The organism is Pedobacter sp. R-06, assembly GCF_049913135.1.
Taxonomy (GTDB): domain Bacteria; phylum Bacteroidota; class Bacteroidia; order Sphingobacteriales; family Sphingobacteriaceae; genus Pedobacter.
This window is the reverse complement of the sequence record NZ_CP183977.1, coordinates 807399-865069: the sequence shown is the minus strand read 5'-3', so window position 1 is coordinate 865069 and position 57671 is coordinate 807399. Positions and strand designations below refer to the sequence as shown.

The 57671-nt window shown below is 37.5% G+C and carries 57 protein-coding genes (2 of these 57 cut by a window edge); 29 read left to right on the top strand and 28 right to left on the bottom strand.

Annotation, left to right across the window (positions count from 1 at the left end; all coding sequences use genetic code 11):
* The 6 genes from ACN9MR_RS03690 to ACN9MR_RS03665 all read left to right on the top strand — a co-directional run.
* Positions 1 to 739, top strand: the final stretch of a protein-coding gene (locus ACN9MR_RS03690) for a DUF2339 domain-containing protein (protein ID WP_426328289.1). The gene continues 1640 nt to the left of window position 1, outside the view; 739 of the gene's 2379 nt are visible here — the last part of the coding sequence; the start codon falls outside the window, past its left edge; the stop codon is at positions 737 to 739.
* Complete coding sequence (locus ACN9MR_RS03685; protein ID WP_426328288.1) at positions 717 to 1949, top strand: DUF3999 family protein; 1233 nt, start codon at positions 717 to 719, stop codon at positions 1947 to 1949. Before ACN9MR_RS03690 ends, ACN9MR_RS03685 begins: the two co-directional genes overlap by 23 nt.
* Positions 1950 to 1964: 15 nt before the next feature.
* Positions 1965 to 3086: a suppressor of fused domain protein gene (locus ACN9MR_RS03680; RefSeq protein WP_426328287.1), complete on the top strand. Its 1122-nt coding sequence runs from the start codon at positions 1965 to 1967 to the stop codon at positions 3084 to 3086.
* A gap of 2 nt (positions 3087 to 3088) precedes the next feature.
* A complete protein-coding gene (locus tag ACN9MR_RS03675) occupies positions 3089 to 3541 on the top strand; it encodes a DUF1569 domain-containing protein (RefSeq protein WP_426328286.1) in 453 nt (150 codons plus the stop codon).
* 115 nt (positions 3542 to 3656) lie between these two features.
* Positions 3657 to 4082: a VOC family protein gene (locus ACN9MR_RS03670; protein ID WP_426328285.1), complete on the top strand. Its 426-nt coding sequence runs from the start codon at positions 3657 to 3659 to the stop codon at positions 4080 to 4082.
* 54 nt (positions 4083 to 4136) lie between these two features.
* Entirely contained in the window at positions 4137 to 5093 is a 957-nt protein-coding gene (locus ACN9MR_RS03665; RefSeq protein WP_426328284.1) for a zinc dependent phospholipase C family protein, read from the top strand.
* On the opposite strand, the gene ACN9MR_RS03660 is transcribed toward ACN9MR_RS03665, so the two are convergent.
* The 15 genes from ACN9MR_RS03660 to ACN9MR_RS03590 form a co-directional block, all read right to left on the bottom strand.
* Positions 5094 to 5780, bottom strand: coding sequence for a DedA family protein (locus ACN9MR_RS03660; RefSeq protein WP_426328283.1), 687 nt, complete (start codon positions 5778 to 5780; stop codon positions 5094 to 5096).
* Positions 5781 to 5844: 64 nt separating this feature from the next.
* On the bottom strand, positions 5845 to 6546 hold the full coding sequence (locus ACN9MR_RS03655; protein ID WP_426328282.1) for a DUF4397 domain-containing protein: 702 nt from the start codon (positions 6544 to 6546) through the stop codon (positions 5845 to 5847).
* A gap of 59 nt (positions 6547 to 6605) precedes the next feature.
* The gene (locus ACN9MR_RS03650; protein WP_426328281.1) at positions 6606 to 7283 is read right to left on the bottom strand and encodes a DUF4397 domain-containing protein; all 678 of its coding nucleotides are present in this window, start codon (positions 7281 to 7283) and stop codon (positions 6606 to 6608) included.
* Positions 7284 to 7368: 85 nt separating this feature from the next.
* Positions 7369 to 8493 (bottom strand): DNA polymerase III subunit beta, encoded by a 1125-nt coding sequence (gene dnaN / locus ACN9MR_RS03645; protein ID WP_086545224.1) that lies wholly within the window; start codon positions 8491 to 8493, stop codon positions 7369 to 7371.
* A 33-nt stretch (positions 8494 to 8526) separates the two neighbouring features.
* Positions 8527 to 10212: a gliding motility-associated ABC transporter substrate-binding protein GldG gene (gldG, locus tag ACN9MR_RS03640; RefSeq protein ID WP_426328280.1), complete on the bottom strand. Its 1686-nt coding sequence runs from the start codon at positions 10210 to 10212 to the stop codon at positions 8527 to 8529.
* Complete coding sequence (gldF, locus tag ACN9MR_RS03635) at positions 10212 to 10937, bottom strand: gliding motility-associated ABC transporter permease subunit GldF (protein ID WP_426328279.1); 726 nt, start codon at positions 10935 to 10937, stop codon at positions 10212 to 10214. Before gldF ends, gldG begins: the two co-directional genes overlap by 1 nt.
* A gap of 188 nt (positions 10938 to 11125) precedes the next feature.
* Positions 11126 to 11782, bottom strand: coding sequence for a porin family protein (locus tag ACN9MR_RS03630; RefSeq protein WP_426328278.1), 657 nt, complete (start codon positions 11780 to 11782; stop codon positions 11126 to 11128).
* A gap of 177 nt (positions 11783 to 11959) precedes the next feature.
* The gene (locus ACN9MR_RS03625; RefSeq protein ID WP_230143591.1) at positions 11960 to 12481 is read right to left on the bottom strand and encodes a hypothetical protein; all 522 of its coding nucleotides are present in this window, start codon (positions 12479 to 12481) and stop codon (positions 11960 to 11962) included.
* Between the two features lie 226 nt (positions 12482 to 12707).
* Positions 12708 to 13250 carry a hypothetical protein gene (locus tag ACN9MR_RS03620; RefSeq protein ID WP_426328277.1) on the bottom strand — a complete coding sequence of 181 codons (543 nt, stop codon included), beginning with the start codon at positions 13248 to 13250 and terminating at the stop codon, positions 12708 to 12710.
* Between the two features lie 4 nt (positions 13251 to 13254).
* The gene (locus ACN9MR_RS03615) at positions 13255 to 13962 is read right to left on the bottom strand and encodes an ATP-binding cassette domain-containing protein (protein ID WP_426328276.1); all 708 of its coding nucleotides are present in this window, start codon (positions 13960 to 13962) and stop codon (positions 13255 to 13257) included.
* A 147-nt stretch (positions 13963 to 14109) separates the two neighbouring features.
* On the bottom strand, positions 14110 to 15030 hold the full coding sequence (locus ACN9MR_RS03610) for a glycerophosphodiester phosphodiesterase family protein (protein ID WP_426328275.1): 921 nt from the start codon (positions 15028 to 15030) through the stop codon (positions 14110 to 14112).
* Between the two features lie 92 nt (positions 15031 to 15122).
* Positions 15123 to 15755, bottom strand: a complete 633-nt coding sequence (locus ACN9MR_RS03605) for a response regulator transcription factor (protein WP_426328274.1) — start codon at positions 15753 to 15755, stop codon at positions 15123 to 15125.
* On the bottom strand, positions 15752 to 16537 hold the full coding sequence (locus tag ACN9MR_RS03600) for a sensor histidine kinase (RefSeq protein ID WP_426328273.1): 786 nt from the start codon (positions 16535 to 16537) through the stop codon (positions 15752 to 15754). Before ACN9MR_RS03600 ends, ACN9MR_RS03605 begins: the two co-directional genes overlap by 4 nt.
* Positions 16516 to 17163 (bottom strand): hypothetical protein, encoded by a 648-nt coding sequence (locus ACN9MR_RS03595; protein WP_426328272.1) that lies wholly within the window; start codon positions 17161 to 17163, stop codon positions 16516 to 16518. The genes ACN9MR_RS03600 and ACN9MR_RS03595 overlap by 22 nt, the downstream gene beginning before the upstream one ends.
* A 13-nt stretch (positions 17164 to 17176) precedes the next feature.
* Entirely contained in the window at positions 17177 to 17731 is a 555-nt protein-coding gene (locus tag ACN9MR_RS03590) for a hypothetical protein (RefSeq protein ID WP_426328271.1), read from the bottom strand.
* 350 nt (positions 17732 to 18081) lie between these two features.
* Here ACN9MR_RS03590 and ACN9MR_RS03585 point away from each other — a divergent pair, with 350 nt between their 5' ends.
* The 7 genes from ACN9MR_RS03585 to ACN9MR_RS03555 all read left to right on the top strand — a co-directional run bounded on the left by ACN9MR_RS03585 (position 18082) and on the right by ACN9MR_RS03555 (position 25256).
* A complete protein-coding gene (locus ACN9MR_RS03585) occupies positions 18082 to 19488 on the top strand; it encodes a S8 family peptidase (protein WP_426328270.1) in 1407 nt (468 codons plus the stop codon).
* Positions 19485 to 19688 carry a hypothetical protein gene (locus ACN9MR_RS03580; protein ID WP_426328269.1) on the top strand — a complete coding sequence of 68 codons (204 nt, stop codon included), beginning with the start codon at positions 19485 to 19487 and terminating at the stop codon, positions 19686 to 19688. Before ACN9MR_RS03585 ends, ACN9MR_RS03580 begins: the two co-directional genes overlap by 4 nt.
* A gap of 728 nt (positions 19689 to 20416) precedes the next feature.
* On the top strand, positions 20417 to 22060 hold the full coding sequence (locus ACN9MR_RS03575; RefSeq protein ID WP_426328268.1) for a glycine--tRNA ligase: 1644 nt from the start codon (positions 20417 to 20419) through the stop codon (positions 22058 to 22060).
* Between the two features lie 207 nt (positions 22061 to 22267).
* Positions 22268 to 22948, top strand: a complete 681-nt coding sequence (locus ACN9MR_RS03570; protein ID WP_426328267.1) for a 2'-5' RNA ligase family protein — start codon at positions 22268 to 22270, stop codon at positions 22946 to 22948.
* Between the two features lie 29 nt (positions 22949 to 22977).
* Positions 22978 to 23856: a DUF6252 family protein gene (locus ACN9MR_RS03565; protein ID WP_426328266.1), complete on the top strand. Its 879-nt coding sequence runs from the start codon at positions 22978 to 22980 to the stop codon at positions 23854 to 23856.
* 141 nt (positions 23857 to 23997) lie between these two features.
* Positions 23998 to 24405, top strand: a complete 408-nt coding sequence (locus ACN9MR_RS03560) for a helix-turn-helix domain-containing protein (protein WP_184469330.1) — start codon at positions 23998 to 24000, stop codon at positions 24403 to 24405.
* 86 nt (positions 24406 to 24491) lie between these two features.
* Positions 24492 to 25256, top strand: a complete 765-nt coding sequence (locus ACN9MR_RS03555) for an SDR family NAD(P)-dependent oxidoreductase (protein ID WP_426328265.1) — start codon at positions 24492 to 24494, stop codon at positions 25254 to 25256.
* A 219-nt stretch (positions 25257 to 25475) separates the two neighbouring features.
* Here the strand turns inward: ACN9MR_RS03555 and ACN9MR_RS03550 are convergent, their stop codons facing one another.
* Complete coding sequence (locus ACN9MR_RS03550) at positions 25476 to 26684, bottom strand: NlpC/P60 family protein (protein ID WP_426328264.1); 1209 nt, start codon at positions 26682 to 26684, stop codon at positions 25476 to 25478.
* 136 nt (positions 26685 to 26820) lie between these two features.
* Between ACN9MR_RS03550 and ACN9MR_RS03545 the strand changes: the two genes are divergently transcribed.
* The 6 genes from ACN9MR_RS03545 (at position 26821) to ACN9MR_RS03520 (ending at position 32866) form a co-directional block, all read left to right on the top strand.
* Complete coding sequence (locus ACN9MR_RS03545) at positions 26821 to 27510, top strand: CAP domain-containing protein (RefSeq protein ID WP_426328263.1); 690 nt, start codon at positions 26821 to 26823, stop codon at positions 27508 to 27510.
* A gap of 226 nt (positions 27511 to 27736) precedes the next feature.
* Complete coding sequence (locus ACN9MR_RS03540) at positions 27737 to 28249, top strand: GtrA family protein (RefSeq protein ID WP_426328262.1); 513 nt, start codon at positions 27737 to 27739, stop codon at positions 28247 to 28249.
* An 891-nt stretch (positions 28250 to 29140) separates the two neighbouring features.
* Complete coding sequence (locus ACN9MR_RS03535) at positions 29141 to 30922, top strand: aromatic amino acid hydroxylase (protein WP_426328261.1); 1782 nt, start codon at positions 29141 to 29143, stop codon at positions 30920 to 30922.
* 154 nt (positions 30923 to 31076) lie between these two features.
* Complete coding sequence (locus tag ACN9MR_RS03530) at positions 31077 to 31778, top strand: SDR family oxidoreductase (RefSeq protein WP_426328260.1); 702 nt, start codon at positions 31077 to 31079, stop codon at positions 31776 to 31778.
* Positions 31779 to 31829: 51 nt separating this feature from the next.
* Positions 31830 to 32204, top strand: a complete 375-nt coding sequence (locus tag ACN9MR_RS03525) for a DUF4870 domain-containing protein (RefSeq protein WP_215125812.1) — start codon at positions 31830 to 31832, stop codon at positions 32202 to 32204.
* A gap of 116 nt (positions 32205 to 32320) precedes the next feature.
* Positions 32321 to 32866 (top strand): C40 family peptidase, encoded by a 546-nt coding sequence (locus ACN9MR_RS03520; protein ID WP_426328259.1) that lies wholly within the window; start codon positions 32321 to 32323, stop codon positions 32864 to 32866.
* Position 32867: 1 nt separating this feature from the next.
* Here ACN9MR_RS03520 and ACN9MR_RS03515 read toward each other — a convergent pair whose 3' ends face one another.
* From ACN9MR_RS03515 to ACN9MR_RS03495, 5 genes are all read right to left on the bottom strand, one after another.
* Entirely contained in the window at positions 32868 to 33473 is a 606-nt protein-coding gene (locus tag ACN9MR_RS03515) for a YdeI/OmpD-associated family protein (protein ID WP_426328258.1), read from the bottom strand.
* Between the two features lie 25 nt (positions 33474 to 33498).
* Positions 33499 to 34386, bottom strand: a complete 888-nt coding sequence (locus tag ACN9MR_RS03510; RefSeq protein WP_426328257.1) for a flavin reductase family protein — start codon at positions 34384 to 34386, stop codon at positions 33499 to 33501.
* Positions 34387 to 34539: 153 nt separating this feature from the next.
* Positions 34540 to 34938, bottom strand: a complete 399-nt coding sequence (locus ACN9MR_RS03505) for a four helix bundle protein (protein ID WP_426328256.1) — start codon at positions 34936 to 34938, stop codon at positions 34540 to 34542.
* Positions 34939 to 35086: 148 nt separating this feature from the next.
* On the bottom strand, positions 35087 to 36085 hold the full coding sequence (locus ACN9MR_RS03500; RefSeq protein ID WP_426328255.1) for a fumarylacetoacetate hydrolase family protein: 999 nt from the start codon (positions 36083 to 36085) through the stop codon (positions 35087 to 35089).
* A 67-nt stretch (positions 36086 to 36152) separates the two neighbouring features.
* Positions 36153 to 36608, bottom strand: a complete 456-nt coding sequence (locus tag ACN9MR_RS03495) for a hypothetical protein (protein WP_426328254.1) — start codon at positions 36606 to 36608, stop codon at positions 36153 to 36155.
* Positions 36609 to 36888: 280 nt separating this feature from the next.
* Here ACN9MR_RS03495 and ACN9MR_RS03490 point away from each other — a divergent pair, with 280 nt between their 5' ends.
* The 3 genes from ACN9MR_RS03490 (at position 36889) to ACN9MR_RS03480 (ending at position 39900) form a co-directional block, all read left to right on the top strand.
* Positions 36889 to 38055, top strand: coding sequence for a homogentisate 1,2-dioxygenase (locus tag ACN9MR_RS03490; RefSeq protein WP_426328253.1), 1167 nt, complete (start codon positions 36889 to 36891; stop codon positions 38053 to 38055).
* 111 nt (positions 38056 to 38166) lie between these two features.
* Complete coding sequence (gene hppD / locus ACN9MR_RS03485) at positions 38167 to 39297, top strand: 4-hydroxyphenylpyruvate dioxygenase (RefSeq protein WP_426328252.1); 1131 nt, start codon at positions 38167 to 38169, stop codon at positions 39295 to 39297.
* 132 nt (positions 39298 to 39429) lie between these two features.
* Complete coding sequence (locus tag ACN9MR_RS03480; RefSeq protein ID WP_426328251.1) at positions 39430 to 39900, top strand: hypothetical protein; 471 nt, start codon at positions 39430 to 39432, stop codon at positions 39898 to 39900.
* Positions 39901 to 39964: 64 nt separating this feature from the next.
* Here ACN9MR_RS03480 and ACN9MR_RS03475 read toward each other — a convergent pair whose 3' ends face one another.
* Entirely contained in the window at positions 39965 to 41701 is a 1737-nt protein-coding gene (locus ACN9MR_RS03475) for a thiamine pyrophosphate-dependent enzyme (RefSeq protein WP_426328250.1), read from the bottom strand.
* Between the two features lie 412 nt (positions 41702 to 42113).
* Here ACN9MR_RS03475 and ACN9MR_RS03470 point away from each other — a divergent pair, with 412 nt between their 5' ends.
* The gene (locus tag ACN9MR_RS03470; protein ID WP_426328249.1) at positions 42114 to 42566 is read left to right on the top strand and encodes a hypothetical protein; all 453 of its coding nucleotides are present in this window, start codon (positions 42114 to 42116) and stop codon (positions 42564 to 42566) included.
* 68 nt (positions 42567 to 42634) lie between these two features.
* Here the strand turns inward: ACN9MR_RS03470 and ACN9MR_RS03465 are convergent, their stop codons facing one another.
* The 4 genes from ACN9MR_RS03465 to ACN9MR_RS03450 form a co-directional block, all read right to left on the bottom strand.
* Positions 42635 to 43153, bottom strand: a complete 519-nt coding sequence (locus ACN9MR_RS03465) for a DsbA family protein (protein ID WP_426328248.1) — start codon at positions 43151 to 43153, stop codon at positions 42635 to 42637.
* A 3-nt stretch (positions 43154 to 43156) separates the two neighbouring features.
* Positions 43157 to 43618 (bottom strand): redoxin domain-containing protein, encoded by a 462-nt coding sequence (locus ACN9MR_RS03460; protein ID WP_426328247.1) that lies wholly within the window; start codon positions 43616 to 43618, stop codon positions 43157 to 43159.
* A 66-nt stretch (positions 43619 to 43684) separates the two neighbouring features.
* Positions 43685 to 44602, bottom strand: coding sequence for a DUF58 domain-containing protein (locus ACN9MR_RS03455; RefSeq protein WP_426328246.1), 918 nt, complete (start codon positions 44600 to 44602; stop codon positions 43685 to 43687).
* 581 nt (positions 44603 to 45183) lie between these two features.
* Entirely contained in the window at positions 45184 to 46401 is a 1218-nt protein-coding gene (locus tag ACN9MR_RS03450) for a PQQ-dependent sugar dehydrogenase (RefSeq protein WP_426328245.1), read from the bottom strand.
* A 279-nt stretch (positions 46402 to 46680) separates the two neighbouring features.
* Here ACN9MR_RS03450 and ACN9MR_RS03445 point away from each other — a divergent pair, with 279 nt between their 5' ends.
* Positions 46681 to 49044, top strand: a complete 2364-nt coding sequence (locus ACN9MR_RS03445) for a TonB-dependent receptor domain-containing protein (RefSeq protein WP_426328244.1) — start codon at positions 46681 to 46683, stop codon at positions 49042 to 49044.
* 121 nt (positions 49045 to 49165) lie between these two features.
* Here ACN9MR_RS03445 and trxA read toward each other — a convergent pair whose 3' ends face one another.
* Positions 49166 to 49486: a thioredoxin gene (trxA, locus tag ACN9MR_RS03440; protein ID WP_086545184.1), complete on the bottom strand. Its 321-nt coding sequence runs from the start codon at positions 49484 to 49486 to the stop codon at positions 49166 to 49168.
* A gap of 155 nt (positions 49487 to 49641) precedes the next feature.
* Positions 49642 to 54075: a DNA polymerase III subunit alpha gene (dnaE, locus tag ACN9MR_RS03435; RefSeq protein WP_426328243.1), complete on the bottom strand. Its 4434-nt coding sequence runs from the start codon at positions 54073 to 54075 to the stop codon at positions 49642 to 49644.
* 453 nt (positions 54076 to 54528) lie between these two features.
* On the opposite strand from dnaE, the gene ACN9MR_RS03430 reads away from it, so the two are divergent.
* From ACN9MR_RS03430 to ACN9MR_RS03410, 5 genes are all read left to right on the top strand, one after another.
* Positions 54529 to 55017 carry a hypothetical protein gene (locus tag ACN9MR_RS03430; protein WP_426328242.1) on the top strand — a complete coding sequence of 163 codons (489 nt, stop codon included), beginning with the start codon at positions 54529 to 54531 and terminating at the stop codon, positions 55015 to 55017.
* A gap of 504 nt (positions 55018 to 55521) precedes the next feature.
* Entirely contained in the window at positions 55522 to 56460 is a 939-nt protein-coding gene (locus tag ACN9MR_RS03425) for a malate dehydrogenase (RefSeq protein ID WP_426328241.1), read from the top strand.
* Between the two features lie 142 nt (positions 56461 to 56602).
* Positions 56603 to 57028 (top strand): aspartyl protease family protein, encoded by a 426-nt coding sequence (locus tag ACN9MR_RS03420; RefSeq protein WP_426328240.1) that lies wholly within the window; start codon positions 56603 to 56605, stop codon positions 57026 to 57028.
* Between the two features lie 64 nt (positions 57029 to 57092).
* Complete coding sequence (locus ACN9MR_RS03415; RefSeq protein WP_426328239.1) at positions 57093 to 57536, top strand: hypothetical protein; 444 nt, start codon at positions 57093 to 57095, stop codon at positions 57534 to 57536.
* A protein-coding gene (locus ACN9MR_RS03410; protein ID WP_426328238.1) for a group III truncated hemoglobin crosses the window boundary here: on the top strand, positions 57517 to 57671 show its 5' portion. It continues 241 nt past the right edge of the window; 155 of the gene's 396 nt are visible here — the first part of the coding sequence; it begins with the start codon at positions 57517 to 57519; its stop codon lies off the right edge, out of view. Before ACN9MR_RS03415 ends, ACN9MR_RS03410 begins: the two co-directional genes overlap by 20 nt.

Sequence of the window (57671 nt, the reverse complement as noted above, 5' to 3'; positions counted from 1 at the left end):
TACTCCAAAAACCAGATTTTACGATTCAATTAGTGAGTACAACTATAATTACAAGACTTTAAAAACAGCGTGGATTTATATTTACACCCTATTTTTTGCTTCGGCATTAAGTTATTTGAACATTAAAAAGCTAAAAAACAGCAAACTCGCTATCACTAACCTTCTTATTAACATCTGGGTTATTATAGTATTTCTAACTTTCGGACTCTATAAATTAAGTGAGCTTAGGGATGCCTATTTAATTCCTGAAAGTAAATATTTCATTATTGGCTCATTTAATATCGGCATCAGGTATGTAGCAATCGCTTTTTTCGCGTTGCTGATTGTACAATGCTACCAGTTGCAACGTTCAGGGTTATTGAAAAAAGATTTGAAGACCATGTTTGATTACCTGCTTTATCTTTCCCTCTTATGGATCATCAGTAGCGAATTGATCAATATTTTAGAACTATCACATTCAGAAGGAAGTTATAAATTGGGATTGAGCATCCTTTGGGGCATATTCTCATTATTCTTAATTAGCATGGGTCTGGCCAAAAACAAAAAACACTTGCGCATTGGAGCAATGGTTTTATTTGGGATAACGCTGATCAAACTTTTCTTTTACGATATCTATTCTTTAAGCACAATTTCTAAAACCATAGTTTTTGTGTCGTTGGGTGTGTTATTGCTCATCATTTCTTTCCTTTACAATAAATACAAACATTTAATTATAGATGATGCTAAAATTGAAAATTAAACTATTTACCTTGCTTTTGCTTTGCGCCACCATCGCAAATGCACAAACCAATACTTACAAATTTAAGCGGAGTATAACGGGTGTTAATTCCGTTTGGCATAAAATGGTACTGCCAGATGATTTGTATAAAAAAGCAAATGCAGGTTTCGAAGATTTAAGGATTTTTGGCATCAATGGAAGAGATACCATAGAAGTTCCTTACCTGTTAAAACAGCGTGCCGATAAGGTAACTACAAATGATATTGCATTTAAACAGATTAACCAAAGTGCCAATCCTAATGGTTATTATTATACTTTTCAATCGCCAGGAATAAATTTAATTAACCAGATTAATTTGGCTTTTAAACAAGAAAACTTCGATTGGAAAGTTGTCCTCGAAGGCAGTAATGATAATAAAGAGTGGTTTTCAATCTTAACCGACTATCGAATTCTTTCGATCAAGAACAACGATACAGATTACCATTTTACCAAATTGAATTTTCCTGATTCGAAATATCAATATTTTAGAATTGCGGTAAAAAGCCCCGTTCAACCTGAATTATTGGATGCAAAAATTTCGAAAACAGATACCATAAAGGGAACCTATCAGGAGGTTAAGTATCAATCTTTCGACCTTAAAAACGATGTATCCAAAAAAGAAACAATTATTGATGTAACTCTAGCCAATCCCCTTCCCCTATCCTATTTAAAGTTGAATGCACAAAGCGATTTCGATTTCTACCGTTCCATCAAAATTGAATATGCAACAGATAGTTTTAAAACCGACAAAGGCATTCAGTGCAATTATGCGAATCTCTATGAAGGCACGATAAGTTCTTTGGAAGAGCCAGCATTCAATTTCGCGAATACCATTACATCCAGATTAAAAATCACCATCCAAAATAACGACAATAAGCCATTACGTTTAAGCGGCTTACAGTTAAAAGGAAACATTTATGAAATTATAGCCCGGTTTGACGAACCAAAAGATGAATATGCCTTATATTATGGCAATGAAAAAGCTACAGGTCCGATTTATGAAATTGAAAAATTTGAAAGTAAAATCCCAAATAATTTAACCAGCGTAAACATTGGAACAGAACAGCCAAACCCTGCCTATTCCATTAAAATAGAAAAACCATTATTTGAAAACAAAGCATGGCTTTGGGTATTAATGGCGGTGATTATCGCACTATTGGGCTGGTTTTCATTTAAAATGTTGAAGAATTAAGATTTATTATTAAAAATGAGTTTATTAAAAAAGCTTTTTTCTTCGAGAAAAGAAAAAAGGCAAGAACCAGAAGTGCTTGCTGAATTTCGCAGCCCAAGCTGCCCGATTACAGCAATCGTAGAGCAAGATGAAAGAGTTGCTTACTTTTATCTTTGGGGTGATAAAGACACAAATTTTGGCATTAAAAGCTGTTGGATCAGAAACTTAGCGGCAGCACCTGCAAACCTTGAAACGAATCTTATCAAAAAAGGGATACCACCCATGCTTACCAGTTCATTTTGTAGATTTCCAACGGGGCAACCTCCATTGAAAAGTGAAGATTTGGAAATTGTGTGGCTCGAAGAGGGGGACTCGGCAGCTTTATTAGCGAAAGAAGAAATTATTGCAATCATACCTTCGTGGTCAGGCAGTGGCGACTTTTTCGGCTACGCTAGAGATTCTAAAGATCACGGCGAATTCTGTTGGGAACTTACTGAATCGAATATTTTAATAGATAGGGTTAAAAGTGCCCAAGAATATTGGGCTTTATGGGATAGCGAACCAAATCCATTTCAAATAAAACAACCAGAATTATTAAAAAGCTATGAAGAAGTTTTAGGAAAGAGCAATAAATATTATGCTATTGATGGAAATGAATGGCCACCAAAAGGACTATTTTTAAAAACTGGAGATTTTAATGATGTATTTGTTACCGTTGGACTTTCTTTGCTTCCAATGCCAGTAGTTGAAATGTATAGCGAAAATCCTAATCAAATAAACAGAATAGAATTAGGCCTGATATTAAAATCAGGCTTAATGCAATCGGAGTTAGACAAAATCGGAAATTGGATAAGCGGACAGGCAGACATCCCCTGGAAAAGAATTACATGGATGGGCAATGGCCATACTATAACATTTAAAGAATTTAAGAATACCAAAATCACTTCTGTAATTTTAGTTAGGGACTTAAATGTTCTACCTAAATTAGAACTCAATGATTATAGAGGTAGTTCAGTTAATGTTTTGTGGATGATACCCATAACTGAAAATGAAAGAAACCATGTCATTGAAAACGGCAGTGAACCACTTATCGAAAAATTGAATAATATAGGATCGGAAGTCTTTAATATCTATCGCCCAGAAATCATTTTTAATTAACCATGAAGAACATTTTCCAACCCGCAGTAACTAGCGAAATTATTGAAAGAATTAACAAGCTTACTCCAGCTACCACTCAACTTTGGGGTAAAATGAACGTTGCACAGATGCTGGCACATTGCAATGTAACTTACGAAATGGTTTACGATGACATTCATCCAAAACCAGGGCCGATAATGAAGTTTATCCTGAAAAAACTAGTTAAAAGCAAAGTAGTAAACGAAAAACCTTATCCTAAAAATAATCAGACAGCCCCTCAATTTATTATTAAGGGTGAAAAAGACTTTGAAAAAGAGAAGATGCGTTTAATCGATTATATTAATCAAACACAACAACTCGGCGAAAATCATTTCGATGGGAAAGAATCACATTCATTTGGGCCGTTAGCAAAAATGGAGTGGAACAATATGTTCTATAAACACCTGGATCACCATTTAGCACAATTCGGAGCTTAGCTAGGAGCATAAGAGCAGACTATTGTCCAGATCGCCCCCTTAAATCGTCACATTTAAACCTTACGCATACTAAAAATCTTGCCTAACTTGTGGTAACACAAAAAAATTATATAAAATGGCAAAACCACTTGTAACATGCCTTTGGTTTGACGGACAAGCCGAAGAAGCAGCAAAATACTATTGTACAGTTTTTAAGGATTCCAAAATTACCCAAGTAACTCCCATGGTTGTTACTTTTGAATTAAACGGCAATAAATTTTTGGGCCTTAATGGCGGGCCGCAGTTTAAATTCGATGAAGCGATTTCTCTTATGATAAACTGCGACAGTCAGGAAGAAATAGATTATTATTGGGATACTTTCCTAAATGACGGGGGCACAGAGAGCGTTTGCGGATGGCTAAAGGATAAATTCGGACTTTCATGGCAAATTGTTCCATCAAACATTGGTGAGCTAATGGCAACGCCCGAAAGAGCAAAAAGAGTAATGGACGCTGTTATGAAGATGAAAAAGCTTGATATGAAAAAAATGGAAGAGGCATAATTTTTAACTTCTACGCCCTTTGAGTTACAAAGATTTTTTTTTACCTTAGGTTATATGAAAAGATTAACGATTTTAACCGCGTTAATCATCCCTATATTTCTTTGTACCTCGTGGGGGTTCTTTGCACATCAAAGGATAAACAACCTTGCTGTTTTCACTTTGCCTTCTGATATGATCGGTTTCTATAAAAGGAATATCAAATACATTACCGAACATGCCGTTGACCCAGATAAACGTAGATATGCTGATACGCTCGAAGCACCACGGCATTACCTCGATGTGGAGAATTATGAGAAAAATATCGATAGTATTCCCGAAAAATGGGATGATGCCCTGGCTAAATACGGCCTAAAAAAACTGAACACTGATGGTATTATCCCCTGGCAAATACAGCGTAGCTATTATGGTTTAATTAAAGCCTTTAAAATGCGTGATTCTGTAAAGATTTTAAAATATTCTGCAGACCTGGGCCATTACATTGGCGATGCACATGTTCCTTTACACTCTACCGCAAACCATAATGGGCAACTCACCAATCAGGTTGGTATACATGCCTTCTGGGAAAGCCGTTTACCCGAATTGTTTTCAACTCATTATAATTTTGTTGTTGGCAAAGCAGAGTATATAGAAAATCCATTACAAGAAACTTGGGAAATACTTAAACACACGCACAGTTTGGTTGATACCGTATTAACTTTCGAAGCTGAGCTGAACGCATCATTTCCTTCCGACAAAAAGTATAGCTTTTCTGAAAGGAATAATACTGTGCTGAAACAATATTCTATGGCCTATTCAAAAGCTTATCATACTAAAATGAATAACATGGTAGAAAAGCAAATGCGTGCTGCCATATTAAAAACCGGATCATTCTGGTATTCTGCCTGGGTTGATGCAGGTCAGCCTGTGCTTAAAAACCTGATTAAAACAGCACTATTACCTGATGAGAAAATAGAAAGTGAAGCGGTAGAAAGGAAATATCAAAATGGTTCCCTAATTGGCAGGGAACTATAATTATGCCTTTGTATCCTCTCCTTCAATAATGGCCTCAATCTTTTTAGGTTGAAAACGGCTTCTGATAGCTGCCCAGATGGCGGGAACAAAAGTTACCACAGCAATAAAAATAATAACCAGTTCGAAATTGTTTTTAATTACCGGAATTTGCCCTAATAGATAACCGCCTAACAATAACGCAAATATCCAGGCTACTCCACCAATAATGTTATAATAAGTAAAACGACCGAAAGGCATTTTAGCTATTCCTGCTACAAATGGTGCAATGGTTCTGAAAATTGGCAAAAACCTACTCAACATAATGGCTTTACCACCATGTTTCTCAAAAAATTCGTGAGATTGATGATAATATTTAAGCTTTAAAATTTTATTTTTTTCTTTAAATACACCTGCACCTAAAACACTCCCGAGTTTATAGTTAACTGTATTTCCTAAAATTGCTGCTACAATTAGAATAATAAGCATGATCCAGATATTTAATCCAGTTTCATGTTCACCTGCAATTAAAGCACCCATTGCAAAAAGCAACGAATCGCCAGGAAGGAACGGTGTTACCACAAAACCGGTTTCGGCAAAAATGATCAGGAATAAAATGAGGTAAGTCCAGGTACGGTATTCGTTAACAATTTCAGCTAAATGTACGTCTATATGAAGAATAAAATCTATAAGCTGCTGTAGTAGTTCCATTTATCTAATTTTGGGCAAAAGTATGAATATCAAAGGGATTAAATGCTAGTATTTTGCAATAAAATTAGTTAGCAGAGATGATACGATTTTTAAGTTCTCCTTTTTTATCGCCATCAAATAATATCAGGTAAACTCTACCATTATTAATATTAAGAGAATCTAAGCGTGATACCGCAGGCGGAGGGTTTGTCGCAGTAGGACTAGTTAATTTAAAGGCAAATTTCATATTTTTATTAACTTTAACCTTGAAAGTTTTAATCGCACCATACGCAATTGTAGATTCTACAGGTTTAGCAGTATTTGTGCTATCGGTAATTACAACACTTGAGCCTAGTGTGTAACCAAGGTTTAAAAAAGTTAGTTTAGCTGAATCAAGATCTGGTTTTACATCATCGGTATAAACTTTCAAGTTTGCAGGGTCGCCAGCTTTTTCTTTATAATAAAACACAGAATAATTCTGTCCAATTTTAAATGTTTGATTTTTCAATGAAGCTACATCAATACCTGTATTTATATTTCGAGTGGTTATATTATAAGCCGAATCGCCTGCAACGACTACATAACTTGTGTTTGTACCATAAGCAACAGGGTTTCCTATTTGTATTCCATTTAAATAGAAACTTTGCGTGGTATCAGTTGAAGCAGCCTGAAAGAATCGAACTTTAGCATCACCCTCGATTAAATTATCATTTTTGATGCATGAGCTGATTAAAATGGCAAGTGTAAGAAGAAGAAATATTTTAGGAAACAATACTTTGTTTTTCATAATTAATCGCTGATGCTAATAAAACGTAAAGATAGCAGAAAGCATATTAAACTTTGAAATTAATTATCGGTAATGATGTGCGCTTCTAACGTTGCAGCCGTAGTGCCACTAAACCAAATGGTATATATCTTTCCTCCTTCTAATGCCGTACTTTGAATGGTTTTAACATTACCAGAACCTACTACTGTATATCTTAAATCGAATCCTGTATCCACTGCAAAATAGTTAGATGCTTCTTTAAAAGCCAGTCCATTAACAAACTGGGTACCACCTTGTACCATAACGTTTATGCCAGTGGCAAAGTTAGGTGTAAGATTAATCAGTTTAATTTTGGCTTTGGTTGACTCGGTATTACTTAAATTATCTTCATAACTTACTATTTCCATCTCTCCTTTTTTATTGGTAACCAAAAAAGTAGTGTAGGTAATAGATGGTATAAAGTTTAAAGAGGTATCAGTTGTTGTATTATTTGTGCCAGCATAAGAAACGCTTCTATTGCCTGAAGGTATTTTTACATAATCGCTGGTTTCGCCAAAGGCTAAAGCAACGGTGGTTAGTTTTTCATTATCTAAATAAACATCCTGATGTGCATCGGCCTGAGATGCATTGACCATTTTCACCTTGGCCTGGCCTTTTACTACTTCATCAGGGTTGTCCTTTTTACAGGATGACAGACCTATACTACATAAGACGGTAAGTAAAATCAGTGATTTAGAGAGATTGTTATAGATTTTCATTGGTTTGTGTTAGTTGGTTATAAACAAAAATGGCTCGGTCAAAAACCAAGCCATTTTGTTTACAAAACTAATAAATTAGTTTTTATTAATAACTATTATTCAGCATAACAGGCATCACCAACATTAAAACGTCTTCATTTTCATCATTGGTCTGCGGAATTAAAAGCCCTGCTCTGTTTGGTGTCGAAAGTTCTAAAGTAACTTCATCACCACTTAAATTACTCAACATTTCGATCAAAAAGCGTGCATTAAAGCCTATTTCCAGGTCTTCGCCGTCATATTGGCAACTTAAACGTTCGTGTGCTTCGTTAGCAAAATCTAAATCTTCCGAAGAGATATTTAATTCACTTCCGCTAATTTTCAATCTTACCTGATGTGTCGTTTTATTCGCAAAAATTACCACCCTACGAAGTGTATTTAAAAACAAACTTCTATCGATAATTAGTTTGTTTGGATTATTGGTCGGAATTACTGCCTCATAATCTGGATAGCGCTCGTCTATTAAACGACACACTAAATTGATATTTTCGAACTTAAAGAAAGCGCTTGTTGCATTATAATCTACTGATACGTTAATATCAGTTGAAGGTAAAGCAGCCTTCAAAAGTGTTAAAGCTTTTTTAGGGAGAATAAATGATGTTGCTTTATCTGCCTTGCTATCCATACGGCGGTATCTCACCAGCTTATGTGCATCGGTAGCTACAAAGGTGATATGCTGAGGAGATAACTGGCAGAATACACCAGTCATAGCCGGGCGCAACTCATCATTACTAACCGCAAAAATAGTTTTTGTAATGGCTTCAGTTAAAACAGACGCAGGTAAGTTTACAGAAGACGCGTTTTCCACTACTGGAATCTTCGGAAAATCATCACCATTTTCACCACTTAATTTATATTTACCATCTCCGGCACTGATCTCGATCGCAAAAGTACTATCATCGATATTAAATGCGATGGGCTGATCTGGCAATGTTTTAAGCGTATCTAATAAAATTTTAGATGGAACAGCTACTTTACCTTCTTCCTTTGATTCTACAGCCAAAGCAGTTGTCATGCTCGTTTGCAGATCGGTAGCAGAGATAGTTAAGTTTCCATCTTTAATTTCGAAGAGAAAATTTTCTAATATAGGCAAAACCGTACTGCTGCTTGATGCACCATTTACGGTTTGTAAGTGTTTTAATAGAGTTGATGTGGATACAATAAATCTCATGATATTATTTAGTCTTCTTCAAAAATATAAAAATTATTTAGCGTACTTGTATTTGCGGTGATAATGTTGAAAAATCGCAAAGAATATTAACAATAGCAAGGGTGCCACCACATTTATAAATTGCCATTTCGTTTTTTCGAGCTTAATTTTGGCTTTATCCAACAATCTAATTTTTAATTCTTTATTCCTCAGCGCAATTAAGTTGTCGTTATCCGTAAAATAATCAACAATATTGAGCAATAAAGCCTTATTACCAAAAGTACGCTGCGAATAGCGGTCGAAACCTAACGGAAAAGGCGTTCCATTTTGCTCCGATACCTGGTTTTTAAAAATATCGCCATCTCCAATTACAATCATTTTAGCCGGTTTGCTTATACTTTCTAGGGTGTAAGGTTGCGTAATGGTAGCCGGTAAGGGCCGCCCGGCAAAAACCGATGGAAAGTTACCGTCTAACATTAAACCGACAGGTTGTGGTTTACTTTGGAAAGACCGAGGATCTAACTGTTCGCTTACCATTTGCAAGCTAAACAATTTCGGCACATTATACACTTTATTATAGGGAGATGTAGTTAAAATATACGATTTTTTTACACCGCTAACACCAATAGTATCTACTGTACTTGGAAATTCAGACTTTACACCATCCAGCTTTTTCACAACACTTTCTACAGTATCGGGCAATAAAATCGGGTAATAAATCCAGGGCACCAATTGCATCTGGTTTTGCCCGCCCACAATACCTGTAGAAACCGGAATCTCGGCACTGTTTGCCGGATCGGCAATAATATTATAATTAATCCTTGCGCCATACATAAAAAGCATATCATCCAGGTTCAAATTACTATTAACAGCCATCTGCCCGCTTTTTCCCCGCAAACTATCCAACTCGGCATTTACCTGATCAATACTCCAAAGTACCCTTCCACCGTTCATTACAAAATAATTGATTTTGTATTTCTCTGTTTCAGTAAAAGGTTTTTTGGGCTTGGCGATAATCAACATTTTCAACTTATCAAGCCCTGCTTTATCAATACTATTCAAATCAATACGGCCAACCAGATAACTGCTAGATAAGGTGTGAATGGCATCAGCCAATTGCAAATCGGAAAGTTCGCCATTTGATTCCGAAAAACCAATCCGAGGGTTATCACCCGAAAGTACTTTCTTTAACCCCGAAGTAAAAATATACTCCAGATTTTCAATAGATCGGTTTATATTGTCTTCGTAATTTCCACGGGTATCTAAATTTTGAAAGAGTTTGATGGGGAATTCCTTTCCTTCACTTTCCATCATAGCCATCGGAAATACGAGTTTCTGCGTTAATCCACTTTCAGTTTTAACACTTAAATTGGTTGCTTCTATACCTCTTTCGTACAAATTATTGATTACTGTATCTTGATCAGCCTGATTAAGACCTACTAAAGGGTCGACAAAAACCACCTTAACTTCTGTCTTGGCATAAGCCTGATAATCAGACAAAATATCTGACACCGCAGCTTGTAACCTTTTAAAAGCAGGTGGTAATTCCCCCGCTAAGAATACAGTAATGATTACTGGCTTTTCATTTTTCTGCAGTAAGCTTTTTGTTTTTTCGCTCAGCGTAAAACGTTTATCAGCAGTAAAATCAAAACGATAAAAAGCGTACTGCCCCGCAACATTTAAAATAATTAATGCAGCTATAACGATGATAGAATTAATCCATTTATTCTTCAGCTTCATTATCGCTTCCCTCCTATTATTAATTTAGTGACAAACAGAAACAGCACTGAAAAAGTAATAAAGTAAATGAGGTCTCTGGTATCTAAAACACCATGGCTTATAGAAGTATAGTGTTGATTAATCCCTAAACTACTGATGATATTGCCGATACTTTGAAACGCAGCAATCTGACTGCTGTAATCGAAGCCTAAAAAAGCGAATGCACATAAAGCTGCACTGATCACAAAAGCAATCACCTGATTTTTAGTCAATGCTGACGAAAAAATACCAATGGATGTAAAGGCAGCACCCAATAAAAACAAACCGATATAGGAGCCTATAACCGATCCTGAATCGATATTTCCTTCAGGAAAACCCAGCTTTGAAATGCTGTAGTAATAAATTAGCGTTGGGATTAGGGCAAAAAGTACCAGAACTAAACTCGCTAAATACTTTGCCACAACAATTTGCCAAATTTGGATGGGCAGCGTGATTAAAAGTTCATAAGTTCCCTCTCTCCTTTCTTCGGCAAAAGAGCGCATGGTGATGGCTGGGATGAGAAACATGAAAAGGTAAGGAACCAGGCTGAAAAAACCATCAAGTTCGGCATAACCATAATCAAGTATTGAAGTATCAGGAAAAAACCAAAGTAACAGGCCAGAAACCAATAGAAAAATGCCAATGGTAATATAAGCAACCATCGAACTTAAGAAACTGAATAACTCGCGTTTAAAAACTGCGTACATGTGCTATTAAAACGCCGAAGTTAACCATTTATTCCTGCAAATCTAAAAGGAATTGATTAAATGAATGTATTATCAAATCAGTAATATTTACAATTAAATTTAAACAAGGATTCCCATCTCAGTAGAAATCGTTGTTTACAAAAAAAGCCCCGAATTAACTTCGGGGCTTCACTATTTCTTGGTTCGGTTTAGAAAGAAAAACCTACCCCCACTGAGAAAACTTTATTTTTAAAGGTAATCTCATCTGAGAGATCAGAATCTGCTATACTGCTTAATCCTAATCCATACCCTGCATGAATATTAAAGCCGTTATTCAATTGATAACCTGCTAAAAAGTTTAAGCCAAAATCAGTCCGTTTAAATTCGGATTCTGATTCACCAAATTTGATGTCTTCTTTTACCGATCCGTATTTACCATTTGCACTTAATGCATACGCAAAATAAGGTCCTGCACCTAGAAATACCTTACCAGAGCTTCCCAATTTAAAGTTTGCCAATAGGTTTACCGGTAACTCCAGATATTTAAAATTTAACGTTGCCTCTTCAGTAGTTGAAATGTCATTACCATCAAAGTCAAAATCGCCGCTGGCAAATTTGGTTCCTTTGTTTATAAAAGTTAAACCTGGTTGAATTGAAATTACATCAGACAGTACAAATTCGGCTGTACCGCCAATATAATAAGATGTTTTTGCATCGAAACTTACCGATGCGTTTCCTGATGATATGGTCATGTTTGGAAAGGCTACGCCTGCTTTCACGCCAAAAATTACAGGTTTGTTTGTTTGAGCTGAAGTTGCAAAGCCTAAACCTGCAACTGTTAATAAAGATAATACTAGTTTTTTCATCTGATTTTGAAAATTGTTTTTAGTTTCCCTGTCTTCGCTATTTAGCAAAAACAGTACAATGATAAACAAACTAACTTGATAGTTAAAATTATTTTGTAACCAATGAAACCTTAAATAGCTGAGAAACAACAAAGCCCCCAATTTCTTGGAGGCTTTGGAATAAATTAGGGTTTAATATTATAAACCGAATGCAAATGCAGCGCGGATACCAACAAATGATAAGGTAGTGCTATTTTTCGACCATCCTTCGTAGCGTACTCCTAAGTCAATACTTGATTTATCAGAAACTGAAAATGAAGCGCCTAAAGTTGGAGCGTAAGAAAATGCTGTACCACCATTATTTTCGGTAAAAATTGCAGCACCTAATTCACCAGCACCGTAAAAGTTACCACCAAAATAATATTTAGCACCTGCTTTTAAAGGAATAACTCCTGAATTAGTAGCACCAAGGTCTTTCCAAGCTTTTTCTGGAGCTACTGAAATATAACCTGCTGATGCAGTTAAGTTCAATGATTTGGCAACATTAAATTCACCCATTACTGAACCTCCATAACCTAAGCTTAGTCCATTCGTATTATCGCCCACAGGCAATAAGAAATCTGGTCCTACACTGATTTTGTTAACTGCGCCTTCTGTTTGAGCTGAAGCTGCAAAGCCCAGGCCTGCAACCATTAATAAAGATAGTAATACTTTTTTCATTGTTTTTTAAATTATTGTTCGTTAATTATTTCAGGTTTTAGACAATCATGATGCCAAAAACGTTACAAATAAAACCAGAAAAAGAAACCGCAAAACGTAACACACTGATTAACTTAACATTAAACAAAGAATAATTTATTCTAAAACGTTGTATTAAGTTATGAGATTTAAGAGTATTGTATTTTTTTTTGACTAATAAACCAAACAATTAAACACAACAGTTGTTTCACAGCCCAAACACATAGGCAAATCTGATCCCTACAAATCCTTTTGTATCAGATCTGTTCAAGCCGATCGTATTATTCTTTCCTGTCCATGCTTCATAGCGGATGCCTAAGTCGAGTTTATTTCCTCCTGAAAGTTTAAATTGATTGCCTATGCCGGGCGACCAGGCAAATAAGGTTTTCTGATTTTTATTTAAAGGCAATGCTGCACCTAACTGCCCTTCAGCGTAAAAACTTTCTCCCAGCTGATATTTCAAGCCAGCTTTAGCGGGTATGTAAGTTAAATCCTGAACATTGAAAAGTTGATTCCGCCGACCAAAAAAGTTCATAAAGCCCACATTTAAAGTTAATGCAAAATTTTCTGCAACAGGAAGATCAGCTTTTACAGATGCACCCAGGCCAATTCCTGAAAGATTGGAAAAGTTACCTGATGGTAAACCAATCTCTGCAGCGATGCCAATGTTAGCGCTATTTTGAGCTTTTAACAGTATGGGACTTGAAAATAAAAGGGTAACGAGTAAAACTGCGATTTTTGAGCCAGACATGAAATTAAGCGGTAAGTTTTCTGAAAATATTTTCTAATGATTGTTGTTGATGAGCCTTTTTCAAACCTTCAAGTGAATTGTTAGCTACAATTTTACCTTTGCTGATGATGATGATGTCGTCGCAAATGGCTTCAACCTCTTGCATAATGTGCGTGGAGATGACAACCGTTTTAGCCGCTCCCAATGTTTTGATCAATTGCCTAATATCAACCAGTTGGTTCGGATCTAAGCCTGATGTAGGTTCATCTAAAATAAGTACCTCCGGGTTATGGATAATGGCTTGAGCCAGACCTACCCTTTGGCGATAACCTTTGGATAACATACCGATTTTTTTATGTTGCTCGGGTGTTAAACCGACCATTTTGATGACTTCATCAATCCGCGCAGGCAAATTGTTAAGCTTATAAGTTTGGCCGACAAAATTTAAAAATTCCTTTACATACATATCCGTATAAAGCGGGGTATTTTCAGGAAGATAACCAATGCGTTTTTTAGCTTCGATAGCTTCTGAAAGAATGTTCTTTCCAGAAATTTCAGCCTCACCAGATGTAGGTTCTAAATAACCGGTAAGCATACGCATGGTGGTAGATTTACCAGCTCCATTAGGACCAAGAAAACCTAAAATACGACCTGGAATGGCCTCAAAACTAATCGAATCGACCGCTTTTTGCTTATCGTAATGTTTAGAAAGATTTTTAACTGAAATACTCATATCTGTATGTTTAACCGCAAAGAACACAAAGGTTTTCGCGAAGGTAAGGTTTGGAACTATCGTCATTGCGAGGCACGAAGCAATCTTAAAGCGTTCGCAATAGACTATAGTAGTAGAATTGCTTCGTGCCGAGCAATTACGAATAGGTTAGTGTACATGCACTGAACTTAATTTTTTATTGTACCTAAACTTATCCAGTTCTTCTGATGCCTGTGGTAAATTATCACCCGACAAAATATCTGCACCATTATTAACCAAATGATAATAAACATTTTTTACCGGACTGGCAATGGCGCTTTTATCGATATTTCCCATGGTACCTAAAATGGTGGTAATGCCTTTGTTATGCAGGTATTGGTACAATTCTTTATCCGGAGCGGAAACACCAACAAAAGCTACAATACGGTTATTGGGAATCCCCATGCTATTTAACCGCTTCAATTCGGCTTTCTTTTGAACAGAGGCAGAAATCATAAGTTCGGGTGCCAATTGATGCACCTCCTTGGCCTGATTGGCAGTATAAGTAATGATTATCGAATTACTTTCTACATTATATTGCCTTACCTTTTCGATCACCTTGGCATAAGAAACCCCTTTTTTCAAATCGATGGTTAATAAAACTTTTCCTTTGCTCCAGCTTAATACACTATCTAAAGTCGGGATTTTAAATTTTGTTTCTTTGCCCTCATTATCTTTAAGATTAAAGGCTTTCAACTCCTCGTAAGTATAATTGCCAACCGGTCCTTTTCCGGTCGAAGTGCGATCGAGCTTATCATCGTGCATAATCACCATTACCGAATCTTTACTGTAGGTAATGTCGAATTCTATAATTACCGGATTATAAGTAGTGGCGTTATCGAATGTTTCGATGCAGTTTTCAGGAAAACCAGGCATTGGACCACCACGATGGGCACTGATTAATGGAAAACGGCTTTCTGGCGACCATTTTAAGAATTGATATAACTCGGCTGGTGTATTAAACTTAATATATTGATGGCTTTTTTCTTCTGGTTTGCATGAGGTAAAAACTGCAACAATAACCAAAAATAGCAAATGATGGAATTTCATGCTTCAAAAGTAAGGTTAATTGGTTAATTGTTGAAATCGTTAATCGTGCCATCATATCAGTTTACCAATTCATACTTTTAAATAATTAACCTTTACGCAAAGCCATTTTTAATGGCAAAAACAGCCAACCCTACCCGGGTTTTAAGTTCGAGTTTTTCGCATAACTGATCGCGATAGCTTTCAACCGTCCTGGGGCTACAGAACATTTTATCGGCTATTTCTTTATAATTAAGCTCGGTAACGGTATATTTTAAGAACTCCTTCTCCCGATCTGAAATTTTGATCTCAGTATCTTTGGTTTTATTTAGGCTGGAGAAAATGATTTTCGATGCCCAGTCAGGGTAAAAAAACCCGTTAATACTCAATTTTGTAAGCGCGTTTTCGAGCTCTACCGGATGCGCATTTTTTAACAGGTAGCCTTTAGCACCGTTGCTAACCATTTTAATCACGCTTTTTTCTTCACCCTGCATACTCAGGGCCATTACTTTTACCTCCGGGTGATTTGCAGTTACCCAGGTTACGGTTTCAAAACCATCCATAATGGGCATGCTAATATCTAAAAGTAAAATATCGGGGATTTTATTGCTGTTTTCGAAGTTTTTAATCAGCTCTTTTCCGTTTTCACAAACATACATCACCTCAAAGGCTGCAAAATTATCTATAATGCCCTGAAGCGCTTTTGCAATCAGGATATGATCATCAACAATAACTATAGTTTTTTTCATGCCGGGCCATTTAAAATAATAGTAAGTGTAGTGCCTGAATCGGGTTTGCTTTCTAAATTAAATTGTCCACCGATAATTTCGGCTCTTTTTTTCATGTTTTTTAATCCTATACCATCAGAGGTGACTTTACCATAATCAAATCCCACTCCATCATCCTGTATTTTCAATGCTAAAAAAACTTCAGGAGAAGAACTTAATTGAATCTTGATATTACTGCAATGTGCATGTTTTAAACTGTTTTGAAGAAATTCTTGGGTTATCCTTAATAATACATTCTTTTTCACAAACTCCAGATCTATACTTTCGAAATTGTATTGAAAGGTTACCTTACATTTTTTCAAAGCATTGAGGTTGTTCACTTCTTCCTGTATTAAAGTTACAATTTCATTTTCACTTATGTTATCGTTCGTTAAGTTTTTCGACAAACTCCTCAGGTCTTGCAATGATGAATTAATGATCTGATAAATCTGCTCAATTCTTTTACTTGCCTGGGGCACCGTATTTTCATGTACAAGCTGTTGGGTATAAAGGCTCACCAATGTTAATTTTTGTCCGATATTATCGTGTAATTCGCGGCCAATCTGCTGCATGGTGGCCTGTTGTATTTCTAACTGGGTAGTTAAAAGTTCTTTCTGGTGTATTTCGTTGGTGATTTTGATTTCATTCAGATATTCTCTTTTCCGTTCTTTATATTTTTTGATATAAACCATAATGGCTACTACAAAGAGCACAAAAAACAGGTTAAAAAGGATAATGGTAATTAAGAGTTCTGTTTTCCCCATACGAATGAAATTGAGAATAATACATACATTACAATACCTGAAATCAGAAAATAATCAAAATAAATATTCCAGATTTGCTTATATTCTACCAGCAGGTAATAAAATGTCCAAAACGGTAATGTTCCAATATAAAACAAGGTTACCCCCAAATTAACATAAAACATTCTGTTCCTGTTAAAATTAATGATATCGGAAGAAGTGATCTGTTTATAATATTCCATCACCACTAAAACCATCAAAATAAAGGATCCGAAAGTATAATTAAACGAAAAGATTATTTTACTGCCCTTAAAGTAGAATTCGCTTGGTATAAATGAAAGTAAATATAATAAGGTGAGTGCCCAAAACAGCGTTTTATTGTTAAAGGATTTGAAAGCATAAAGCCAGTAAAAAAAGATAAACTGAAAAGGGATAACAACATAGTTGTAATATTTTGTTTTAGAAAAACTGATGTACGCGCCTCCCCATTTCCCCACAGCCTCACATATAAAAACAATAACCAAAAAATAGATAAAAAAACGCCAATATTGCCTTTTTAAGCCTTTTAAGTGCAGTAAAGCAACAATTGCAGTTCCTCCCTCAATCCAAAGAAAGCTGTCGCTAAGCAGTTTTTGAAAGCTGTTCATCGTATGAAAGAGCTTAGTAAATCTCAACAGTAGCTTCTGCGGGCGGAATAAGCTGGCCGTGATTTTGAGCCATTACCTCACGCGATTGACTATCACTACTATCCGAACTCATGGCCATTAAGGTAATTGGTTGCGCTTTTTCTCTTTCTTTTAGCGGGAAAGAAGCACGGTCTAAAGGATTAAAGTCATAATCCTGGTAACTTCCATCACTACTCTTTTTCTTTAGAGTGGGGATCATAACAAGTGTATGTTTTTGAGCATAATTTTTTCCTATCGATTTTTCACCCTCAAAACCATTCCATTCGTTATCTTTTGGATAGGCAGCGTAGTAGAAACGGATACCCAATGCTCCATCAGCAATGCGAGGATCTACTTTTTTGCTGAAAAATTCGATATCGGCAATAAATTTTTTCAAGGTTTTTAAACCAAAAGAAACAGAATGCGAATCGTTTATTCCCAATGTTTTATTAATTGCAGCTAAATGGCTGTTGCGGTAATTATCTACCATTTGTTGAATTATTGCCGGATCCATGGTATTTGGATGTCCCCGCCTTTCATTTGTTTTCATAAGATCGATTAGTTTTAGTAACAGATAACATACTAGTACCCCACATAAAAATACGATAGCGTAGCCAGGTAGATGTTGCATTTCCATAATTTTTGAGTTTTAATTAAAGTTAACTTTTATTCCCAAATGTGATAAAACTTTTATAGATAACAGATGGGGTTTTCCCCATATTTTATTGTTGTTTTTACTGCTTTTTATTTTGTTGCTTTCACCATTGATTTCTAGTGGTTTACCTAAGGTTTTTCTGCGCTAACTGTTTCAATTTTGGATTAGTGTTTAACAACAAAAAACACCAACGGGAATAAGCCGAAAATCCTGAATAGAGTAGGCAAAACTTAAAAACTTAAACCATGTCAAAAACATTGAAAAAAGAAGAAAAAGTAGAGTACACAGGAAGGTACCTTGTACTGCTACCAGAAGGATCAAACACCTCCGATTCTATTAACCAGATCAATTCTATTAGCGGATTGAACTTAAAAAGCTCTTTAGAATTTGAAAACGAGTTTTTCACTGATAAAGACCTCGCTAAAACTGACGGTATCATACTAGACAAGCTGGGAATCGCTATCGTAAACGAAAAACCGAAAATTGAAAATTCAATCAGCAGTTTAGGTGAAAGTGAAATGATTGTAGAAAAAGAAAGGGTAGTTTATGCTATTGGAATGCTGGATGAAAGTACCCAAAATTATGTAGAGGGCTATAGAGATGCGGTAAACCAAATGACCAACGTATTGGTTGGAACCGAAACAGAAGATTACAACTATGAAGAGCAAGAATCGGAAGTAGAATCTGTTGGTGCTACCTGGGGATTAAAAGCAACCAATGTGGTACCAACCAGCTTTTTAAGGTACAACCCATACAACGGTGCAGGCATTAAAGTTGCCATATTGGATACAGGATTCGATTTCCATCACCCTGATTTTGCCGGCCGTCCTGTTGTTCATCAAAGTTTTATTAGCGGAGAAAGCACTCAGGATGGACATGGCCACGGCACGCACTGTACGGGTACTGCCTGTGGTCCTTCTAGTTCGCCATCGGCAACAGAAAGATACGGTATTGCATATGCTGCCAGTATTTATATCGGAAAAGTTTTAAGCAATGGCGGTTCTGGTGGAGATGGAGGCATTCTTGCCGGCATTAACTGGGCTATTGCCAACCGTTGTGATGTGGTAAGCATGTCGTTAAGGGGCTTTGTAACCGGGGCTGGCTATTCTGCTGTTTTTGAAACCGCTGCCGCCCGTGCTTTAGCACAAGGCACTTTAATTATTGCTGCTGCAGGAAACGATTCGGCTAGGCCAGGCACTGTAAGGCAGGTAATGCACCCTGCAAATTGTCCATCAATAATGGCCGTAGGTGCTGTAGATGTAAATATGAACGTAGCGGCTTTTTCTAACGGAGGCCTTTACCCAACTTATGGTGCTGTAGATATTGCTGCTCCGGGGGTTAATGTTTACTCTTCTACAAAACTGCCAACCAAGTATGCAAGCTGGAACGGAACCAGTATGGCTACCCCACATGTTGCTGGTATTGCGGCACTATGGGCACAAGCATCGGGTTTGAGAGGAATTAACTTGTGGAGAAAATTAACTTCAACAGCGAAAACCTTACCTTTACCAGGCAGAGATGTAGGAGCAGGATTAGTACAAGCACCTACAAAAACAAGATTGATAAAATATCCAATTGATAAATTGCCAATTTTAGTAAATCCGAAATTCCCTATCGATCCAATTGGCCCAATTGAAAAAATTATAAGATGAAAACAAAATGGTTAATATCTGTAAAAGACACCGCAATGGATTCAGTGGCAAAAGAGCTGAAGAAAATTGGTGTTAAAGATGTAGAAGCTTTAGATTCAATTGGTGTAATCGTAATTGTTCCGGGCAATCATAAAATTGCAGATATCAAAAAAATTGAAGGCGTATTAAGTGTTGAAGAGGAAAGGGACATCAGCATTTAAGCCAACAAAAACCTAATCACTTCTTAATTTTAAAAATCGGTGACATTTAGTTGCACCGATTTTTTTATGTCTGAGTTAGGCCTGATTAGATAATACAAACGATGAGTAAAGGTGCTGTAGCATTTTATGGGGAGGGTTCGGTCGGGCTGTTTGCTATATCTTTAGCTACCCTTCGACTCCGCTCTGGGTGACAGCAAAAGGATACCGCTACCATCCCGTTTAGCTACCATGGTTCGTGCTGATAATTTTTTTCTGCAATCTACTATCGAAACGAAAATAGAAGCACTATAATAGCCGCCTAAACCTGATTGCAGCGAGCACGAGTGTAACGAAGTAAAGCGGAAAGCAGGAGCTCCGGAACTGACTAGCACGACTATTGCTTTCCCAATTATTTTGAACCACATAAGAGATTTAAGGGCATATAAGCAATCTGCTATCGAAACGAAAATAGAAGCACTATGCAGCCACCTAAACCTGATTGCAGCGAGCACGAGTGTAACGAAGTAAAGCGGAAAGCAGGAACTCCGAAACCGACTAGCACGACCATTCCTTTCCCAATTATTTTGAACCACATAAGAGATTTAAGGGCATATAAGCTAAATTATCACGTATCTGATTTCTTTGAAAGATGCTCAAATAAATTCAGCAGGACGATCGCATTGTTTTTTTAGCTTGATCAAAACCTTATACCTTTAAACCCTCCGCCTTTTTATTATCTTTGCTGCATTATGGCTCAAAAGAATAACGACGAACAATTTAAAAATGTAATATCACACGCTAAAGAATACGGTTTTGTATTTCAGAGCAGCGAAATATATGATGGCTTAAGTGCTGTATACGATTACGGCCAATTGGGTGCCGAATTAAAAAACAACATTAAAACCTATTGGTGGAAAGCCATGGTGCAAATGCACGAAAATATTGTAGGGATTGACTCTGCAATTTTTATGCACCCCAAGGTTTGGAAAGCCAGCGGACACGTTGATGGTTTTAACGACCCAATGATCGACAACAAAGATTCTAAAAAACGTTACCGTGCCGATCAGTTATTAGAGAATAAAATTGATGAGTTATATTCAGAACTGGCCAATTTCAGTCCTGAGAATAAGGCGAAATTTGAAGCATTTCAACAAGAAATATTGGGTTTAAGTGATGAAGGCCAGGCAAGCTGGGTGCCAACATTTAAAGATGAGGAAACGATTTTAGATCACACTAAATATCCTTTTGTTGAAGAAGCGAGCTGGAGATTTGTTAAAAAAGGGTTAACACTTGAGGTAGAAATGAACCTTGCGCTTAAATCAGAAAATTTAGCGCAGTTAAAAGATTTAATTGTTGATTACAAAGTAATCTGCCCAATTTCTAAAACTTCTAACTGGACTGATGTACGCCAGTTTAACCTGATGTTTAGCACGCAATTTGGTGCAATGGCTGAAGGTAGTGATGAGGTTTATCTTCGTCCGGAAACAGCGCAGGGTATTTTCGTAAACTTTTTAAATGTACAAAAATCGGGAAGGATGAAAATTCCTTTCGGTATTGCGCAGATTGGTAAGGCTTTCAGAAATGAAGTAATTGCCCGCCAGTTTATTATGCGTATGCGTGAGTTTGAGCAAATGGAAATGCAATTTTTTGTGCGCCCTGGCGAAGACAAAAAATGGTTCGAATACTGGAAAGAAGCCCGTTTGAAATGGCACAAAGCTTTAGGTACTTCGCCTGAAAAATACCGTTACCATGACCACGTAAAATTAGCACACTATGCCAATGCGGCTACTGATATTGAATTCGAATTCCCGTTCGGATTTAAAGAAGTTGAAGGGATCCATAGCCGTACCGATTTCGATTTAACGCAACACCAGGAGTACTCTGGTAAGAAAATGCAATATTTCGATAACGATTTAAATGAAGAAGGTAAGCCATATGGCAACTACGTTCCTTATGTAATCGAAACATCTATTGGTTTAGACCGTATGTTCTTGTTAACCATGATTAACGCTTTTGAAGAGCAGGATTTAAGCACCGACGATAAACAGGATAGCCGTACGTTATTGCGTTTACACCCAGCATTGGCGCCGTACAAAGTAGCCATTTTTCCATTAACGAAAAAAGATGGTTTGCCTGAAAAAGCCCGCGAAATTATGGATACCCTGAAATTTGATTTCAACTGTATTTATGAAGAGAAAGATGCCATTGGTAAACGTTATCGCCGTCAGGATGCTGTTGGTACACCTTTCTGTATCACAGTTGATCACCAGAGTTTAGAAGATAACACGGTTACCATCCGCCATCGCGATAGCATGGAGCAAGAACGTGTAGCCATTGCCGATTTAGGAAACATTATCGGCTCGGCAGTAAGTTGGAAAACTTTGTTGGCTTAAAAAGCATCGTTCCTCTGAGAAATCAGATATTATTCAAAAATATTGAAATGCTGATTATTATCTATAAAGTCGTCATTTCGAGCGAAGTGCAACGTAGTCGAGAAATCTGCCTTTGCAGATCTCTCCATTTCGCTACGCTTCAGTCGAGATGACGACCGTTTTATCAAGTCGCAGGGTTAAACCTGCGACTTTTTTGTGTACAAAAAAATGAATTTAGCCGAGCATTACCATAAACTTTATACCGAATCAATCGCAAAGATAGCTGCCGGGAATTATGAAACAGATCATCTAATCGATTCGGATACCGATCAGCGTTTTGGAATCACACTGGTAATCAGACCGGATACTGCAACAAAATATAAAATCCAGCAGTTTTTAACTGAAGCAAAAGCAATTGAACCTGATCAATATTATTATCAGAATGCTGACATACATATTACCCTGATGTCTATCATTTCCTGTTATGATGGCTTTGATTTAAAGGATATCAATGTTCAGGATTATATTCAGCTTATCCAACAGGTTTTAGGCAAACATAAAAGCTTCAAAATCCAGTTTAAAGGGCTTACTGCATCGCCATCCTGCATTTTAATTCAAGGTTTTTTAACTGATACCTTAAACGAAATCAGAGACGATTTAAGAGCGGCATTTAAAAATTCGGAGCTCCAGCAAAGTATCGATAAACGTTATGCCATCCAAACCGCCCACGCTACAGTGATCCGTTTCAGGTCTGAACTCGAAAACAAAAATGCCTTGGTTCAGCTTATCGAAAAATATAGGGATTTTGATTTCGGCACCTTCCAAGTAAAACAGATTGAATTGGTTTATAATGATTGGTACCAGCGAGAAAAATACGTTAAAAAATTGCATCAGTTTTCTTTATCTTAGCATATTAATTAACCAAACAGTTAACGCTCGTGAAAGTACCTTTCAAATTATCGCTACTGGCACTCATATGCCTTTTAATTACCTCATCCTGCAAAAAGGAAATCGATTACCATCAGGAATGGGCTTTATCTACCATGAGTGCAAAAGTTGATGGTGCTTTAGTGCAGTGTACTTTAGCTACTGCCCAGCTTTACGATGTAGGTGGAGAAATAAGTGTCCAAATCTCGGGAAACAAAGGAATTAATACGGGCTTTAGTTTACTGATCAGCGATTTTAAAGGTGTTGGCACCTATAAGTTATCGGATAATAATATGGCAGTTTACCTTTTAAGTACATCCAGCTTGCAAGATGCTTACACCGGAACCTCAAGCGGAACCATTAAAATAACCAGTTACTTAGCAGACAAATACATTAAGGGTACTTTTGAGTTTAAAGGACAAAATCAATCTACTTCAACAAGCAAAACCATTAGTGAGGGGCAATTTCTGATCAGTTTGGTTCCGGTAAAACTACCCGAAACCAATAACAGCACGAATAATTTAAGTGCAAAAATAGATGGCACCACAATTGGTTTTACAGGTGAAGCAACATCAATCAACACTCCAATTATTGGGAATTTACTTACGATTGTAACTATAAATGGTGATAAACGTATGATTCTTTCCGTAATAGATTATAAAGGCATAGGCACATATGATCTTGCAACCGACGGAGTTGGATCTTACTTGAAAGACCAAATACCTACAGGCTCATTTACTGCAACAAGTGGCACATTGGTAATTACAAGTGAAACTGGTGGTAAATTAAAGGGAACATTTTCATTTAAAGCACCCAATGAAAATACGACGATAAATACATCAGTAACGGTAACAGATGGTATTTTCGACCTGCCCTTTAGCAAAAAATAAGAATTAACTTTTTAAATATAAAGCCGTTGATCTAAAAATCAGCGGTTTTTGCATTTAATAATTCTTTAGTCACAAATAGCTTTCAGATTTCATATTCATTTATCCGGATATTATATTTGTTTAAACAGCAATCGCTTTGATATGAAAATTCCACAGAAGTTTTTTGCCCGCCAACACGAAATTGCAGCCGATTTTTTGAAGGAACTAGATAAACATTTAGATGATGTGGTATCGGGCAGGGCAACCGAGATGTTCGAAGTAAGGGATTTCGCGGAGCTTATTCACGTTCATCCCACGCACTTAAGCAATACCATTAAATCGGCTACTGGCCACTCACCTTGTTACTTCTTTGAAGAACGTTTAATGGAAATTTCGAAATCGATGTTACAGAATGTTAGTATGCCCATTGCTGAAATAGCTAGAATTTTAACGTACGATCCATCTAACTTTACCAAGTTTTTTAAACACTTCTCTGGCCAAACACCAAAACAGTATAGAGAAGCTTATTTCCAGTCTTTGGCCGCAAATAAGGAAATTGTCACCATATAAAACTTAAACAGTCACCATTTTTACTTAAGCTGTCACCATTTTTTCAGCAGGTTTCCATCTAACTTTGTTTAACAAATTAAAAGAAAATGGAAACACAAAATAAAATCGCCCTGGTAACCGGCGGCAGCCGCGGATTAGGAAAAAATGCTGCTTTAAAAATTGCAGCAAAAGGAATTGGTGTAATTGTTACCTACCAATCTAAAAAAGAAGAAGCAGAAGCTACCGTTAATGAAATAAAACAACTTGGTGTACAGGCAGCAGCGCTACAGCTAAACGTAGCCGACACCAAAACTTTCGATGCTTTTTTCGTAGCAGTTAAAGCTGTATTAAAATCTGTTTTTAATGCCGAAAAATTCGATTTTCTCATCAATAATGCAGGAATCGGCATTCATGCATCTTTTGCCGAAACTACCGAAGAACAATTTGATACTTTGGTAAACATCCACTATAAAGGAGCTTTCTTTTTAACCCAAAAGGCTTTACCGTTATTAAATGATGGCAGTGGGATTATTAATCTTTCTACTGGTTTGGCACGTTTTGCCACCCCTGGCTATGCAGCTTATGCCTCAATGAAAGGTGCAATGGAAACCTTAACAAAATACCAGGCCAAAGAATTAGGCGCGAGGGGAATTAGAGCTAACATTGTTGCACCGGGAGCCATAGAAACCGATTTTGGTGGCGGCGTTGTGCGCGATAACGATCAAGTAAACGCTGGAATCGCCTTGAATACAGCCTTAGGCCGAGTTGGTTTGCCAGATGATATTGGTGGCGTGGTGGCCTTTTTATGTACTGAAGATGCCAGATGGATTAATGCACAACGCATTGAAGCATCAGGTGGTATGTTTTTGTAGCCTCCCCCTGTTTAAGTCTGTAACCACCGCTTCTGTTTCAGCTTGAGGTTTATCATAAATATAGATTTGTCATCGTGTCCATAGGACTCCTACGGAGAGCTTGTCGAAGGGCCTGTTAAATACTCATTAAGGTGTTTCGACAGGCTCAACATGACATCATCTGGCGTGAAATCGTCTTTATGATACAATTTCATGAATAGCACTGCTTCAACCCGACCGTTAATAAGGTGAGGTTCCATACCAGGTATGTCGACCAACCCTTGTAATTTCGGACGTACCAATCTGGTTCAGAAAACGTTTAGCACTAACCAGGGTTTTACTTTCACGTTCATCAAAATTGGCAGCATCGGGTTTTAAACTGTTAATCCTAACCATCCCAGCTGACTGAATAAACTCGCCATCGCCCATATAAATAGCAGTATGTGTTATTCTTCCTCCAGATGTTCCTTTCGATTTTGCCGCGGCAAAAAACAATAGATCTCCAGCTTTTAAATTTTTAAGGCATTTAGTGAGGCTAATCGAATCTCCTTCTAAAACAGGTATATCTTCTCCAACCAAAGCTTGTTGCGAGGCATCTCTCGGAATAATGATTCCATTCAGGAAATAGCTTGTTTTGGTAAAACCACTACAATCTACCCCTTTGATAGATGTACCACCCCAAAGATAGGGCACGCCAATTAATGTTTTTGCTGTAGCCAAAATAGCCTCCGCATCTGGATTAGGTTTTTTCAACCAATTCGAAAACAGTTGGGCATCGGTTTTCTTAATATAGCCCTTCCTTTTATCGGGAAAAATAACTTGATAATAAGCTTTTTCTTCGCCAATTAATACTAAGATATTGCCATTTACTAAATCGGAAACGCGGGAAGAGTTCATATCTGCTTTGCTAAAAGCATGACCAAAATCGGAAGTAAAAATAATTCTTTTCGATTTTTTCCATTCCTCAAAAGCGGCTTTATCCATTACACTTACTGCGGTAGCATCAGTCCATGACAGGTAACCATCGGGTGTGCGCACCAGATAATAGCCACCTTGTTTCTTTAATACTTGTACGGGTGTGCCCAAAATCATCTGCGTCATCATTTCTGCCGCATTTTGAGGGGCTGCCCTATTGTTACATACCGAAAGATTGGCTAACCCGTATTCCATCCCTGCCAGTTTGTTTGAAGGAAGAAGTGTATTTATTTTAACGAAGCCTTTAAAATCTTTGATTTGGTTATCTAGGGCCTCGAGCACTTGCGCCGAGGTACTCTCTGCAAAAACAGTATCTCCTTTAAACTGAATATTAAAATAAACAGACCGTTTATCTGGGGCAAATTCTTTCTTTATCTGATTCGAAACTGTTCTAATTGCTGCCGTATCAACCTGCGCTTTTAAGGAAACCGCAAAATTTAATAAACAGCCTAATATTAATATTCTTTTCATCATCGTTTTCTAAAACTAAAATTACGAATATTCATATTGCCTAGTTAGGTAAAGGCTGTAACTAATTGCTTACGCCGTATTATTTTTAACAGACGAGAAATAAAAAAAATTAAAAGACGTTATCCATGAAAATCATCCTATGTTTAAAATACTTCTACCTACCCTTTTTCTCTTAATTTTTTCCTGCCAGGCTAATGCTCAAAAATGGACTGATGCCGAATTCCGCAAAGCCAATACCGCAGCAAATGCTTCTTATTTAAGTAACGAAGAAAAAAACATTGTGATGTATATGAACCTGATCCGCATTGATGGCGAAAAGTTTTATTATACGTTTTTAGAGGACTACATCAATAACTACAATGCTAAAGTACGGAAGTATAGAAATTACAATGAACTCCGTATTACCAGAAACAATTCTTACTACACTTCTTTACTTAAACATTTGCGTGGCGTAAAAAATCTGCAGATGTTTTATCCTGACGATAAATTAACATCGTTAAGCCGCAGCCATGCACAGGATTTAAACAGGAATAATCTCGATACGCACGAAAGCAGTAACGGAGATAAATTTTCGAAACGATTATCCAGGTATTTCCCAAACAAGGCCATGAGCGAAAATATCGATTTCGGTTACTCGAACAGTTTAGATATTGTTTGCCATTTGTTATTAGATTGCGGCGTACCTTCGCTTGGCCACCGTTTTAATTTACTCGATCAAAAATACAAACTCAATACTGTTGGCGTAAGCATACAGCCCCACCCCTCTTATACCTGGTGCGCAGTAATCGATTTTGTGGCGCAACCTATGTATTACACCAATAACGAGTAATTGCATAAATGATCTTATTACCGTGGCAATAAAAATTTAATTGTAAATTGCGCCCAAAAATAACGGTTGCACGACAAATTGAATATTTCAAGGCCACTACGTTTTGTTGAACTCGTTTCAGCATCTTTATGCCAAGAAAGATCCTGATCCCGAGGTTTGGGACAGGATGACGACCGCTTATGCAATTTGGTGTATGCCCAATAATAACAACGAACAGTTTTAAGTAATGCGCAAAATAATTTTAGCCGTAATAGATTTTTTTTACCCCCCTTTTAAAAAATTCATTTCCCTACATAATTTCAGATATATGGCCACTGGTGGCGGTACTTTGCTGTTGGGAATTTTAAGTTATTATTTTGCTTACTTTTTCATCTTTAAAACCGAAGAAGTAGATTTTGGGATAATTGTACTTCAGAGAGAAACCGCATCGCTGTTGATCGATTATGCCATTGCCATCCCAACCAGTTTTTTGCTCAACAAATACATCATATTTACACATAGCGAATTAAAGGGCAGGGTTCAGCTTTTTAGATTTTTAAACCTCCAGTTTATTAACATACTGGCCAATTATGTTTTATTGAAGTTTTTGCTGGAACTTTTAAGAGATTATCCAACTTTAGCGATGCTCTCGAGAATATTGGTATCGGTTTTAATGGCACTTTTCAGTTACCTCTATCAACATTACTTTACGTTTAGCGTCAAAAAAATCGGAGAAAAAAAAGGAAAGAAAAATCCCTAATTTAGTTTAGCCGCATAAGTTTTTTTTGCCACTAAAACACTGAAGTCACAGAATTAATCATAGTTAGCTAGCTAAAAAAGAAGCAATTATAATCTTAATTTGTACCTAAACGGGGTAGAAATGATATCCTTTTGCGGTTTGCCTGAAAGTTAATTTATTTGTATAAATCAATAGTTGATATAGTTTTAAGAGAATAAATAGCCTCAAGGTATCGTCATTGCGAGAAGGCTTTTTCAGCCGACGAAGCAATCTTTATGGCAAAGACGATTAGCATGAAAGATTGCTTCGTCGTTCCTCCTCGCAATGACGCCTTTTCTTTGGATCTGTCGATGATATCGGTTTGAATTTTTCAAATACAATGGAAGGCTAATGACAGATTCGCAACTGATAAACATAAAAATCTTATTATCAAATTAATAAAACATCTATAAATGATAGCAGAGACGGAGAGCAGTAATTTTTGAAAAGCAGTCCACAGCCTTTTCGGTTTCTACAATCCCGCCTTTGCTTCAAGTCCTCACTCGTGCCTCATTCCGGGCTTTACGCGCCAGTCGGGTTTAGGTGGACAATAAGCTGCTGCTATTTTCGTTTCGCAGCGAAATGCCTAAAAAACCAGGTTCATCAGCACAAGCCATTGTAACTAAACGGGATGGAAGTGATATCCTTTTGCTGTTTGCCTGAGCGGAGTCGAAGGGCGGCAAAAGATATAGCGTACAGCCCGACAGAACCCCGCCGATGAAATACGATAGCACCTTTTCTAACGATTAATCCATCATTTCAGCCACCTAAAACCTTTATTACTTTTGCCTGTTAATTTATCCAACCACTTTCTTGATAAGATAAAAACAACATCATAACTTAGCTGCCGACCAACTTATTTTCAGATTAACCATGAGCCATTTTAATGATTTTAATAATGCGCAGGTAGCAAAATTGCCCAATCATTTAAAGCAATTTATTGTTGACCAGAATTACGAAAAATACACACCGATCGATCAAGCAGTATGGCGTTACGTGATGCGTCAGAATTATAGTTACCTTAAAAATGTTGCTTACTACCCTTACATAAAAGGCTTACAACGAGCGGGCTTAAGTATCGAACACATTCCCGACCTGCAAACGATGAACGACAATCTGGGCAAGATTGGTTGGGGCGCTGTAACCGTTGACGGCTTTATTCCGCCAGCCGCTTTTATGGAATATCAGGCCTACCGTGTACTGGTAATTGCTGCCGATATCCGCCAGATTAATCACATTGAATATACGCCTGCACCAGATATTATACACGAAAGTGCTGGCCACGCGCCTATTATTGCCGATACGGATTACAATAATTATTTAAGTTATTTTGGTTCAATTGGTGCAAAAGCCATGTTTTCAGCGAAAGATTTTGAGCTTTATGAGGCCATCAGGAAACTATCTATTTTGAAGGAAGCCCTAGATGCCGATGAGTTTCAGATTGCCAAGGCAGAAAAGGAATTGCGTTATATTAGTGAGAATATGGGCGAACCTTCTGAAATGGCTTTGCTTGGTCGCTTACACTGGTGGACAGTTGAGTATGGTTTGATTGGCACTTTAGAAAACCCCAAAATTTATGGTGCTGGCTTGCTTTCTTCTATCGGTGAAAGTGCAACCTGTATGCAAAATGATGTGGAGAAACTTTGGTACAACATTGACACAATTAACTATGCTTACGATATTACCAAACCTCAGCCACAGCTTTTTGTAACCGAAACATTCCAAAATCTGATTGATGTTTTGGAAACTTTTGCCAATACCATGGCATTTAGAAAAGGTGGAACAGAAAGTATTATGAAAGCAATTGCCTGTAAAAATGTAGCCACAGCTGTTTATAGCTCGGGTTTACAGGTAAGCGGTGTGTTTACCGACATTGGTGTGGGCGTAAAAGATGAAGTAACCTTTATTAAAACCACGGGTGCATCGGCATTGGCTTTTAACGGAAAACAATTGAATGGCCATGGGAAAGATTACCATGCAGATGGTTTTTCGTCTCCTGTGGGTAAGTTAAAAGATGCTGAAAAAGCATTGGAAGATTATAACATAGCTGAATTACAGGCTATAGGGATAATTACTGGTGAAAAAGCTGAACTTTTATTTGAAAGTGGCATTAAAGTAATTGGTGTAGTTAGAGATATTATTATTCAAAACGACAAGCTCCTTTTAATTGCCTTTAAAGATTGTACGGTTACAGAAAGCAATGGAAATACTTTGTTTAAGCCCGAATGGGGCATTTATGATATGGCCATAGGTGAAAAGATCGTTTCAGTTTTTAATGGGGCTGCAGATAAAGATGCTTACGAAGAGATTACGTTAATTAGTAACGAGAAAACACATCAGATTACTTATGATGATAAGACTTTAAAACTGCACGATTTATACCATACGGTTAGAGAGATTAGGGAAAGTGGCGAAGGTTTAGATAAGCTTGCCGAAATTTTCGCACAACTAAAATCGAACCATAGGCAGGATTGGCTTTGTGCATTGGAAATTCTGGAGATTATTTACCATAAAAAGATTTATCATCAGTTGGAAAAGGAAATTCAGGTTTATCTGGAAATCAAAGCTGGCAGGGAGCTTGATCATACTAAATTGATCAGCGATGGTTTACATGTAATTAAAAACCCGGTAAGCCAGTTGATTACGGAGGATTGATCCATGCCTTTAATTTTATTAATTTTACGATATATTTAATGCAAATAGATACTGAAATAAATTACCTTCGGTGAGCTCGCTTAAGGCTCGGTTTGCTTCAGGTAGGCATGACGAACTTATCTCTTAAATACCCAACAATTTTTAACTTTTTTTAATGAACATTATAATTACAGGTGCAAGTAGCGGAATCGGTTTCGAAACTGCTTTAGAGTTTAGCTTACAGAAAGAGAACAAAATTGTAGCCATTGCCCGATCTGCAGATAAGCTTCGTAAACTCTTAGAAATTGCTAAAGGTATTAATCCCGACTGTACACTTTTACCAGTAGAATTCGACATCGTAAATGATGATTACGCTGCATTAGTTCCATTTTTAAAGGAACGATTAGGATCTGTTGATATCCTGATTAACAATGCTGGGGCTTTAATTAATAAACCTTTTTTAGAAACTACTGAAATTGATCTGGGCGAAATGTTGCAGAGCAATGTGATTTCGCATTTCAGGATGATCCAAAGCATTTTGCCCTTAATGCAAGCTGGAAGCCACATTGTAAACATCGGTAGTATGGGTGGTTTTCAAGGGAGCGTTAAATTCCCAGGGCTTTCGGCCTACTCGGCGAGTAAAGCAGCGCTGCACACCTTAACTGAATGTTTGGCGTTCGAGTTGGCTGAAACAGGAATCAAGATCAATTGTCTTGCATTAGGATCGGCACAGACTGAAATGCTGGAAGCAGCTTTCCCTGGCTATCAAAGCCCGGTTATGGCCTTCGAAATGGGGAAATATGTTACCGATTTTGCTAAAACCGGACATAAATTCTTTAATGGAAAGATTTTACCTGTTGCTGTTACCACGCCATAATATCCGTATTATTTAGTAATTTACGTGCTAAATCGAAAAACTAAAAAACCTATGGAAACAAACTCACCTTTTAAAACAGCCGATAATGGAAAAAATGCAGCAATAGTAAGCTACTTTTGGTTTATTGGCTGGTTAATTGCCTATTTCGCCATGTATAAAGATAATCAAACCGAATTGAGCAGATATCATTTAAAACAAACGCTGCTGTTCCACCTGGCATCAACCGTTCTGAGCTGGGGTTTAAGCTTATTTTTAATCCCTTTAATTTTTGCAACCGGCTTTTTAGATGCTGTTTATATACTCCGGATTGTTCAAATTGGATTATTCGTATTGTGGATTATCGGATTAATTGCTGCAATCCAGGGAGAAAAAAAACCTATTCCATTAATTGGTGAAAGAGCACAATCTATGTTCCCAAGTATTTAATCGAAAACAAATATTTTAATCAGAAGTCCAGGCAAATTGTTTGGACTTTTTTATTTGCACTCATTTTCAACATTTTAATCGACTTTGGATATTTTTTATATCTTTGGTTCCTACATATGAAGAAAATAATAGTCCCGATTGCGTTTTTCATTTTGTCTGCCACGGCAGGAAAAGCCCAAACCATCATCCCGGCTCAATACCAGGAGTTAGTTAAAAAGCTAGTTGCCAGCCTCCCTAAAGAGGACAAATCATCAAGCAATTCCTCAGCTAAGCAATCAGAAAGTTTAATCGAATTTGCTAAAAGCATGTTAGGCATCCCCTATCGTTATGCAACAAGTAACCCTAAAGTTGGTTTCGATTGCTCTGGTTTTGTAAGTTATGTATTCAGTAATTTTGGTTTTAAGGTTCCACGCTCTTCACGCGAGTTTAGCTATGCGGGTAAAGAAACCAGCTTGGAAAACGCAAAAGTAGGCGACGTGTTGATTTTTACAGGCAGTAATTCAAGAATAAGAAGAATAGGCCATGTTGGGATTGTTTATTCTATTGATGAAAACGGGATCAAGTTCATCCATGCCTCTTCGGGTAAAGCGCATCAGGTCACCATTACGGATCTTGATGGTCATTATAAGGCCCGTTTCATGAAAATTGTAAGTATTATATAACTTACTTTTTATATTTCCACATTCTTGTTTTCCCTTCTGCGAGCCACTCCAGTGCGGTATCCAATCGTTTTTGTTTAGTTGCCTCTGTTTTTGCTTCCTCAAGCCACATTACATACTCCTTTTTATTGGATAAGCTAAAGTTCTGAAATACAGCTAACGCTTTAGGATCATCTTTTAATGCTTCAATAAAATATTCGGGAATAATCAGCTCTTTCTGCGCTGTAGATTTTGGTTTTGCAGGCAACTTTACATTATCCTCATTTAATTTAATTGCCTGTTGTATGTAGGCAATCAGGATCTCATCCGAGGGTAAATCTTCCAAAGATGTTATTTTTCCTAACAAACCCATCGCTTCAGAATGTTCTTTAAAAATGCCGTACTCATCTTGCATTAATGATCCTTTCCAAAAGCCAAAGGCACAGTGGTGTTTAAAAGATGCCATATGACAAACCGTACCTTTGAAATCAAAAAATGGCATGCTCCACTTCATTTTTTCTTCAATCCGTGCATCAGCTTTGTGAACCAGATTCCTTAAATGATCTAAAATAGGAATCGCGAATGCTGCCGAATTAATGATGTACTGATCTACCTGAACAATTGTATGCATAGCTTAAAAAATTAACTTAATAAATTTAAAGTAAAACAACCTTTAAAGCAAGTTCTACCGCTCCGCTATGAAGAAACTTTTTGGCCAGTTCGTGCAGCTCTCTTTCTCGATTGGTTATATCACCTATGGTTGCATCGAGCACTTCTTTTACTTCTGCGTGGGTACTAATCAGGTCGATTTCTTCGTTGCTCGGCAAATGTTCAACGTTTCCCAGCATTCCCAGGTCATTTCCGGATAATACTTTAGAAAAACGTACCGAATGTGGTAACCGGTCTACACCGATACCCAATTTAGCGAGGGGTTTAGCTACTTTAAATAAATTGTCGTTCGTAACCCTACAGTACCAATCGCCACCTAAACGCGCCACAAGATCGATTTTATGCTGATCAATCCTACCATTTTCATCTAAAATAGCTTCATTAATATGGATTACTTTTATTTCAGCCAGCACGAGGTTTCCTGCACCATGATGATCGCCTAATGAAATCACCTCATTTACAACACATTCAAACTGCACGGGTGCTTCGGCAACTCTTGGTGGCCGGACCAGATCAGATTTCAACATTTTAAATCCCGCTTTCTCGAACTCGTTTACACCTTTGGCATATTCGGTACTGGCCAGACTCATTTGCTGCACCATATCATAGTTTACAATATTGATGACGCATTCTTTAACCTGCAGTACATTTTCAAGGCTATGTTTGGTGGTATTATCACGCACCCTTCTTGACGGGGAAAAAATACAGGTAGGCGGATTTGTACTAAACATATTAAAGAAACTGAAGGGGCTTAAATTAATATTCCCTTCGGCATCGATAGTTGAAGCAAAGCAGATCGGCCGCGGAGCGATGGCGTATTGCAAATAATTTTGCAGATCTACAGGGGTTAAATCGGAGGTGTTTAAAGTTAGCACAGGTTGATAGGTTAAAATGTTGGAAAGTTGAAATGTTGGAAAGTTTCGAGTGCGCATAGAAAACTGTCTAATATAAAACTTAAAAGTTGGAAAGTTTGGGTACAAAATAGAGCGATCTGTTCAGGTTGGAAAGTTCTAGGTGCAGAGTAAAAATTATGTTCCCTTTTTCAAAGCTTTCTTTTTCTTTTCGAAATCCCTTAAGTAATCAATGAATCTTTTTGTTTTGGATGAAAATTCGATGCATTTTTCATAAAGAAGTTTATAATCTGCTGTAGAGAGTTTTTTAGCTTCTTCTAATATTATAATTTTGTTCCTAAACTCTCCAGATGAACCTTTTGCATAAACTAAAAAGCGAATAAAATCTGGATTGTTGTTATATTCAAATCCTTCCGCAACATTATCAGACATTGACATTGCTGCTCTTCTAAATTGATCTTTTAACCCAAAATCAGATTTCATTGGTTCTAAATCAGACATCCGGTAGGCTTCAACACCAACTTGTTTAGCTAGTTGCCAAATTTCTAAATCTTCAAATTTCTCTACTTTTGCCATTATCAAAATTGTATAAGTGAAAATATTAAAATATTATTGGTTTTACACCCAGAACATCTCAACTTTCCAACTTATTGTAATTAACGCATAATCGATATACGCCCAGAACATTTCAACTTTCCAACTTTGAACTTTACAACAGTTTACTTTACAATTTCTTCAGCGCCAAAATCGAAAAATCGGTATCTGCTTTAGTAATCGTATTGGTTAAAGCCCCAAGTCCAGTAATTTCCATTTCCACAACATCACCTGGCTGTAACCACTGTACTTTATAGTTTGGATCGTTAAGCAAACCAGTCCCGTTTAATTCTAAGAAACATCCCGTACCTACTGTTCCTGAACCAATAACATCCCCAGGAAGGATATCTACACCGTAAGCACAACGTTCTATAATTTCAGCAAAAGTCCAGTCCATATCAGCGGCATTTCCTTTCGAAACTTCAATGCCATTTACCCTGCAGGTCATTTTAAGATCGTAAGCATTACCAACATGCCCTTCTTTAGGCGCAACTTTATATTGCAATAATTCATCAGGCGTTACCAGCCATGGGCCAATTACCGTAGAAAAATCTTTTCCTTTTGCAGGGCCTAAATTCAACAACATCTCTTCCATCTGCAAGGTACGGGCACTCATATCGTTCATTACCATATAACCGGCAATGTATTCGTCAGCCTCAGCAGCTTTAATATTTCTACCTTTTTTACCAATAACAATCGCAACCTCTAATTCGAAATCGAGTTTGTCAAAATGATCTGGCATACATTCAATTTCTCCAGTACCTTGAATAGCGTTGTGATTGGTGAAATAAAAGATTGGATATTCATCAAATTGAGGGATCATATCAACCTTTCTATTTCTACGTGCCGCCGCAACATGCTGTCTGAAAGCGTATCCATCGCGACAACTGGTAGGATGTGGAACAGGCGCCAAAATCTCGTAAAAAATTTCTTCTTTAGCAGCTAAACTACCATCTTTTATCTGATCGTCTATCCTTTTTGCTCTTTCCATTAACACTTCACCACCTTGCAAAAACGCACTCATATTATCTGGGAGCAATTTATCGCAACTATTTAAGTTATAAATATGCCCGTTGATAAATATACCTAGATGTTCTTGGTCTTCGGTTTTATAAGATACTAGTTTCATATATGATTTGGTTAAATACGCGGTAAAGCTAAGAAATTAGGCCATTCAAAATAAAACTTAAGCGTTATTATTTTAATACGGTATATTTCTGAAGGTTTGATTTAATTAAAGGAAAATCTTTTGCCTGAAGTGCTTTATAATGTTTTTTATTGGAGAGTAACCCACCAAGTAATATCCCACCAGATACGCCAACAGGTACACCCGCAGCAATAAGCACTACCGACTCGACCAATTTATCACTTTTGGCAGCCAATACAAAAAATGTTAAACCTCCGGCAATGGCAAGCGGTGCGGCTATCCCTTTACGGTGAATGTATAATGCACTGATACTGTCGGCACTTAATTTTATGGTGTCCTTCCGGTTTCTGATAATTGTTAAACCATCATCGGCCGCAGCGTAAAAAGAACCCCTTGTTGCTTTTCCACTTCGGTCTATAACCCTAATGGTGTACTTGGCATTTTGTTGCGCAAAAGCGGTATAGCTCAAGGCTAAAAAAAACAAACATGTAAAAATAAATTTCATCGGGATGATTATATAGTAAGTAATTAAAGGTAATTAAAATTTCAACTTTTAAATAAAATACTTACCTTAGTGCCATTAAAACCATGATCTTAAAAGCATTACATATTAATCTAGTAAACGACGCTATTGCGGCCCGTCGCTATAAGATGCTATCCAAGCTGATCATGGCTCAATATTCTCTGTAATTTTATCCCCCTTTCTTTTTTAATTGAAACGCATTACCGTTTTGATTGTTAATTCATTAGGATTTTTTCTTTTCTAACCATAACATCATTTAATTATGCCTATTTATCATAAATTGGGGCAGATTCCAGCTAAACGACACACGGTTTTTCGTAAACCTGATGGAAATCTTTACGCCGAAGAATTGGTATCAACCGAAGGTTTTTCGAGTTTATATTCATTGGTTTATCATTGTCACCCACCAACAATTGTAAAAAATTTAGGGGAAGCGTACAGTGTTGAGCCAAAAATTGCTAGGGAAAAACACCTGAAACATACGAGTTTAATCGGTTTCAATATTAAACCCGAAGATGATTTTCTAAAAAGCAGAAAAGCCGTCTTGGTGAATAGCGATCTACACATCGTTTTGGCAGCGCCCAGAAAATCGATGACCGATTATTTCTACAAAAACAGCCAGGCCGACGAGATGATCTTTGTACACGAAGGCTCTGGAAAGCTGAAAACAGGATTTGGAGAAATTAAGTTTGCTTATGGCGATTATCTGATCATCCCGAGGGGAACCATTTACCAAATGGAGTTTGATACGGAACAAAATAGGCTGTTCATTGTAGAAAGTTTTAGTCCGTTAAGACCACCAAAAAGATATTTAAATCAGTTTGGACAGTTAATGGAGCACGCGCCTTACTGTGAGCGTGATTTAAGATTACCCGAAAACCTGCAAACCTTTGATGAATACGGCGATTTTAAAGTACTGATAAAAAAACAAGGGTTAATTTATCCATATACGTATGGTACACATCCTTTTGATTATGTAGGCTGGGACGGTTATCATTATCCATATGCTTTCTCTATCCACGATTTTGAGCCAATAACAGGCCGTTTGCATCAACCACCTCCAGTTCACCAAACTTTCGAAGGACACAATTTTGTGGTTTGTTCTTTTGTTCCACGTAAATACGATTATCACCCTGATTCTATTCCTGCTCCCTACAACCATAGCAATGTAGATAGCGATGAAGTGCTTTATTACGTAGATGGTGATTTTATGAGCCGTAAGAGTGTAGTTAAGGGACAGATTACCTTACACCCCGGGGGTATTCCACACGGCCCACACCCGGGTACCGTAGAAAAATCGATCGGAAAAGAAAAAACCGATGAACTCGCGGTAATGATTGATCCTTTTAAACCTTTAATGCTTACACAGGATGCCCTGGATATTGAGGACGAAAATTACCATAAAAGCTGGCAGATTAACGTAGAGTAAAGGTAGGATACTTAAGATTTCTGGATTATAGGATTTAAGATTTTTAAAGTAACACACATCGTTAACCGATTTAGACAATTAAGCGGTTAACCATTTAAAATAATAACAAAAATGGAAACACAAACATTCGCAGAAAAAATATCAAAAGCACCAGATTTTCTGCCTATTAACGGAACAGATTATATAGAATTTTATGTAGGTAATGCTAAACAAGCGGCTCACTACTACAAAACTGCATTTGGGTTTCAAAGCCTGGCTTATGCCGGACCAGAAACTGGCGTACGTGATCGTTCATCGTATGTATTGCAACAGGGTAAAATCAGGTTGATCTTAACTACAGCATTAAAATCGGATCATCCAATAGCAGAGCATGTAAAAAAACATGGCGACGGGGTAAAAGTATTGGCCCTTTGGGTAGATGATGCCTATAGTGCTTTCGAAGAAACCACAAAACGTGGTGCGAAACCCTATATGGCTCCTCAAACTTTAACGGATGAAAACGGAGAGCTTAAGATGAGTGGCATTTATACTTATGGCGAAACCGTACACATGTTTATTGAGCGTAAAAATTATAACGGACCCTTTATGCCGGGTTACCGTGTATGGGAAAGCGATTATCAACCTGCAGATGCTGGTCTGTTATACATCGATCATTGCGTAGGTAATGTAGGTTGGAATCGCATGAATGAAGCCGTACAATGGTACGAAGACGTAATGGGCTTCGTAAATATCTTATCTTTTGATGATAAACAGATTAATACCGAATATTCTGCCTTGATGAGTAAGGTAATGAGTAATGGAAATGGCTATTCGAAATTCCCGATTAATGAACCTGCTGAGGGTAAAAAGAAATCGCAGATTGAAGAATACCTCGAATATTATGAGGGCGAAGGTGTTCAGCACATTGCTGTTGCCACTAAAGATATTGTTAAAACGGTTAAAGAACTGAAAGCACGTGGCGTTGAATTTTTAAGTGCACCACCAGAAGCCTATTACGACATGATGCCACAACGCGTAGGCAAAATTGATGAAGAAATAGCATTGCTAGAAAGTCTTGGTATTTTAGTCGATTGTGATGAAGAAGGATATTTGTTGCAGATTTTCACTAAACCGGTTGAAGACCGCCCTACCCTTTTCTTCGAAATTATTCAGCGTAAAGGTGCGCAAAGCTTTGGCGCGGGTAACTTTAAAGCCTTATTTGAATCGTTGGAACGTGAACAGGAATTGAGGGGGAATTTATAGTGTCACCAACAACATAAATTAAGGGCAATCAGTAAATCTGGTTGCCCTTTTTATTTACTCATTTTTCGGTATGTGTTTAATCAAATAATTGTTTAAATTTAGATACACACAAATATTTAAACCTTAAGAATTATGAAAACACAACTAATGCTGGTCTTATTACTGGCTGGATCAGTCGGCGGCTTCGCGCAACCAAAAGCAGAAATTGTAAAAACCATCAATCAATTGCTGGCGAAAGCAATTGGCGGAACCGATATTACCTTACATAATGGCAAGGAAACTAAATTTAAAATTACAGCAAATTCATTCTCTATTGATGAAGAAATGAATTTCGGGGTTTTCACCATCGGAAAAACCTTTTCCAGTTCAGATCATGCCAGAATAGAAAGCTCCAATAAATCGCAGATACAGCATTGGAAAGGATTTAAGGTTAGTCCTGAACAGAATAGTACAACCCTTAAATCAATTTATCCTGTTTTCGAAAAGCGTGAAGATGAGCCTGATAATGATAAAAATGGAATTAAATATTATTGTTTAGCTGGTGATGAAGATAAATTGATAACGGCATTAACACAATTGCAAGGACTTTATAAGAAAAAATAGTTAAGTAATATTTAAAATAGCTCGTCATTCCCAAATAAGTTGGGAATGACGAAACTTTTCTAGACTACAACACTTCTCCCAAATGTTTATAATTCGATTTTATTGTATCCATAACCTCGCTCATTTTTCCACCCAGCATTAACTTGGCCATCGATTCTGTCATGCCTTTTATTTGCGCCCATTCTATTTTTGGAGGCATTGCTAAAGCATTTGGATTGGTCATGATATTCAATAGGACAGGGCCGGTTTCACTAAGTGCATGGCCTATCGCTGCTTCTACTTCTTCCGGTTTAGCAACCGTTATTCCTTTAAAACCCATCGCCTGGGCTACCAATGCAAAATCAGGGTTAATCATATCTGTTTCATTATCGGGCAAGCCATCAACTTCCATTTCCAACTTAACCATTCCTAAAGCCCTGTTGTTAAAAACAATCAATTTTATAGGCAGGTTATATTGCTTAATGGTGGCCAGATCGCCTAAGAGCATTGATAAACCACCATCGCCGCAAAGGGCAATTACCTGTTTTTCTGGATGCGCCAGGGCAGCTCCTATGGCCATGGGCATAGCGTTTGCCATGGAGCCATGATTAAAAGAACCGAGCATTTTACGTTCACCTGTTCCATCAATAAAACGTGCTCCCCAAACACAGCACATACCAGTATCAACGGTAAAGATAGCATCACGTGCAGCTAATCTATTAAGGGTTTCGGCAACAAATTCAGGCTGGATTTTATTTTCTTCTCCCTGATCGTTTACATAAACCTGTTGTCTTTCTTTAACCTTTTGATAGAACTCGAGTTGGGTTTTCAGAAAGTTTTCATCTTTCTTCTCTTCTAAAAGTGGTAATAATGCTTTAATCGAATCAGTTATATTGCCACATAAACCCATGGTTAGTTTTGCTCTCCTTCCCAGCCGTTCCGGTCTCTCATCGATCTGAATAATTTTGTTTTTTTCGGGCATAAAATTTACATATGGAAAATCTGTTCCCAACAACAGTACTACATCAGCTTCGTGCATGGCATGGTAACCAGATGGCTGACCTAAAAGACCCGTCATGCCAACTTCGTAAGGATTATCATATTGGATGCCCATCTTACCACGGAACGAAAATCCAACGGGTGCTTTTAATTTAGCCGCAAGTGCAACTACTTCATCATGTGCTTCGGCTGCCCCTATTCCACAATAGAGCATAATTTTCTTTTGACTGTTCAGTAGTGCTGCCAACCCCTGTAGTTCCAGATCGGAAGGGCGGATAACAGGTTTATTATTAAAAAACTGCATGGAAGTTACACTTTCTATGGCATCCATTTGGGCTACATCGCCAGGCAAGCCAAAAACGGAAACACCTTTTTTATGAATGGCATGCTGAATAGCAGTTTGAAACATTCTCGGTGCCTGCTCAGCAGTAGTAGCAACCTGATTATAGTAGCTACAATCATCAAATAATTTAATAGTATTGGTTTCCTGAAAAAATTCCATTCCGAATTCACCTGTTGGGATAGTTGAAGCAATGGCAATTACCGGAACATGAGAGCGGTGCGCATCATAAAGCCCATTAATCAAATGCACATGGCCCGGACCACAACTTCCGGCACAACAGGCTATTCCATCAAGTTCAGCTTCTGCTGCTGCCGCAAAGGCGCCAACTTCTTCATTGCGAACGTGGATCCACTTGATTTTGCCGTTTCGCCTTACCGCATCGTTAAAATAATTTAAACTGTCTCCAGTAACGGCGTAAACTCTTTTTACACCAACTTCAACCAGCATTTCAACCAGTTGTTCTGCCACATTTTTACTCATGAAAGTATTTTTTAATCAGGATTGTTCATTGTTACCTTATAAATAGATGAAGCACTTATATTGTTTTGAATAACAGATAGAAAATAAGCCAATCTGACTTACTGAAGACTTTCGTCGGAGCGGTTGTAACAGAAGTATCGCAATATGGAATGGATGAAGTTTCTTCACTAAAACTTCATAATTGAAGTGCACCTTTGATATAACAAAACACGAAGCGATTTCAATTTTGTTAAATTCTAAAAACTCATAATTAGTTTTTTAGTTTTCCGGTTACCCTTATCTGATACCTCATGTATTGCAAAATACATGAGGTTTTTTTATTCAAAATTCCGTACCATGAGGGCGTAAATTATGCAGGTTTATTTAAAAAAAAGCAATAACTTACGGTTATTGAACCACAGCAACTCAAATTATGCTTACTAAAGAACTAGGAATATTAATTATTATCTGTTGTGGAGCTTTAAAAATGCCATTTCAGGAAATAAGCAAACAGGTAAAGCAGGGTAAAATTACGACTTTTCAAAAACCTGAATCATCAAAATCAATGTTAAATGATACCATCAACAGGCGAAATACCGTGTACGTGAAAGAAGTCAAATATACACACAATAGCGATTCAGTTACATTTGCCAAAATCACGATTAAAAACACAACCAAACAAGTAATAACGGATATTTCTTTTTGTCTCGATGGTAATGTGGCTAAAGGCTGCAATAAAGCATATAATATAAAGCAGAAGTTAATCCTAAAACCTAATCAATCAGTCACCATTTCTCAGCGTTTAGTTCCAGGTGATTGTGAATTCCATATCGTTAAAGACCTGATTATAAAATATAATATAAACGTTAACTTCACGCTCGACTAAATAGGCCTTCCCCACAAGTTGTGCCGTATGGTACAGAAGAGTCGGCTTTACATCTTGTGTCCTCTCTCTTATTCGGCGCTTTCTTTAAGCATCTGGTACAAATCAGTTGCGCCTCCGTCAAACTTGGTTCCATTTACATAAAATGAAGGCGTTCCGTTTACACCACTCCGTACACCGCTGTCAAAATCATCTTCTATTTTTCGTTTGATCTCTTCCGAAGTGCTGTCTTGCTGGAACTGCTCCAGGTCTAAACCAATCGTTTCGGCCAATTCGTCGAACAGCTCACCATTTAAGCGGTATTGATTTTCGTACAATGCATCGTGCATTTCCCAAAATTTACCTTGTAAACCTGCCGCTTCTGCAGCAATGGCTGCCGGAAAAGCAAACTCATGCGCATTTGCCAAAGGAAAATGACGGAAGATAAATTTGATCTGATGGCCGAATGTTTCTTCAATTTCCTTCATAATCGGGTAGGCATTACCGCAATATGGGCATTGATAATCACCAAATTCGACAATGGTTACACTCGCCGAATCATCACCTTGAATATGATCTTGACTATTTATTTCAGGTTTTAAAGTACTCATAACTTATTTCTTATTTAATTCCTCCAACGCATCTAAAATTCCGTCAGCGCCAGGGTTAACCGCTATTGGCGACAAATAACTCCAGGCAATTTTCCCTTCCTTATCAATCACAAAAAGTGCCCTTTTGCTTTCGCCAAGTTCTTCATCATACACGCCGTAAGCCTTTGACACGGCTCCTTTTGGTTCAAAATCTGCCAATAAGGGGAAATGTAGCTTTCTATTTTCTTCAAAAGCGAGATGACACCAAACACTATCAACAGAAACACCAAAAATCTGTGCATCATACTTGTTAAAATATTTTAGCATTTCATTATAAAGTGCCATTTGGTCGCTGCATACGGGGCTCCAATCGGCAGGATAGAAAGCCAGGATAACATTTTTACCTTTAAAATCTTTAAGTTTTATTTTCTGATCGGGAGTAGCATTCAATTCGAAATCTGGTGCTGTAGCGCCTTTTTCTAACATATTAGGGAGTTTAAAATTTAAATCATTTATTAAACAACGCTAAATCTGCGTTGTTTGCAACAAATTTTAGCCTATTTTTTGCCTTTTGATTAAGTACGACTGAAGGACAGGGTAAAATCCATCGTTCATATCGGCATCAATTAAGTCGATTTTATATTGGGCGCATTTTAGTGCAATCTGCTGTCGATAAGTAGAAACTGCTGCTGTATAATTCTCTTTTACCTGGTTGGTATGTACTTTAATCGTTTCGCCGGTTTCCATATCGATAAACTGGTATGGGCGGTTCTCAAAATTAAAATCAACTTCTTTTGATTTATCTACCACGTTAAAAACGACTACTTCGTGTTTGTTGAATTTTAAATGCTGCAGGGCATCAAAAAAACCGTCCGTTTTATCTGTACTGGTTTGTGTATTAAAAAGATCACTAAAAACAATTACCAATGAACGTTTATGAATTAATTCGGCCACCTGATGCAAAGCTTCGCTTAAATTAGTCTGTGCATTTACCTTGGGTTTATGTAAAAGTTCTTCTAATTTTGTAAACAAATATTTCTGATGTACGGTAGTAGACTTTGCCGGCGAATTTAACAGTATTTCATCCGTAAACAAGCTTAAACCAAAGGCATCGCGCTGTTTCTTCAGCAGGTACATTAATGATGCGGTTGCCTGTATGGAGAAAATCAGTTTGTTGTTTTTAGGTTCGGGAAAGTACATCGATGAGGAAACATCAATCACAAATTGGCAGCGCAAATTTGTTTCTTCTTCGAAACGTTTGCTATAAAGTTTATCGGTTTTGGCGTATAATTTCCAGTCGATGTTTTTAACATTATCGCCATTATTATACTGGCGATGTTCTGCAAATTCGACCGAAAAGCCATGAAATGGACTTTTGTGCAACCCGGTAATAAAACCTTCTACTACTTGCTGTGCAAGCAATTCTAAATTACCATAGCTTGTTTCGTTTTCGTAGTTTACAGCCTGCATATCGTAAAGCTAATAAAAGATTTATTAAAAAAAATTAAAAAAGTACCCAAGACTTTCGAAGTTTCAAAGGTCCAAGCACCGGCTAACTACAAACTGTGAATTGCAAATTGATATGGGCGTTCCCCAAGCTTCGCAAGGGTCGGGCTTTGCAGGGCTACGCTGCACTTCGGTACCGATGAAGGATCGGTACTGAACCCTTACAATCCCTAACGCAAAAACCCATTGCTTGAAAGACATTCAAGATTTAGATGGCACTGCTCCGTGCTGCAATCCATGGTGAATAAACCCGATGGTAGTGAGCATCCTGATCCTTCATCAGGATAAAGCGGACAGCGGGACTGAAAATGCCATGAAAAACTGAACCACCGTTTCCAAAAAACAAATAAGATCGTTCAAAACAAAATATCCCGGACTCAATAAATGAATTCGGGATTAAAGAAGATTGTATCATAAAGACAATTTCTCGGCAGATTTTGTCATGTTGAGCCTGTCGAAACACATGCGAGTGTATTTACCTAGGTCCTTCGACAAGCTCAGGATGACAATTGATATTTATGATACATCCTCCAGCTTAAATAATTTTACTTCTTAGCTATTCTAAACAAATGGCCATTATCGGTTACAGAATAAAGCGCTCCATCCTTTCCTTCTACCATATCGCGGAAACGTTCTCCTTTACCTTCCAGCAACCGCTCTTCACCAACAATTTTATCATCTTTTATCACCAATCTGATAATATGCGAACCACCCAAACCGCCTACAAATAAATTCCCTTTCCATTCGGCAATGCTATTGCTGTTATAAAACGCAATACAGCCAGGTGAAATACTTGGATTCCAGTAATAAACAGGCTGCTCCATGCCTTCTTTCTGTTGAATACCATCGCCTACTTTTTTGCCACTATATTCTGTTCCGTAAGTGATAATTGGCCAACCATAATTTTTGCCTGGTTTAATAATATTCACCTCATCGCCACCTTTAGGGCCAAATTCGGCTTCCCATAAATCACCGGTTAAAGGATTAATGGCTAAACCATCTGGATTCCGCAATCCATAGGCATAAATTTCCGGTTTGGCATCTGCTTTGCCAGCAAAGGGCCCATTTGCCACTGCTTTACCATCGGTAGTCAGGTGTAAAATTTTACCTAAAGAAGAATTTAAATACTGCGCCTGAATTCTGATATCGCTACCAGAACGTTCGCCGGTACTTACAAATAAATTACCGTTTTTATCGAAGACAATTCTTGAACCATATTGAAGTTTACCGCCGTAAGCTGGTGTAGCGCGATAAATAATGGTTTGGTTCTCTATTGTAGTTTCATTAGCTGCTAATTTACCTTTGGCAATGGCCAGTAACACGCCTTTATCCTGAGGCTCTGAATAAGCCCAATAAATCATTCTATTTTTAGCAAAATTCGGATCTAAGGTTACATCTAATAAACCGCCCTGGCCAGACGGATCTACCTTGGGTAAACCGGTTATCTTTTTGCTTAATTTCCCATCAGGAGTAAGGATTACCATTGTACCCTGTTTTTGTGTAATTAAAAAACCGCCATTTGGAAGAACTGAAATGGCCCAAGGATTTTCTAACTTTTCATTAATAATCGTAATATCCAGAGGGGTTTTGGTCTTTACACCTGCAATTCGGGTCTGCCCTGCAAATGCTGGCTTATAATCTGCTGATGGTTCGTTAGTTTCAACAGGGTTTTGCGCCGATACACATGCAATATTTGCACAGTTTAGGATTAAACCTGCCAATAAAATACCTAGAGTTTTATTGTTAAATAGGTTAATAGACATGATTGTTAGTTTTTTATTAAAGAAACAAAAATAAGTTTATAACAAAAAGTCTGTGATAGTAATATTACTGTTAAAAGGTCTAAAAACTTCTCTTAAAACTAAAAAAAACAAGTCCAATTTATCACATTTTATAATTCGAGCCTGTTTAAAAATCAATTAAATGGAGTACTTATATTAAAAATTGGGTATAAACACCCGATTTAAGCGCATTTACGTGATTTTGTTGAGTGCAACGTTTTCGGATTGATAGTGTCCTATCTGTAAAATCAAATTATTTATATGAAGCTATTTTATAAAAGAGGTATACTAAGCTCTCTTTTGTTTTTCGTCATAACGTATCATAGTACAGCACAAACAATTTCCGGCAGGGTAAAAGAAACAAAGGGTATTGGAATTGAAAATGCAACTGTGGCACTTTTAAACATTACAGATTCGACTGTCGTAAAATATGGGGTAAGCAACAAAGAAGGTTATTTTGAGCTCAATAATTTAAGCAGGGGCATATTTAAAATTAAAATTTCGTGTTTAGGTTATCATACTCAATTATTAAAAGATATTAAGTTTGATGGTTCTTCAGTTAAATTAACAGATATCATTCTTGGCACAAAAGATAAAGAACTGCAAGAAGTAACTGTTGAGGCTAAAAAACCTCTTCTTGAACGAAAGGTTGACCGATTAATATTTAATCTAAACAATACCATCATGGCTAACGGTGCTTCTCTCTTTGAGGCCTTACAGGTTGCGCCTCTTTTAATAGTCTCCGAAAACAGTATATCTATGGTTGGCAAAGGGAGTATGGGAGTTATGGTTAATGAAAAAATCATCAATTTAGGGGGAACTGACTTGGTAAACTACCTAAAAACCTTCCGATCTGAAAATATAGAAAAAATTGAAATCATAACCACCCCACCGGCAAAATATGAGGCCCAGGGGAATGGTGGTTTGATTAATATTGTTTTAAAGAAAAACGAATCTTTAGGCTGGCGCGGATCAGTAAGTTCAACATACCATCAAAATACCTATGGATCGTACAACAACAATCTAGCACTTTTTTTTCGATCAAAAAAAGTTAACAGCTCTTTTACATTTAACCAATCAAACTACCGCAGCATTATTAAAGAATCTGTCGATATAACCGGGCGTCCCAGCGAGATTCTAAGCAATGAGCAACGCTTGGGAAACTCCCCTGGTTTACAAGCAGGCTTAAGCATTGATTATGAAATAAATAAACACAACAACATTGGGCTTATATATAATATTTCAGACAACAAATCGAATACAAGCTTTAGTAACAACTATAGCTTTATTACAGGTAACACTCTTGACTCGGTTTTAAATACTACAGGAAAATTTTCAAGGCCGTTATTTACACAGACTTTCAATCTATACCATGATTTAAAGCTCGATTCAAATGGAAAAAAATTGAATAGTTCTGTTAATTTTTTTACAAACACACCTGAAATGAAAAATGATTTTGTTTCTGAGTCTGAAAATACATATGCCAGTATTCGGAATAATAACTTTTCAAAATACAATATCTGGTCATTTCAATCAGATTTAACATTACCTTATAAATGGGCCAAAATAGAAACGGGTATTAAGCTCGCTAATTTTAATAACAATGCTAATGTTGAATACTATAATTATATCCAAGAAGATTTCTTGTTAGATGAAATACGTAGTAACAAATTCAATTATGCCGAAAATATTCTGGCCGCCTATTTCAGTATGGAATCCGAACTATCAAAAAAGTGGACAGCTAAAGCAGGGTTACGCTATGAGTATACTATGATGGATGTATATTCGCCTACCTTAGATCAGCGCAACAAAGGTAATTACGGCGCTTTATTCCCTACAGCTTATATCGTTTACAAAGCCAACGAGGTTCATACTTTTTCGTTAAACTATTCCAGGAGGATAAACCGACCAAGTTTGAACGCCTTAAACCCTTTTGCCTATTACACAAATATTTATACTTATTCTACCGGAAATGCATTGCTCTTACCTTCATACAGTAATAATATTGAATTTAACTACCTATACAAAGGCATGTTTTCTTTTACTGTATTTACACAACATATCAGCGATATAATTTCGAACCTTACAACGGTTAATGGCCCAGCAGTGGTAACCAGTAGAGGGAATTTTCTGACTCAGGATAATCTTGGGGTCTACGTATCTTTTAATCGGTCATTATTTAAATGGTGGGACAATAGCATTTCTGCCTCTTTTTCATATGCATCACCAAAATCTAAAATAGAAGCAATCAGCGCTCCAAATGGAACTGCTGCCTCATTCAGTGTCAATAATAGTTTCAAGGCAACTAACCAGTTAAGTTTTTATTTGAATTACAGCCAAAACCTTCCATCAACTGATAGAAATGTTTACAGCTACAGTCAACGTAGTTTGAGAACCGGGGCTAGGATAAAATTATTTAACAACAATTTGATCATCAGCCCAGCTTTTTTTATTGGCACAGTAAATAAATATGAAATTCGCTTTGTCGATTTTGTACAAACCGTAAAAACAGACTATAATTATAAAACCTTTAGTCTTGGTATTACCTACTCATTCGGGAGATCAAAGGTTTCCGGAAATAACAAAGACATCCGTTTTGATGAGAAAAGAAGAGCTCAACAGTAAAAATGATTTAAGAATATGATAAATTTAGTTCTAAACGAAAAAACCCAAATCCATCAAATGAACTTGGGTTTTAAATATGTTACAAGCCTTTAGGCTTTGGTTTTTCTGCTTTAAGCTTAAACTAAACCAATTGTTTGTTTAATTTTTCTGCTAATACTGATTTTGGAACAGCACCAACTTGTTTATCTACAACCTGACCATCTTTAAAGTATAATAAAGCAGGGATGTTACGGATACCAAACTGCATTGAAATTTGAGGGTTGTTATCAACGTTTACTTTTCCAACTACCGCTTTGCCATCATATTCTTTAGCGATTTCTTCTACTACTGGACCAACCATGCGACAAGGGCCACACCATTCTGCCCAAAAATCTACTAATACGGGTTTATCTGATTTTAATACAAGCTCCTCGAAGTTTGCATCTGTGATTTCTAATGCCATAATTATTTTTTTTATGTTCAAATATATGTATTCAATTGTAATGCCAACCCATTGGTAATGTCAATTTGACATTATTTTGAGGTAGAGGGCTTAAAGGTGAAAGGTATAAGGTTTAGGCGCTATAACCTTCCACCTTAAACCTTAGGCCTTATACCTTAGTTTAACTTGTAATTTACAACATTAAGTCCGAGTAATTGTTCCAAAAATTTATTGTTTGGGTTTATTTTAAGATTTTTGGATGGCATATCCAACATAATCTCCTTTTCCCGGTCAAAAATAGCGAAGTTAAGTTGGCAGTTTTGTTGCTCGGAGTTTGCCTTATTGTCTGCTAATATGGCTTCAATCTCGCGCATCAGTTGATCGTTAACCCGCTCAATCGGCACCTGGATCGTTAAACTTTTAGCTAATTTATCCCTCAGCTCAGACATTAAGTTAATTGAGGTGATTTTAAACTCCCAATCGCCAGCTTTACCGAAACGCTCACCAACCCTGCCTCTAATCTGCAAGAAATATCCTTCGGTTAAAAACGATTTAAATTTTAAAAAATCTTCTCCGAACAAGGCCATTTCACTTGCATCGTCATAATCTTCGAAAACAAAAGTACCAAATGGCTTACCTGTTTTGGTAATTCGCTGTGATGCGGTTACCACAAGTCCGCCTACGCAGAGCTCACGGTTTTTCAGCTTTTCGAACTCGGCCAAAACCTCTTCATTATTATCGCCCATACGCACCTTGTTGATTACGCTCAGCTGCTTAACACCGTGTGTACAGAATTTATCGAGCTCCAGTTTATAATTATCTAAAGGGTGGCCAGAGAGAAAAATCCCAATGGCATCTTTTTCGTATTTTAACCTGTCCATTAGTGCCCATTCTGGCGAAACTGGCAAGCTTGGTTCTAAAATAAGATCGGCTTTAGAGCCACCGAATAAGGAAGCTTGTGACGTACTTTCATTGTTCTGAAAATCGTTGGCATATTTGATAATCTTTTCAATGCCATTCATTTTATCGTTCGGGCCAATATAAAAATACTGTGCCCTATGACCTCCAAATGCATCGAAAGCACCGCTGTATACAAAACTCTCGTAAGCTTTTTTATTTACAATGCGGGTGTTAGAACGTTTGGCAAAATCGTACACATTACTGTAAGGCCCATTTGCCAGTCTTTCTTCAATAATGCTTTCTACCGCCTTTTCACCAACACCTTTTACTGCCGACATACCGAAGCGGACTTCGCCCCTGGCATTTACTGAGAATTTCAGGTCAGATTCGTTCACATCCGGGCCTAATACCGTAACACTCATCTGGCGACACTCTTCCATAAAGAAAGCCACCTGTTTAATATCACTCATGTTATTGGACAGTACAGCAGCCATATATTCGGCAGGGTAATGTGCTTTTAAGTATGCAGTTTGATAGGCAATCCATGCATAACAGGTAGAGTGCGATTTGTTGAAAGCGTAAGATGCAAATGCTTCCCAATCTTTCCATATTTTTTCTAAAGTTGCGGCATCATGACCTTTCTCGGCCGCTTGTTTCACAAACTTTGGCTTCATTTTATCCAGAACGTCTTTCTGTTTCTTACCCATCGCCTTACGTAGCACGTCAGCCTCACCTTTGGTAAATCCAGCTAGTTTCTGTGATAAAAGCATTACCTGTTCTTGATAAACGGTAATTCCATAGGTTTCTTTCAAATACTCTTCGCAGGCATCTAAATCGTACTTGATTTCTTCTTCGCCATTTTTACGGCGAACAAAACTTGGAATATACTCCATCGGGCCCGGGCGATATAGTGCGTTCATCGCAATTAAATCGTCGAAAACCGTTGGTTTCAGCTCCTTCATGTATTTCTGCATCCCCGGGCTCTCATACTGGAAAATCCCGATGGTTTCACCACGCTGGAAAAGCTCATAGGTTAATACATCATCAATAGGAAAATTATCCGGATCGAGATCGATACCAAAGCGTTTTTTAACCAATTTTACGGTATCTTTTATCAGGGTAAGGGTTTTTAAACCCAAAAAGTCCATTTTTAATAAACCCGCGCTTTCTACAACCGAGTTATCAAATTGGGTAACATATAGATCAGAATCTTTTGCAGTAGAAACGGGAACGAAATTGGTAATATCGCTTGGCGTAATAATTACCCCGCAGGCATGAATACCGGTGTTCCGTAAAGAGCCCTCTAAAATCTGTGCCTGTTGAATAGTTTCGGCACTCAAATCTTTTAATGCGCCAAGATTTTTCAATTCAACAACGCGTTCATATTCATCAGGGCGCAAAGCTTCTTTCAATGTTTTCTCATCCAAGGTAAAGATTTTTGCGAGCTTCATATTCGGGATCAGCTTGGCAATCTTATCTGCTTCAAAAAGAGGCAAATCTAACACCCTCGCTGTATCGCGGATAGAAGATTTGGCGGCCATGGTTCCATAAGTGATAATCTGCGCCACCTGGCTGGAACCGTATTTGCCAATTACGTATTCCATTACACGGCCACGGCCCTCATCGTCAAAATCGATATCAATATCGGGCATGGATACACGATCGGGATTTAAGAAACGCTCAAAAAGGAGATCGTACTTAATGGGATCGATATTCGTGATCCATAAACAATAAGCCACCACCGATCCGGCTGCAGAACCACGGCCAGGGCCTACCGAAACATCCCTGCGGCGGGCTTCGGCAATAAAATCCTGTACAATTAGGAAATAACCCGGATAACCGGTTTTTTCAATGGTCTGTAATTCGAAATCTAAACGTTCGATAACCTCAGGGGTTAATACGCCATAACGTTTCTTGGCCCCCTCATAAGTAAGATGACGCAAAAATTTATTTTCTCCGCGTTTTCCTCCGTCGGCTTCATCTTCCGCCACTAAAAATTCGTCTGGAATATCAAATTTAGGTAAGAGTACTTCACGGGCAAGTTTGTAGATTTCGATCTTATCTACAATTTCTTTAATATTTACAATCGCCTCCGGCAAATCGGCAAAAAGCGATTTCATTTCATCACCAGATTTGAAATAATATTCTTGATTGGGCAAACCATAACGGTAACCGCGACCACGGCCAATTGGTGTCGCTTGTTTTTCGCCATCTTTTACACAAAGCAAAATATCGTGTGCATTCGCATCCTTCTTGTTAATGTAATAGGTATTATTGGTAGCTACCAATTTAACAGCATGTTTTCTAGCCAGTGCAATCAACGATTCATTTACACGGTCTTCATCTTCCTGGTTGTGGCGCATTACCTCCACATAGAAATCATCGCCAAACATGTTCTTCCACCAGATCAGCGCTTCTTCAGCCTGGGTTTCGCCCATGTTTAAAATTTTGTTCGAAATCTCCCCGGATAGGTTACCCGATAAAACAATAATATCATCTTTATACTGTTCAATTACCTCCCTATCAATACGTGGAACGTAATAAAAGCCTTTAGTATAAGCGATAGAAGACATTTTAGCTAGATTATGATAGCCTTTTTTATTCTTCGCCAACAGTACCATCTGGTAACCATTATCTTTTGCGGTCCGGTCTAAGTGATTATTACAAACAAAAAATTCTACCCCAACAATGGGTGTCATTACCACTTCTGTTGGGCGTTCGCCTGCCTCAATTGCAGCAGCATTTTTTGCTTCGGCAGCTTTGTTATGGTTTAAAACATGGTTTACAAAGTGAAAAGCCCCCATCATATTCGCATGATCGGTCATGGCTACCGCAGGCATTTTTTGTGCTGCCGCGGCTTTTACCAGATCGGGAATACTGATGGTACTTTGCAATACCGAAAACTGTGTATGGTTGTGTAAATGTACAAAGGTTGCTGCAGCAAGTTCCTGTTTGTTCCCTGCAAGTTCCTGTTTCGAAATTCCCCCACCTTCAGTTTTTTGTAAACGCTTACGGATTTCATCAGAAGCAGCTTTTAAATTGATGTGCTTTAAACCAATTCCTTCAATCGTAGCTGGGTTTACCTCTCTAAAACGAGGAAAATATTCTACGTCAACCTGTAGCTCTTCTTTCTTAAAAACCTCTCTTTTTACCAATTCTAAGAAACAGCGTGTAGTTGCTTCCACGTCGGCAGTTGCGTTGTGGGCTTCGTTAAAAGGAACACCAAACAGATAAGCGTGTAACTCGGTTAAGGTTGGCAGTTTAAATCTTCCGCCCCTACCTCCGGGCAATTGTAAAAGCTGGGCGGTAACTTCTGTACAGGTATCCAAAACCGGCATTTCTGCCAAGCGGTTGGCCACACCAAAACGGTGAAACTCACAGCCCATAATGTTTACGTCGAAACCAACATTCTGGCCTACAATAAACTTGGCTTTATCTAAAACTTCGTTAAACTTGGCCAGCATTTCATCGAAACCAATACCTTGTTCGGCAGCTAATTCAGTAGAAATGCCATGGATCCGTTCTGCATCGTAAGGAATATTAAATCCCTCTGGTTTAACCAGATAATCCTGATGTTCAACCAATCTCCCCATCTCATCGTGCAGTTGCCATGCAATTTGTATACAACGCGGCCAATTATCCGTATCGGTAATGGGGGCGTTATAATTACGTGGCAAACCAGTGGTTTCGGTATCAAAAATTAAGTACATATTGTGCGGCAAAGAATTAACCGTTGTAGAATAATAACGGTTCTTCAAAAATAAGGAATTTGAGGGTTGAAGTTGTCAGGATTTTATCAACAAAAATATGGCGATCAAACCTATCTGATTTTAAAAGCCCCATAGGTTTTTTAAAGCATTAATCCCGAACTCATTACCATTTTATTTTTTTTTGAATGAGTGTTTCGGTTTTTCATCGGGCTTTCAGTCCCGCTACACGCTTTAATCGTTGCACTACGTGTTCGCTTTTATCGGGTTTAGCTAACACAAGTCTGTGGTCAACACTTAAAAAGCCACAGTCAAATACTATAAAAAACAACAGAATAGTGCTTAAATAGGAGACTTTCCCCGTCAATCGGTTCTAAATTGCAAAAACCTGTTGCTTAAGCCTCTGTAAAACATCTAAGATAAATGCTACATTAGCATATCTAAATCGATCATCTTATGAAAACTTACATCAATAGATTCATTGTACTTTCTAGCTTTTTCCTGTTAGTCGGCGGTTTTGCCGCAGATGAAACCTCTGTAAACAAAAATGACCCAGAAAGCGAAATCTGTAATAAAACCATTAAGTATACCACCAACAAACTGCTAGGGCCAAACGGTGAAGAAATAACTGCGCCAACAGAAATAACAATTAACCCAACTACAAAGGTTATTACCTTAGAGAGCACTCCACCAGATCAGGAAAAAGTTTTGTTCGAAACGAAGATTGAAAGTATTGAATGTTCTTTTAGCAAAAAACTAGTATCAGGCAAAGCTTATTACAAAGGATATATTCTACAACAAGATGGGAATAAAAGCCCTGCTGAAATCGTATTGGAAGCAAAAGACGGAACAGTGAGCCTTACTTCTTATGATGAAGAAAAGCGGATTGGACTGAGAGCAATCTTTAATAAATGGGAAATAATCGAGAATAAAGAAAAACCTTAAACTAGTTATTTTTGCAATTTGGGTGATATAAGCCCATGTTACAAGTCCGTTCCTCATCTTACAGACTTTTCACTTTGTTCAGGATAGGTGGCTCCGACTGTGCTACTACCCATAGTAAATAAACCCGATCGAAGGCGGTATTCCGATATAAGCATTGCTGTTCATTATTTTTTGGCATGCTTGCTTGTTTCACAGGTTTCATCGGAATTTAGCAAAGAATGGCACTGAACTCGCCTATGAAAAACTGAACGTTATTTTAAAAAAATAATCAATGCGTCCTGTAAAGTAATGATAATGAATATCATTTACCTTCAAAGGCTTTATAATCGATATTTGAAATGGGCTTATTTCCCATAATTGTTTTTTGCTTTAATGCTTCTGCTTTTGAACACATTAAGCAAAGCATCATCAAATTATAAAGTTTTGAAAAGGATTTTTAAACCTTATATTTATTTCTACCTTCGATTAATATTTAACGATACGCAAACCATTAAAATAAAATATATGAAAGTAACGGTTGTTGGCGCAGGCGCAGTTGGTGCCACTTGTGCAGATAATATTGCCCGCAAAGAATTAGCGAACGAACTTGTCCTGTTAGATATTAAAGAGGGTTTTGCCGAGGGCAAAGCGATCGACATGATGCAAACCGCAACTCTTTTAAGTTTCGACACTAAAATCACTGGTGTAACCGGCGATTACAGCAAAACTGCTGGTTCTGACGTGGTAGTAATTACCTCAGGCTTGCCCCGCAAACCAGGGATGACACGCGAAGAACTGATCGGCATTAATGCTGGTATTGTTAAAGGTGTTGCCGAAAATATTTTAAAATACTCTCCAGAAGCGATCTTCATCGTGATCAGTAACCCAATGGATACGATGACTTATTTAGCCCTAAAGTCGTTAGGCCTGCCTAAAAACCGTATTATCGGCATGGGCGGAACGTTAGATAGCTCCCGTTTCAAATTTTATTTATCGCAAGCTTTAAATTGCAACCCTAACGATTTGCAAGGCTTTGTAATTGGCGGCCACGGCGATACCACCATGATCCCACTAACCCGTTTAGCTACCTACCAAAGTTTACCGGTTAGTAATTTATTAGATAAAGCTACGCTAGATAAAGTTGCAGCTGATACGATGGTTGGTGGTGCTACCTTAACAGGCTTAATCGGCACTTCGGCCTGGTACGCACCAGGTGCCGCAGGCGCTGCATTGGTTGAAGCGATTTTACGCGATGAGAAAAAACTGTTTACCTGTTGCGTTTCTCTTGAAGGTGAATACGGACAGGAAGATATATGTTTAGGTGTACCGGTAATTATTGGCCGTAGCGGCTGGGAAAAAATCATCGATTTTAAATTAACTGAAGATGAGCAGGTCGCATTTAACAAAAGTGCCGATGCCGTAAGGAACATGAATAGTGTACTGGCAGAAATGAAATTGGTTTAACACTAATTACATATTTATTTTTTTGCCACGGAAACACAGAACTACGGAATAGATTTATTATCCGTGTATTCCGTGCTTCTGTGGCATTTTTTTTACGCTTAAATAAGCTGTCATCCTGAACATCGTCTACGGAAATAAACAAATGAAATCAATTTCAATCCCGCTAAAACTGATAAACTTACAGGACGACGGCTTCCATCTTTTAATGGAAGTTGTTGTTTTTAAGGAAAAACATTTTGCCGTTTTAGACACTGGTGCCTCGCGGAGTGTGTTCGATAAATCGTTGATTGAGCAACACCTATCAGAAACCCTACAGGTATCTGACGAAATTAATGCTGCCACCCTTTTTACCACCACCACTACCATTCAGGCAACTATTCCTGAGTTAAAAATCGGATCGTTAAAGATCAAAAACTACGAGACAGTGGCTTTCGACCTGCAATCGGTGAGTGATACTTATCAACAATTTGGTCACCCACCTATTATGAGTATTATTGGTGGAGATATATTAATGCAATATAAAGCTGTTATTAATTACAAGAAGATGATCCTTAAGCTTTATAGATAAATGTAATTTTACTTTATGACTTTAATCATTTTTATTAAGCCATTTTAAATGATATTTGAACCTGATGAAAAAGTTAATCACGATCTTTTGTGTTATTTTCTGGGCAGGTTTAATTGGTGGAATTAGTTTTTTAGAAGCTCCATTAAAATTCCAGGCCCCAGGAATTACAATTCCACTAGGCTTAGGTATAGGGCAATTGGTTTTTCAGGCGCTCAATAAAATAGAGATCATATTATTGATTATTATTTTAGCCTGCTCCCTACCAGCACCTTTAAAAAACTTCCACAGCATTTTACTTTTCTCGGTTACCATTCTTTTAATGGCTGATACTTTTTGGTTATTGCCAATACTCGATGAAAGGGCGAGACTGGTTTTGGCCGGCAACCTACCAACTAAAAGTTATCATCATATTTTGTACATCATTGTCGATACCATCAAATTCCTCTCGTTGATTGTTCTGGGTTTTTTAGGTTTAAAATCACTGCACCATGAAAAAAGATATTCATAATAGAGAAGATATTATGCTTTTAGTGGATACATTCTACAAAAATATTGCGCTTAACAAAGAGATAGGTCCAATATTTACTGATGTTGCCAAAGTAGACTGGTCGCACCACTTACCTAAAATGTACGACTTCTGGGA

Excerpts from the sequence above, each read along its gene's own strand:
- ACN9MR_RS03560 (WP_184469330.1), top strand. The coding sequence starts at position 23,998 with ATGAAAATTCCACAGAAGTTTTTTGCCCGCCAACACGAAATTGCAGCC.
- ACN9MR_RS03620 (WP_426328277.1), bottom strand. The coding sequence starts at position 13,250 with ATGTCTGGCTCAAAAATCGCAGTTTTACTCGTTACCCTTTTATTTTCA.
- ACN9MR_RS03530 (WP_426328260.1), top strand. The coding sequence starts at position 31,077 with ATGAACATTATAATTACAGGTGCAAGTAGCGGAATCGGTTTCGAAACT.
- gldF (WP_426328279.1), bottom strand. The coding sequence starts at position 10,937 with ATGTACGCAGTTTTTAAACGCGAGTTATTCAGTTTCTTAAGTTCGATG.
- dnaE (WP_426328243.1), bottom strand. The coding sequence starts at position 54,075 with ATGTACTTAATTTTTGATACCGAAACCACTGGTTTGCCACGTAATTAT.
- trxA (WP_086545184.1), bottom strand. The coding sequence starts at position 49,486 with ATGGCATTAGAAATCACAGATGCAAACTTCGAGGAGCTTGTATTAAAA.
- ACN9MR_RS03505 (WP_426328256.1), bottom strand. The coding sequence starts at position 34,938 with ATGGCAAAAGTAGAGAAATTTGAAGATTTAGAAATTTGGCAACTAGCT.
- ACN9MR_RS03665 (WP_426328284.1), top strand. The coding sequence starts at position 4,137 with ATGAAAAGATTAACGATTTTAACCGCGTTAATCATCCCTATATTTCTT.
- ACN9MR_RS03675 (WP_426328286.1), top strand. The coding sequence starts at position 3,089 with ATGAAGAACATTTTCCAACCCGCAGTAACTAGCGAAATTATTGAAAGA.
- ACN9MR_RS03495 (WP_426328254.1), bottom strand. The coding sequence starts at position 36,608 with ATGAAATTTATTTTTACATGTTTGTTTTTTTTAGCCTTGAGCTATACC.
- ACN9MR_RS03605 (WP_426328274.1), bottom strand. The coding sequence starts at position 15,755 with ATGAAAAAAACTATAGTTATTGTTGATGATCATATCCTGATTGCAAAA.
- ACN9MR_RS03680 (WP_426328287.1), top strand. The coding sequence starts at position 1,965 with ATGAGTTTATTAAAAAAGCTTTTTTCTTCGAGAAAAGAAAAAAGGCAA.
- ACN9MR_RS03425 (WP_426328241.1), top strand. The coding sequence starts at position 55,522 with ATGAAAGTAACGGTTGTTGGCGCAGGCGCAGTTGGTGCCACTTGTGCA.
- ACN9MR_RS03555 (WP_426328265.1), top strand. The coding sequence starts at position 24,492 with ATGGAAACACAAAATAAAATCGCCCTGGTAACCGGCGGCAGCCGCGGA.
- ACN9MR_RS03465 (WP_426328248.1), bottom strand. The coding sequence starts at position 43,153 with ATGAGTACTTTAAAACCTGAAATAAATAGTCAAGATCATATTCAAGGT.
- ACN9MR_RS03420 (WP_426328240.1), top strand. The coding sequence starts at position 56,603 with ATGAAATCAATTTCAATCCCGCTAAAACTGATAAACTTACAGGACGAC.
- ACN9MR_RS03575 (WP_426328268.1), top strand. The coding sequence starts at position 20,417 with ATGGCTCAAAAGAATAACGACGAACAATTTAAAAATGTAATATCACAC.
- ACN9MR_RS03535 (WP_426328261.1), top strand. The coding sequence starts at position 29,141 with ATGAGCCATTTTAATGATTTTAATAATGCGCAGGTAGCAAAATTGCCC.
- ACN9MR_RS03570 (WP_426328267.1), top strand. The coding sequence starts at position 22,268 with ATGAATTTAGCCGAGCATTACCATAAACTTTATACCGAATCAATCGCA.
- ACN9MR_RS03525 (WP_215125812.1), top strand. The coding sequence starts at position 31,830 with ATGGAAACAAACTCACCTTTTAAAACAGCCGATAATGGAAAAAATGCA.
- ACN9MR_RS03580 (WP_426328269.1), top strand. The coding sequence starts at position 19,485 with ATGAAAACAAAATGGTTAATATCTGTAAAAGACACCGCAATGGATTCA.
- ACN9MR_RS03615 (WP_426328276.1), bottom strand. The coding sequence starts at position 13,962 with ATGAGTATTTCAGTTAAAAATCTTTCTAAACATTACGATAAGCAAAAA.
- ACN9MR_RS03430 (WP_426328242.1), top strand. The coding sequence starts at position 54,529 with ATGAAAACTTACATCAATAGATTCATTGTACTTTCTAGCTTTTTCCTG.
- ACN9MR_RS03540 (WP_426328262.1), top strand. The coding sequence starts at position 27,737 with ATGCGCAAAATAATTTTAGCCGTAATAGATTTTTTTTACCCCCCTTTT.
- ACN9MR_RS03475 (WP_426328250.1), bottom strand. The coding sequence starts at position 41,701 with ATGAGTAAAAATGTGGCAGAACAACTGGTTGAAATGCTGGTTGAAGTT.
- ACN9MR_RS03450 (WP_426328245.1), bottom strand. The coding sequence starts at position 46,401 with ATGTCTATTAACCTATTTAACAATAAAACTCTAGGTATTTTATTGGCA.
- ACN9MR_RS03685 (WP_426328288.1), top strand. The coding sequence starts at position 717 with ATGATGCTAAAATTGAAAATTAAACTATTTACCTTGCTTTTGCTTTGC.
- ACN9MR_RS03595 (WP_426328272.1), bottom strand. The coding sequence starts at position 17,163 with ATGAACAGCTTTCAAAAACTGCTTAGCGACAGCTTTCTTTGGATTGAG.
- ACN9MR_RS03520 (WP_426328259.1), top strand. The coding sequence starts at position 32,321 with ATGAAGAAAATAATAGTCCCGATTGCGTTTTTCATTTTGTCTGCCACG.
- ACN9MR_RS03600 (WP_426328273.1), bottom strand. The coding sequence starts at position 16,537 with ATGGGGAAAACAGAACTCTTAATTACCATTATCCTTTTTAACCTGTTT.
- ACN9MR_RS03480 (WP_426328251.1), top strand. The coding sequence starts at position 39,430 with ATGAAAACACAACTAATGCTGGTCTTATTACTGGCTGGATCAGTCGGC.
- ACN9MR_RS03460 (WP_426328247.1), bottom strand. The coding sequence starts at position 43,618 with ATGTTAGAAAAAGGCGCTACAGCACCAGATTTCGAATTGAATGCTACT.
- ACN9MR_RS03650 (WP_426328281.1), bottom strand. The coding sequence starts at position 7,283 with ATGAAAATCTATAACAATCTCTCTAAATCACTGATTTTACTTACCGTC.
- hppD (WP_426328252.1), top strand. The coding sequence starts at position 38,167 with ATGGAAACACAAACATTCGCAGAAAAAATATCAAAAGCACCAGATTTT.
- ACN9MR_RS03670 (WP_426328285.1), top strand. The coding sequence starts at position 3,657 with ATGGCAAAACCACTTGTAACATGCCTTTGGTTTGACGGACAAGCCGAA.
- ACN9MR_RS03545 (WP_426328263.1), top strand. The coding sequence starts at position 26,821 with ATGTTTAAAATACTTCTACCTACCCTTTTTCTCTTAATTTTTTCCTGC.
- ACN9MR_RS03655 (WP_426328282.1), bottom strand. The coding sequence starts at position 6,546 with ATGAAAAACAAAGTATTGTTTCCTAAAATATTTCTTCTTCTTACACTT.
- ACN9MR_RS03625 (WP_230143591.1), bottom strand. The coding sequence starts at position 12,481 with ATGAAAAAAGTATTACTATCTTTATTAATGGTTGCAGGCCTGGGCTTT.
- ACN9MR_RS03470 (WP_426328249.1), top strand. The coding sequence starts at position 42,114 with ATGCTTACTAAAGAACTAGGAATATTAATTATTATCTGTTGTGGAGCT.
- ACN9MR_RS03630 (WP_426328278.1), bottom strand. The coding sequence starts at position 11,782 with ATGAAAAAACTAGTATTATCTTTATTAACAGTTGCAGGTTTAGGCTTT.
- ACN9MR_RS03660 (WP_426328283.1), bottom strand. The coding sequence starts at position 5,780 with ATGGAACTACTACAGCAGCTTATAGATTTTATTCTTCATATAGACGTA.
- ACN9MR_RS03610 (WP_426328275.1), bottom strand. The coding sequence starts at position 15,030 with ATGAAATTCCATCATTTGCTATTTTTGGTTATTGTTGCAGTTTTTACC.
- ACN9MR_RS03500 (WP_426328255.1), bottom strand. The coding sequence starts at position 36,085 with ATGAAACTAGTATCTTATAAAACCGAAGACCAAGAACATCTAGGTATA.
- ACN9MR_RS03515 (WP_426328258.1), bottom strand. The coding sequence starts at position 33,473 with ATGCATACAATTGTTCAGGTAGATCAGTACATCATTAATTCGGCAGCA.
- ACN9MR_RS03415 (WP_426328239.1), top strand. The coding sequence starts at position 57,093 with ATGAAAAAGTTAATCACGATCTTTTGTGTTATTTTCTGGGCAGGTTTA.
- ACN9MR_RS03445 (WP_426328244.1), top strand. The coding sequence starts at position 46,681 with ATGAAGCTATTTTATAAAAGAGGTATACTAAGCTCTCTTTTGTTTTTC.
- gldG (WP_426328280.1), bottom strand. The coding sequence starts at position 10,212 with ATGAAGCTGAAGAATAAATGGATTAATTCTATCATCGTTATAGCTGCA.
- ACN9MR_RS03590 (WP_426328271.1), bottom strand. The coding sequence starts at position 17,731 with ATGAAAACAAATGAAAGGCGGGGACATCCAAATACCATGGATCCGGCA.
- ACN9MR_RS03455 (WP_426328246.1), bottom strand. The coding sequence starts at position 44,602 with ATGCAGGCTGTAAACTACGAAAACGAAACAAGCTATGGTAATTTAGAA.
- ACN9MR_RS03550 (WP_426328264.1), bottom strand. The coding sequence starts at position 26,684 with ATGATGAAAAGAATATTAATATTAGGCTGTTTATTAAATTTTGCGGTT.
- ACN9MR_RS03585 (WP_426328270.1), top strand. The coding sequence starts at position 18,082 with ATGTCAAAAACATTGAAAAAAGAAGAAAAAGTAGAGTACACAGGAAGG.
- dnaN (WP_086545224.1), bottom strand. The coding sequence starts at position 8,493 with ATGAGATTTATTGTATCCACATCAACTCTATTAAAACACTTACAAACC.
- ACN9MR_RS03490 (WP_426328253.1), top strand. The coding sequence starts at position 36,889 with ATGCCTATTTATCATAAATTGGGGCAGATTCCAGCTAAACGACACACG.